54 protein-coding genes (1 of these 54 running past the window's edge) are annotated in these 55,663 nt (G+C 63.4%); 28 read left to right on the forward strand and 26 right to left on the reverse strand.

All coding sequences use genetic code 11. The features are described 5' to 3' along the window. Window positions 1-43: 43 nt before the first annotated feature. The 5 genes from ggt (at window position 44) to sodC (ending at window position 4,950) form a co-directional block, all read left to right on the forward strand. Complete coding sequence (ggt, locus tag MFF34_RS10845) at window positions 44-1,849, forward strand: gamma-glutamyltransferase (protein ID WP_238214397.1); 1,806 nt, start codon at window positions 44-46, stop codon at window positions 1,847-1,849. A gap of 70 nt (window positions 1,850-1,919) precedes the next feature. Beyond that, on the forward strand, window positions 1,920-2,801 hold the full coding sequence (locus MFF34_RS10850; protein ID WP_238213360.1) for a LysR substrate-binding domain-containing protein: 882 nt from the start codon (window positions 1,920-1,922) through the stop codon (window positions 2,799-2,801). Window positions 2,802-2,854: 53 nt separating this feature from the next. After that, a complete protein-coding gene (locus tag MFF34_RS10855; RefSeq protein ID WP_238213369.1) occupies window positions 2,855-3,370 on the forward strand; it encodes a sigma-70 family RNA polymerase sigma factor in 516 nt (171 codons plus the stop codon). Continuing rightward, a complete protein-coding gene (locus MFF34_RS10860) occupies window positions 3,367-4,314 on the forward strand; it encodes a FecR domain-containing protein (RefSeq protein WP_238213371.1) in 948 nt (315 codons plus the stop codon). The genes MFF34_RS10855 and MFF34_RS10860 overlap by 4 nt, the downstream gene beginning before the upstream one ends. A 120-nt stretch (window positions 4,315-4,434) precedes the next feature. After that, window positions 4,435-4,950 carry a superoxide dismutase [Cu-Zn] SodC gene (sodC, locus tag MFF34_RS10865; RefSeq protein ID WP_238213387.1) on the forward strand — a complete coding sequence of 172 codons (516 nt, stop codon included), beginning with the start codon at window positions 4,435-4,437 and terminating at the stop codon, window positions 4,948-4,950. Window positions 4,951-5,061: 111 nt separating this feature from the next. On the opposite strand, the gene ctlX is transcribed toward sodC, so the two are convergent. Both ctlX and MFF34_RS10875 read right to left on the reverse strand, forming a co-directional pair. Next, window positions 5,062-6,021, reverse strand: a complete 960-nt coding sequence (gene ctlX / locus MFF34_RS10870) for a citrulline utilization hydrolase CtlX (protein WP_177323884.1) — start codon at window positions 6,019-6,021, stop codon at window positions 5,062-5,064. A 33-nt stretch (window positions 6,022-6,054) separates the two neighbouring features. Beyond that, window positions 6,055-7,107 (reverse strand): ornithine cyclodeaminase, encoded by a 1,053-nt coding sequence (locus MFF34_RS10875; RefSeq protein WP_186680187.1) that lies wholly within the window; start codon window positions 7,105-7,107, stop codon window positions 6,055-6,057. A 193-nt stretch (window positions 7,108-7,300) separates the two neighbouring features. On the opposite strand from MFF34_RS10875, the gene MFF34_RS10880 reads away from it, so the two are divergent. Then, window positions 7,301-7,723 (forward strand): Lrp/AsnC family transcriptional regulator, encoded by a 423-nt coding sequence (locus MFF34_RS10880; RefSeq protein ID WP_027593533.1) that lies wholly within the window; start codon window positions 7,301-7,303, stop codon window positions 7,721-7,723. Window positions 7,724-8,104: 381 nt separating this feature from the next. Then, window positions 8,105-9,523 carry an amino acid permease gene (locus MFF34_RS10885; RefSeq protein WP_027593532.1) on the forward strand — a complete coding sequence of 473 codons (1,419 nt, stop codon included), beginning with the start codon at window positions 8,105-8,107 and terminating at the stop codon, window positions 9,521-9,523. 48 nt (window positions 9,524-9,571) lie between these two features. On the opposite strand, the gene MFF34_RS10890 is transcribed toward MFF34_RS10885, so the two are convergent. The 5 genes from MFF34_RS10890 to MFF34_RS10910 form a co-directional block, all read right to left on the reverse strand. Beyond that, window positions 9,572-10,495 carry a LysR substrate-binding domain-containing protein gene (locus tag MFF34_RS10890; protein WP_238213390.1) on the reverse strand — a complete coding sequence of 308 codons (924 nt, stop codon included), beginning with the start codon at window positions 10,493-10,495 and terminating at the stop codon, window positions 9,572-9,574. A gap of 90 nt (window positions 10,496-10,585) precedes the next feature. Then, on the reverse strand, window positions 10,586-11,191 hold the full coding sequence (locus MFF34_RS10895) for an START domain-containing protein (RefSeq protein WP_238213391.1): 606 nt from the start codon (window positions 11,189-11,191) through the stop codon (window positions 10,586-10,588). A gap of 101 nt (window positions 11,192-11,292) precedes the next feature. Further along, on the reverse strand, window positions 11,293-12,129 hold the full coding sequence (locus MFF34_RS10900) for a bifunctional allantoicase/(S)-ureidoglycine aminohydrolase (protein WP_027593529.1): 837 nt from the start codon (window positions 12,127-12,129) through the stop codon (window positions 11,293-11,295). Between the two features lie 106 nt (window positions 12,130-12,235). Then, entirely contained in the window at window positions 12,236-13,627 is a 1,392-nt protein-coding gene (locus MFF34_RS10905) for an LLM class flavin-dependent oxidoreductase (protein ID WP_238213393.1), read from the reverse strand. A gap of 16 nt (window positions 13,628-13,643) precedes the next feature. Then, the gene (locus MFF34_RS10910) at window positions 13,644-14,624 is read right to left on the reverse strand and encodes an aliphatic sulfonate ABC transporter substrate-binding protein (RefSeq protein WP_186703554.1); all 981 of its coding nucleotides are present in this window, start codon (window positions 14,622-14,624) and stop codon (window positions 13,644-13,646) included. A 217-nt stretch (window positions 14,625-14,841) separates the two neighbouring features. On the opposite strand from MFF34_RS10910, the gene MFF34_RS10915 reads away from it, so the two are divergent. Beyond that, window positions 14,842-15,726 (forward strand): hypothetical protein, encoded by an 885-nt coding sequence (locus MFF34_RS10915; RefSeq protein ID WP_238213395.1) that lies wholly within the window; start codon window positions 14,842-14,844, stop codon window positions 15,724-15,726. 8 nt (window positions 15,727-15,734) lie between these two features. Here the strand turns inward: MFF34_RS10915 and MFF34_RS10920 are convergent, their stop codons facing one another. Continuing rightward, complete coding sequence (locus MFF34_RS10920) at window positions 15,735-16,619, reverse strand: DMT family transporter (RefSeq protein ID WP_027593525.1); 885 nt, start codon at window positions 16,617-16,619, stop codon at window positions 15,735-15,737. A 180-nt stretch (window positions 16,620-16,799) separates the two neighbouring features. On the opposite strand from MFF34_RS10920, the gene MFF34_RS10925 reads away from it, so the two are divergent. Then, window positions 16,800-17,471 (forward strand): TetR/AcrR family transcriptional regulator, encoded by a 672-nt coding sequence (locus MFF34_RS10925; protein WP_027593524.1) that lies wholly within the window; start codon window positions 16,800-16,802, stop codon window positions 17,469-17,471. A 6-nt stretch (window positions 17,472-17,477) separates the two neighbouring features. Here MFF34_RS10925 and MFF34_RS10930 read toward each other — a convergent pair whose 3' ends face one another. Beyond that, the gene (locus MFF34_RS10930) at window positions 17,478-18,485 is read right to left on the reverse strand and encodes a GlxA family transcriptional regulator (protein WP_027593523.1); all 1,008 of its coding nucleotides are present in this window, start codon (window positions 18,483-18,485) and stop codon (window positions 17,478-17,480) included. A gap of 228 nt (window positions 18,486-18,713) precedes the next feature. Here MFF34_RS10930 and MFF34_RS10935 point away from each other — a divergent pair, with 228 nt between their 5' ends. Further along, complete coding sequence (locus tag MFF34_RS10935; RefSeq protein WP_027593522.1) at window positions 18,714-18,926, forward strand: PLDc N-terminal domain-containing protein; 213 nt, start codon at window positions 18,714-18,716, stop codon at window positions 18,924-18,926. Between the two features lie 50 nt (window positions 18,927-18,976). On the opposite strand, the gene MFF34_RS10940 is transcribed toward MFF34_RS10935, so the two are convergent. Further along, on the reverse strand, window positions 18,977-19,294 hold the full coding sequence (locus tag MFF34_RS10940; RefSeq protein WP_238213397.1) for a hypothetical protein: 318 nt from the start codon (window positions 19,292-19,294) through the stop codon (window positions 18,977-18,979). A gap of 191 nt (window positions 19,295-19,485) precedes the next feature. Between MFF34_RS10940 and MFF34_RS10945 the strand changes: the two genes are divergently transcribed. Both MFF34_RS10945 and MFF34_RS10950 read left to right on the forward strand, forming a co-directional pair. Beyond that, window positions 19,486-19,896: a RidA family protein gene (locus MFF34_RS10945; protein WP_099430895.1), complete on the forward strand. Its 411-nt coding sequence runs from the start codon at window positions 19,486-19,488 to the stop codon at window positions 19,894-19,896. Window positions 19,897-19,996: 100 nt separating this feature from the next. After that, window positions 19,997-20,869, forward strand: coding sequence for a DMT family transporter (locus MFF34_RS10950; protein ID WP_238213399.1), 873 nt, complete (start codon window positions 19,997-19,999; stop codon window positions 20,867-20,869). Here the strand turns inward: MFF34_RS10950 and MFF34_RS10955 are convergent. After that, window positions 20,866-21,585, reverse strand: coding sequence for a TorF family putative porin (locus tag MFF34_RS10955; protein WP_238213421.1), 720 nt, complete (start codon window positions 21,583-21,585; stop codon window positions 20,866-20,868). The genes MFF34_RS10950 and MFF34_RS10955 overlap by 4 nt on opposite strands. An 81-nt stretch (window positions 21,586-21,666) precedes the next feature. After that, the gene (locus MFF34_RS10960; protein ID WP_186680130.1) at window positions 21,667-21,918 is read right to left on the reverse strand and encodes a hypothetical protein; all 252 of its coding nucleotides are present in this window, start codon (window positions 21,916-21,918) and stop codon (window positions 21,667-21,669) included. A 204-nt stretch (window positions 21,919-22,122) separates the two neighbouring features. Between MFF34_RS10960 and MFF34_RS10965 the strand changes: the two genes are divergently transcribed. Continuing rightward, window positions 22,123-23,589: a DUF3300 domain-containing protein gene (locus tag MFF34_RS10965; RefSeq protein WP_238213423.1), complete on the forward strand. Its 1,467-nt coding sequence runs from the start codon at window positions 22,123-22,125 to the stop codon at window positions 23,587-23,589. Then, window positions 23,586-24,479, forward strand: coding sequence for a DUF2950 domain-containing protein (locus tag MFF34_RS10970; RefSeq protein WP_238213425.1), 894 nt, complete (start codon window positions 23,586-23,588; stop codon window positions 24,477-24,479). The genes MFF34_RS10965 and MFF34_RS10970 overlap by 4 nt, the downstream gene beginning before the upstream one ends. A 27-nt stretch (window positions 24,480-24,506) precedes the next feature. Here the strand turns inward: MFF34_RS10970 and MFF34_RS10975 are convergent, their stop codons facing one another. The 4 genes from MFF34_RS10975 to MFF34_RS10990 form a co-directional block, all read right to left on the reverse strand. Next, complete coding sequence (locus MFF34_RS10975) at window positions 24,507-25,463, reverse strand: helix-turn-helix domain-containing protein (RefSeq protein ID WP_238213434.1); 957 nt, start codon at window positions 25,461-25,463, stop codon at window positions 24,507-24,509. 149 nt (window positions 25,464-25,612) lie between these two features. Next, a complete protein-coding gene (locus MFF34_RS10980) occupies window positions 25,613-27,697 on the reverse strand; it encodes a hydantoinase/oxoprolinase family protein (RefSeq protein ID WP_238213437.1) in 2,085 nt (694 codons plus the stop codon). A gap of 13 nt (window positions 27,698-27,710) precedes the next feature. Beyond that, window positions 27,711-29,456, reverse strand: a complete 1,746-nt coding sequence (locus tag MFF34_RS10985; protein WP_283236619.1) for a hydantoinase B/oxoprolinase family protein — start codon at window positions 29,454-29,456, stop codon at window positions 27,711-27,713. Window positions 29,457-29,769: 313 nt separating this feature from the next. Then, entirely contained in the window at window positions 29,770-30,624 is an 855-nt protein-coding gene (locus MFF34_RS10990) for a LysR family transcriptional regulator (protein ID WP_238213438.1), read from the reverse strand. A 93-nt stretch (window positions 30,625-30,717) separates the two neighbouring features. Here MFF34_RS10990 and MFF34_RS10995 point away from each other — a divergent pair, with 93 nt between their 5' ends. Further along, window positions 30,718-31,149 (forward strand): multidrug/biocide efflux PACE transporter, encoded by a 432-nt coding sequence (locus MFF34_RS10995; protein ID WP_099430896.1) that lies wholly within the window; start codon window positions 30,718-30,720, stop codon window positions 31,147-31,149. 4 nt (window positions 31,150-31,153) lie between these two features. On the opposite strand, the gene csiR is transcribed toward MFF34_RS10995, so the two are convergent. Next, window positions 31,154-31,852: a DNA-binding transcriptional regulator CsiR gene (gene csiR, locus MFF34_RS11000; RefSeq protein ID WP_027593509.1), complete on the reverse strand. Its 699-nt coding sequence runs from the start codon at window positions 31,850-31,852 to the stop codon at window positions 31,154-31,156. A gap of 196 nt (window positions 31,853-32,048) precedes the next feature. Here csiR and glaH point away from each other — a divergent pair, with 196 nt between their 5' ends. From glaH to proP, 6 genes are all read left to right on the forward strand, one after another. Further along, window positions 32,049-33,026 (forward strand): glutarate dioxygenase GlaH, encoded by a 978-nt coding sequence (gene glaH / locus MFF34_RS11005; protein ID WP_238213440.1) that lies wholly within the window; start codon window positions 32,049-32,051, stop codon window positions 33,024-33,026. Between the two features lie 22 nt (window positions 33,027-33,048). Next, on the forward strand, window positions 33,049-34,299 hold the full coding sequence (gene lhgO, locus MFF34_RS11010) for an L-2-hydroxyglutarate oxidase (RefSeq protein ID WP_238213442.1): 1,251 nt from the start codon (window positions 33,049-33,051) through the stop codon (window positions 34,297-34,299). A gap of 158 nt (window positions 34,300-34,457) precedes the next feature. After that, window positions 34,458-35,849, forward strand: coding sequence for a GABA permease (gabP, locus tag MFF34_RS11015; protein WP_027593506.1), 1,392 nt, complete (start codon window positions 34,458-34,460; stop codon window positions 35,847-35,849). A gap of 119 nt (window positions 35,850-35,968) precedes the next feature. Continuing rightward, entirely contained in the window at window positions 35,969-36,862 is an 894-nt protein-coding gene (locus tag MFF34_RS11020) for a PA4780 family RIO1-like protein kinase (RefSeq protein WP_027593505.1), read from the forward strand. Window positions 36,863-37,079: 217 nt separating this feature from the next. Then, the gene (gene hemB / locus MFF34_RS11025; RefSeq protein ID WP_027593504.1) at window positions 37,080-38,054 is read left to right on the forward strand and encodes a porphobilinogen synthase; all 975 of its coding nucleotides are present in this window, start codon (window positions 37,080-37,082) and stop codon (window positions 38,052-38,054) included. 142 nt (window positions 38,055-38,196) lie between these two features. Next, window positions 38,197-39,699 carry a glycine betaine/L-proline transporter ProP gene (proP, locus tag MFF34_RS11030; protein WP_238213444.1) on the forward strand — a complete coding sequence of 501 codons (1,503 nt, stop codon included), beginning with the start codon at window positions 38,197-38,199 and terminating at the stop codon, window positions 39,697-39,699. 42 nt (window positions 39,700-39,741) lie between these two features. On the opposite strand, the gene MFF34_RS11035 is transcribed toward proP, so the two are convergent. The 4 genes from MFF34_RS11035 to MFF34_RS11050 form a co-directional block, all read right to left on the reverse strand. Continuing rightward, window positions 39,742-40,443 (reverse strand): YoaK family protein, encoded by a 702-nt coding sequence (locus MFF34_RS11035; protein ID WP_238213446.1) that lies wholly within the window; start codon window positions 40,441-40,443, stop codon window positions 39,742-39,744. 2 nt (window positions 40,444-40,445) lie between these two features. Beyond that, window positions 40,446-41,075 carry a riboflavin synthase subunit alpha gene (locus MFF34_RS11040; RefSeq protein WP_238213448.1) on the reverse strand — a complete coding sequence of 210 codons (630 nt, stop codon included), beginning with the start codon at window positions 41,073-41,075 and terminating at the stop codon, window positions 40,446-40,448. An 83-nt stretch (window positions 41,076-41,158) separates the two neighbouring features. Next, window positions 41,159-43,225, reverse strand: coding sequence for a maltose alpha-D-glucosyltransferase (treS, locus tag MFF34_RS11045; protein ID WP_238213450.1), 2,067 nt, complete (start codon window positions 43,223-43,225; stop codon window positions 41,159-41,161). 155 nt (window positions 43,226-43,380) lie between these two features. Then, on the reverse strand, window positions 43,381-44,298 hold the full coding sequence (locus MFF34_RS11050; RefSeq protein ID WP_027593499.1) for a LysR family transcriptional regulator: 918 nt from the start codon (window positions 44,296-44,298) through the stop codon (window positions 43,381-43,383). A gap of 120 nt (window positions 44,299-44,418) precedes the next feature. Between MFF34_RS11050 and MFF34_RS11055 the strand changes: the two genes are divergently transcribed. The 3 genes from MFF34_RS11055 to MFF34_RS11065 all read left to right on the forward strand — a co-directional run bounded on the left by MFF34_RS11055 (window position 44,419) and on the right by MFF34_RS11065 (window position 47,126). Next, window positions 44,419-45,177, forward strand: a complete 759-nt coding sequence (locus MFF34_RS11055; RefSeq protein ID WP_238213455.1) for a 5-oxoprolinase subunit PxpA — start codon at window positions 44,419-44,421, stop codon at window positions 45,175-45,177. Window positions 45,178-45,270: 93 nt separating this feature from the next. After that, window positions 45,271-46,158 (forward strand): allophanate hydrolase subunit 1, encoded by an 888-nt coding sequence (locus MFF34_RS11060; protein ID WP_027593497.1) that lies wholly within the window; start codon window positions 45,271-45,273, stop codon window positions 46,156-46,158. Further along, window positions 46,155-47,126, forward strand: coding sequence for a biotin-dependent carboxyltransferase family protein (locus MFF34_RS11065; RefSeq protein ID WP_027593496.1), 972 nt, complete (start codon window positions 46,155-46,157; stop codon window positions 47,124-47,126). Before MFF34_RS11060 ends, MFF34_RS11065 begins: the two co-directional genes overlap by 4 nt. 27 nt (window positions 47,127-47,153) lie before the next feature. Here the strand turns inward: MFF34_RS11065 and MFF34_RS11070 are convergent, their stop codons facing one another. Together MFF34_RS11070 and MFF34_RS11075 are read right to left on the reverse strand one after the other, a co-directional pair. Next, window positions 47,154-48,020: a TIGR03915 family putative DNA repair protein gene (locus MFF34_RS11070; RefSeq protein ID WP_238213465.1), complete on the reverse strand. Its 867-nt coding sequence runs from the start codon at window positions 48,018-48,020 to the stop codon at window positions 47,154-47,156. Then, on the reverse strand, window positions 48,011-49,231 hold the full coding sequence (locus tag MFF34_RS11075) for a putative DNA modification/repair radical SAM protein (protein ID WP_027593494.1): 1,221 nt from the start codon (window positions 49,229-49,231) through the stop codon (window positions 48,011-48,013). Before MFF34_RS11075 ends, MFF34_RS11070 begins: the two co-directional genes overlap by 10 nt. A gap of 156 nt (window positions 49,232-49,387) precedes the next feature. On the opposite strand from MFF34_RS11075, the gene mqo reads away from it, so the two are divergent. The 3 genes from mqo to MFF34_RS11090 all read left to right on the forward strand — a co-directional run bounded on the left by mqo (window position 49,388) and on the right by MFF34_RS11090 (window position 53,088). Beyond that, entirely contained in the window at window positions 49,388-50,968 is a 1,581-nt protein-coding gene (gene mqo, locus MFF34_RS11080; RefSeq protein WP_238213473.1) for a malate dehydrogenase (quinone), read from the forward strand. Window positions 50,969-51,245: 277 nt separating this feature from the next. After that, window positions 51,246-52,292, forward strand: coding sequence for a class I SAM-dependent methyltransferase (locus MFF34_RS11085; RefSeq protein WP_238213475.1), 1,047 nt, complete (start codon window positions 51,246-51,248; stop codon window positions 52,290-52,292). 100 nt (window positions 52,293-52,392) lie between these two features. Continuing rightward, entirely contained in the window at window positions 52,393-53,088 is a 696-nt protein-coding gene (locus MFF34_RS11090) for a tRNA (adenine(22)-N(1))-methyltransferase TrmK (RefSeq protein ID WP_238213485.1), read from the forward strand. Window position 53,089: 1 nt separating this feature from the next. Here MFF34_RS11090 and MFF34_RS11095 read toward each other — a convergent pair whose 3' ends face one another. After that, window positions 53,090-53,353, reverse strand: coding sequence for a DUF2790 domain-containing protein (locus tag MFF34_RS11095; protein WP_238213487.1), 264 nt, complete (start codon window positions 53,351-53,353; stop codon window positions 53,090-53,092). A 125-nt stretch (window positions 53,354-53,478) separates the two neighbouring features. Between MFF34_RS11095 and MFF34_RS11100 the strand changes: the two genes are divergently transcribed. Then, window positions 53,479-54,411 (forward strand): LysR family transcriptional regulator, encoded by a 933-nt coding sequence (locus MFF34_RS11100; protein WP_238213489.1) that lies wholly within the window; start codon window positions 53,479-53,481, stop codon window positions 54,409-54,411. A gap of 63 nt (window positions 54,412-54,474) precedes the next feature. On the opposite strand, the gene MFF34_RS11105 is transcribed toward MFF34_RS11100, so the two are convergent. After that, entirely contained in the window at window positions 54,475-55,626 is a 1,152-nt protein-coding gene (locus MFF34_RS11105; protein ID WP_238213491.1) for an acyl-CoA dehydrogenase family protein, read from the reverse strand. 16 nt (window positions 55,627-55,642) lie between these two features. Beyond that, window positions 55,643-55,663: the 3' portion of an enoyl-CoA hydratase/isomerase family protein gene (locus tag MFF34_RS11110; RefSeq protein WP_085272970.1), read on the reverse strand. 1,050 nt of this gene lie beyond the right edge of the window; only the last 21 of its 1,071 coding nucleotides appear in the window; its start codon lies off the right edge, out of view; it ends in the stop codon at window positions 55,643-55,645.

Below are 55,663 nucleotides of genomic sequence, written 5' to 3' on the forward strand. Positions count from 1 at the left end.
CGCCAGCGGCGCTCGATCTCAAGAGCGAAAAAAATCCATCGCCATGCACTCAAGCCTCTCATCACTCCCCCGGCAACTGATAACCGCCCTGTGCCTGGCCGCCACCGCTGGCCCAGCCTGGGCCGACCAGGTACTACCCCCACCCCCAGAATTGCAGTCCGGCTACCGCAGCGCCTTGCAACCCGTCCACGCCAGCCGGCACATGGCCGCAGCTGCCAACCCGCTGGCCAGCGAGGCGGGGCGTGCGATGCTGCGCGCCGGTGGCAGTGCCATCGATGCGGCGATCGCCATGCAGATGGTGCTCACCCTGGTCGAGCCGCAATCCAGTGGCATTGGTGGTGGGGCCTTCATCCTCTATTGGGACGGCAAGCGTGTGCAGGCGTTCGATGGCCGAGAGGCAGCGCCTGCAACGGCCACGGAATCACTCTTCCTGCAAGCCGACGGATCGCCGATGCCATTCAGGGCGGCGCAAATCGGTGGGCGTGCGGTCGGCGTTCCTGGCGTGCTGCGGGCGCTTAAACTGGCCCATGAACAGCATGGCAAGCTGCCGTGGCAGGATTTGTTCGCGCCTGCGATAGCGCTGGCGCAAAAGGGCTTTCCAGTCTCTGAGCGTCTACACACCTTACTGGCAGCTGACCCTTATGTCGCCCGCTCACCCAGCATGGCCCGCTACTTCCTTGGCGAAAACGGCAAGCCACTGCCGGTCGGCACGTTGCTGCGCAACCCCGAGCTTGCGCAGACCCTGGCGCGCATCGCCGCGCAGGGGCCTGATGCGTTCTACAACGGCGAGGTGGCCGAAGCGATCGTTGCCCAGGTGCGTGGGCATGCCAATGCCGGGCAACTGTCATTGCAGGACCTGAGCCAGTACCGGGCGCGCGAGCGGGAGCCGGTCTGTGGCCCGTACAAACTGTGGCGTATCTGTGGCATGCCGCCGCCTTCTTCGGGCGGGGTCGCTGTACTGCAGACACTGGGCATCCTTGAAGCGCTACAGCGCGCGTCGCCGCACTATGACCTGGCGAAACGTGCGCCACGCGCCACGTCATCGCCCGCCGGCCTGGAGCCCGCGCCGCTGGCGGTTCACGTGATCGCCGAAGCCGAACGCCTGGCCTATGCCGACCGCGCCCAATACCTGGCCGACAGCGACTACGTGCCGGTGCCGGTCAAAGCCCTCATCGACCCTGCCTACCTCGCTGGGCGTGCCGCCCAGATCGGCACCTACAGCATGAAGCGCGCCCGCCCCGGTATCCCGCAGGGCGCCGACCTGGCCATGGCCCCCGACCGTTCGCCGCTGCGTATTTCCACGTCGCACCTCTCTGCCGTGGACGACAGTGGCCAGGCCTTGGCCATGACCACGTCAGTGGAGGCGGCGTTCGGGGCGCATTTGATGGTCAAAGGTTTTTTGCTGAACAACCACCTGACCGATTTCTCGTTTTTGCCGCAGGAGCAAGGTAAGCCCGTGGCGAACCGGGTCGAGCCGGGCAAGCGCCCCTTGTCGGCCATGGCGCCGACCTTGGTGTTTTCGCGGTCATCAGGTGAACTGGTGGCCAGCCTCGGTTCCCCCGGCGGCTCGCAGATCATCGGCTATGTGAACAAAGCGCTGGTCGGCCTGCTGGACTGGCAACTAAACCCGCAACAAGCCAGCAACCTGCCCAATTTCGGCAGCCGTAATGCCGGCACCGAGGTGGAAGCGGGGCTGACCAGCCCGGGGCTGATCCGGCAACTGGCGGCCTGGGGGCACGAGGTCACGCCCATGACCATGACCAGCGGCATGCAGATCATCCAGCGCACTGGCGCTGGCTGGTCCGGGGGCGCGGACCCGCGACGCGAAGGCGCGGCACTCGGCGATTGAGCAAGCGCGTTGCGGGGTGCGAGGTGGCGTGATAGAACGCTACCTTGCCATTCAGAAGTTGAATACCAAGATGTCCATCAGCGTGAAATCGAATAGAGCACTGTTCGACCTCGACTTGCTGCGCGCGATCGTCGTAGTGGCCGATTGCGGCAGTTTCACCACCGCCGCCGCGCGCCTGCACTCGACCCAGTCCACCATCAGCCAAAAGGTGCGCCGACTCGAAGAAATGGTCGGCCACCGTTTGCTGGTGCGCGGCAACCGTGACGTGCTGCCCACCGATGCCGGGCAGACCTTGCTCGGCTATGCCCGCCATATGCTGGCCTTGAACGACCAGATGCTCGAAGCGCTGGCAGGGGCGATGGTCGGTGTCACCGTGCGCCTTGGCGTGCCCGAGGATTTCGTCGGTGGGCGCACCACCAACGCCCTGTCGGCGTTCAGCCGGCTGCACCCGCAGGTCAAACTGGAAGTGACCAGCGGGCTGTGCCGCGACCTCAGCCAAGCCTACGACAATGGCGAGCTCGACCTGGTGCTGCTGAAGCAGCGGCGCAACAGCCGCGAAGGGGTGGCCTGCTGGCCGGAGCGTTTGCAGTGGATCGACAGTGCGCGCACGCCGGCTTTTGAACTCGACCCGATCCCGTTGGTGACCTTTCCGCCACGCGGGCTGTACCGCGATGACATGATCACCACGATCGAAGGCATGGGCCGGCGCTGGCGCATCAGTTTTACCAGTTCCAGCCTCAGCGGCATCCAGGCTGCAGTCGCCGATGGCATGGGCATCAGCCTGCTACCGCCGCGGGCGGCAACGCGCGAGCACCGGGTGCTGGGGGGCGAGCAGGGGTTGCCCGAGGTCGACAGCTACGAAATCGTCATCGTCCACCGGCCCACGGCAGACGTGATGGTCAAGGCACTGGCCGAGGTGATGACGCAATTGTTGGCTGGAGGTGGGATCTAAAAGCAATTAGAATCAGTCGCATTCATACCTTTAGCCCGCTAGCGTGCCCTTGAATGACCGACTCCACCCCGGCAGACGAAACCTCCTTCGGCACGCTTTACCGCGACCATCGCAGTTGGCTGGAAGGCTGGCTCTCGCGCCGCCTGGGCGATGCCTGGGAGGCCGCCGACCTGGCCCAGGACACCTTCTTGCGGGTGCTCGCCGCGCACCCCGGGCAGACGCTACCCAGCCTGCGTGAGCCCAGGGCCTATCTACTGACCGTGGGCAAGCGGCTGCTGATCAACCACTACAAGCGACGCAGCCTGGAGCACGCTTACCTGGAAGCCCTGGCCAACCTGCCCGAAGCGCTGGCACCCTCGCCGGAGCAACGCTGGATACTGCTTGAAGCCTTGCAGGCCCTGGACGAACTGCTCGACGGCCTGCCACGCGCCGTGCGCCAGGCTTTTTTGTGGGCGCAGTTGGAAGGGGTCGACTACGCAACCATTGCCGAGCGTTTGCAGGTTTCTGAGCGTACGGTCAAACGCTACATGGTCAAGGCGTACGCGCATTGCCTGTTGGTGGCGTTGTGAGCGCGCCCGTCGACGCCCGCGCTCGGCAACTGGCCCGCGAGGCCGCGCAGTGGCTGGCCTTGCAGGACGCTGGCCCACTGGATGATGGCCAGATCGACGCGCTACAGCGCTGGCGTGCACGCAGCGCAGCCCATGAAGCGCTGTGGCAAAAGGCCGAGGCCCTGCGCACGCAGTTTTCCGCCGTGCCATCGTCGCTTGCCGTGGCCTGCTTGGACCGCCCGGACCCCGACCGCCGCCGGTTGCTGGGCCAGGCCTTGGCGATCGGCACCCTGGCGCCGCTGGCTTGGTATGGCTACCGTCAGCTACCCGTGAACAGCTGGCGCGCCGACCTGCACACCGCCACCGGAGAACGGCGTGGCCACGTGCTGGCAGGGGGAGGGCGCGTGCTTTTGAACACTGCCAGTGCGGTGAACCTGTCTGTGCAGGGCGGCCAGCACGTTGTGCAACTGGTACGGGGTGAGATTGCCGTGGACTGCGTCGGCCCGTTGCAGGTGCAGACCGCCCAAGGCGCTGTCTTTGCTACCCAGGCGAGTTTTTGCGTGCGTCAGCAAGGGCAGCACTACCGCGTGTCGGTCAGCGATGGCGCCGTGCGCCTGCAAACGGCCCAGGGCGGCGCGCTGTCATTGCAGGCTGGGCAGAGGGTAACCCTTGCTGCAAGCGGGGCAGGGCCTATAGAGGCGTTCGACGCGCAGTTACCGGGTTGGCAGCAAGGCCTGTTGATGGTCGACAACCAGCCCTTGGGCGATGTATTGCGCGAACTCGACCGCTATCGCCCCGGGCTGCTGCGTTGGGACCCGGCCCTGGAGCGCCTGAGCGTGACCGGCACCTTCCAGCTCGACGACAACGACCGCATCCTTGCCTTGTTGGCTGCCAGCCTGCAGCTGCAGGTGCATTACCGGACCCGCTACTGGGTGTCGCTGACACCGCGCAAGCAACCTGCCTGAGGGTACACCGCACACGTGTAAGTGTTTCAGTCTGTGGCCAAATGGAATACCTGGCGGGCTGCGCAGTCCCAACTGTTACCTGGGTACGACACCCGTCATCCCACACGATGGAGAACCAACATGAAAGCAGCGCTTTTCGTTGCATTGCTGGCCAGCACCGGCCTTGCGCAGGCCGCCCAGACGGTGGAACTCAAGCTGGCAGGCCCCGACGGCCCAGGCAAGTCGATCGGGACCATCAGCATCGAGCAAAACCAATATGGCACCCTTCTGACCCCTGATCTCAAGGACCTGCCACCCGGCGTGCATGGCTTCCACCTGCATCAGAATGCGTCGTGTGCTCCCGCGGAGGAGAACGGCAGGCCGGTGCCTGCTGGCGGGGCGGGTGGCCACTGGGACCCGGATTCGACCCAGGCGCATAAAGGCCCCTACGATGACAGCGGCCACCGGGGTGACTTGCCGGCGCTGTACGTGGGTGCCGATGGCAAGGCCAGCTATCCGGTGCTCGCGCCACGCCTCAAGGCTGCGGACTTCAAAGGCCATGCGTTGATGGTGCATGCCGGTGGCGACAACCACAGTGACCACCCGGAAAAACTGGGCGGTGGTGGTGTGCGAATGGCATGCGGGGTTGTGCAGTAACGGCGGGTAGGAGCAGCCTTGCGCTGCGAAGAGGCCATTGCAGGCACATCATCTGCAACAGCTGTACCGGACTCTTCGCAGCACAAGGCTGCTCCTACAGGTGGCTTTCAATCAATTGATCGAAAGCGGGCGTGAGCTTCTCGGTGACAGGTGAATCCCGGCGATCATGCAGCGCACCGAGCCCCCGGCCATCTCGATGGTCGGCACATCCAAAGGTACCAACCGCGCCGAACGCTCGATGCGTTGACGCTGCTCCCCCGTAAGGCTGTCGAACGCTTTGCGCGAAAGCGCAAGGATTCGACCATCACGCCCAGAAAGCTCGATGGCGTTGCCGGCAAACTGGCTGATCTGCTGGTTGCTCAGGTCGATCACATCACGGCCTGACTCGATCAGGCGCATGCGCACCTCCTGTGCACGGCTCGGGTTGGTGAACGTGTCAAACCCCACCAGTGCAAACTCCGTTGCCACGCACATCAGCACGTTGGTGTGGTAGATCGGCGTGCCTTGTTCGTCGGCCGTGTCGAACACCATGGGCTCAAAGTTGAAGTGCGTGCTGAAACGCTCGAGGGCGATCGGGTCGGCGCGGTTGGAGCGGGCGGTATAGGCGACCCTGGACAAATGGTCGAACACCATCGCCCCAGTACCTTCGAGAAACAGCTCGTCCTGTTCCAGCCCGGAATAGTCGATCACATCCTGCACCCGGTACTCATGCTTGAGCATCTCGATGACATCCGCCCGCCGTTCGCGGCGGCGGTTGCGCGAGTACATCGAGTAGATCGCGATGTGGCCGCCCGGGTGGGTGGAGAACCAGTTGTTCGGGAACACCGAGTCCGGCGTGTTCTGCTCACCAAAGTCGTCGAACAGGTGCACCCGCACGCCCTCGGCTTCAAGCCGCCCCGCGGCCTGGGTGACTTCGTCGCGCGCCACATCGGCCACGGCCTGCGCGGCGACGTCAGGGTGGGTGCTCTGGAACGAATTGTCTGCCGCTGTTTCCGGGTTGGGGGTGAAGGCGTGTGGCCTCACCATGACCACTGCCGCAGGTGCTTGAATCGAACGCGTTGGAAATGCCATCTGGAATACCGAAATTAAGAGCTGACCGTAGGGTTATGCAACGCGTCGGATGCGGCTTTTGGCAGCGCGGCCGCGGGTGTGGCTGAACAGGTCTTTCGGGTCTTCGTCCACCCAGGGCACCAGGTCGATTTTTGAACCCAGGCCGCGTTTTTCGGCTTCCTGTAGTACATACCGTAGTACGGTGTAGTCTTCGAGCGCGAAGCCTACCGAGTCGAATACGGTTACCTGGCTGTCGCTTTGGCGGCCTTCGGTTTCACCCCGCAGTACACGCCAGAGGTCGACCACTGGGAAGTCGCCAGGCAATTGCTGGATGTCACCTTCGATACGGGTCTGCGGTTCGTACTCGACGAACACGCGTGCGCTGCGCAATACATCGGCATGCAGTTCGGTCTTGCCTGGGCAGTCGCCGCCCACTGCGTTCAAGTGCATGCCGGGTTCGAGCATGTCGGGGGTGATGATGGTCGCGTAGGCCTTGTCGGCGGTCACCGTGGTGATGATGTCGACGCCTTTGACCGCCTCGGCAACAGAGCGGGCCTTGCGAATGGTAAGGCCGCTGTACTCCTTGAGGTTGGCGATCAGCTTGGCGGTGGCCAGCGGGTCGGTGTCGAAGGCGACGATTTCTTCGATACCCAGGTGCTTGTGGAAGGCCAGTGCCTGGAATTCGCTTTGCGCGCCGTTGCCGATCAGCGCCATTTTTTTCGCGTTCGGCCGGGCCAGTGCTTGGGCGGCCATCAACGATGTGGCGGCAGTGCGCAGGGCGGTGGCGATGGTCAGTTCAGACAACAGCACCGGGTAACCGGTCGCCACGTCGGCCAACACGCCAAAGGCCATGACGGTATGAAGGTCTTTTGCTGTATTGGCAGGGTGCCCGTTGACGTATTTGAACGCATAGCGATGCGTGTCGGCGACTGGCATCAATTCGATCACACCCACTTCCGAATGGCTGGCAACACGGGCGGACTTATCAAAGTCCTGCCAACGTTTAAAATCTTCGCGCAGGGCGGCGGCCAGTTCGCCAATGAAGGGCGCTACGCCAATGTCATGGACCAAATCGGACATGGTTGGAACATCAATGAAATACGTCATGCTCTTGCACCTTTTATGCGCGCGCTCTCACCTCAAGGCCTGCAGGGTGAACGCTTAAGATTGTTGAGGGGTTGCCAGCACGAAGAGTTTGATGAAAGGTTGCGTCAAATTGAAGAGAGCAGGTTGCCAGTTTCGTCAACTTTCTAGACAATCTGCGACCCCCGAATAACAATCTGATTAATGGGCAGGCACCATGGACACTGTAGACCGGGAACTGATCGCGCTGTTGCGTGATAATGCACGCACGCCGATTCTCACCCTTGCCAAGAAACTCAAGGTTGCCAGGGCAACGGTGCAGAACCGCATCACCAAGCTTGAGGAACAAGGGGTGATCATGGGCTACACGATTCGCCTCAGGTCAGATGCCCTGGAGCAAGGCGTACGGGCAATTACCAGCATCGGCATCAGCGGCCACCATGCTGCGGAGGTCAAGCACGCGCTGCGCGGGCACCCCAACGTGGTGGCCATCCACACCACCAATGGCCGCTGGGACCTGATGGCCGAGCTTCGGGCCGACACCCTCGAGGCCTTCGACCGGGCGTTGAACACCATTCGCTCGATACAACACATCGAGAACACCGAGACCAGCATTTTGCTCTCCACCTTCAAGATGTGATCACCGCGATAGCCGGAATGGGCAGGCGCCTGGCGCAAACTGTCACCCCGGCCTTTCACAGTGCAACAAATCCCATTTCGTGTGTGCAGTCTGTAGCGTTCCGATTGACCACAACGGCTGGCAAAATGAAACAGCGTCAGCACTCTGTGTTTCACGTTTAAACGTCTTGCCGGGCATGTTCAGATTAATCGGCGTGTACGTGTGATGGGCTTTCATAATTAATCAAGCCTGATGAGAAGTTTCATCGGGGCGTGTATTTCCGTCTGCGTTAATACCCATGCCTGCTGCGCTTGTTATTACAAAAAAGTGTGCACGTGCGTACCAATTAAAGTGCGCAGCGAAGGGCATGTGGTTTCACAGAAAAAGAATAAGAGGTCAACTATGCAGCAAACGTGCAACTCGCAAGACGCGACTGGGCAGCCTGGCCGTACGCTGAAGCGACGGCTGGAAAACAGGCACATTCAGCTCATTTCGATCAGTGGTGCGATCGGCACCGGGCTGTTCATGGGCTCGGGCAAGATCATCGCGCTTTCCGGCACTTCAATCATTCTGGTGTACGCCATCATCGGCTTTTTCGTGTTCTGCATCATGCGTGCGATGGGCGAGATGCTGCTGGCCAACCTGCACATGGAGTCGTTCGCAGACCTGGTACACAATTACCTGGGGCCGCGCGCCGGTTTCATCCTCAGCTGGTCCTACTGGCTCAGCTGGGTGGTCGCGGCGGTGGGTGATGTGGTCGTGGTGGCAGGCTTCTTCCAGTATTGGTACCCCGACGTGCCCACGTGGCTACCGGCATTTGCCACGATGTTCCTGCTGCTGGGCCTGAACATGCTGGCGGTAAAGGCGTTTGGCGAGGTCGAGTTCTGGTTCGGGCTGATCAAGATCGTTGCGATCGTGCTGCTGGTGGTCACGGGGCTGGTGATGGTGGCCACGTCCTACACGTCGCCAGCCGGGGTAACGGCGTCCTTCAGCCATCTGGTGGCACCCGGCGTGGTCATGCCCCATGGCATTCTCGGCTTCCTCGCCGGCTTCCAGATCGCGATTTTCTCGTTCGTGGGCACCGAACTGATCGGTACCGCGGCCGCAGAGGCCAAGGACCCGGAAAAGACCCTGCCCAAAGCGATCAACACCATTCCCGTGCGCATCCTGCTGTTCTACATCTGCTCGCTGGTGTGCATCATCAGCGTGGTCTCGTGGGCGAATGTGCCGGCAAACCGCAGCCCGTTCGTCGAGCTGTTCCTGCTGGGCGGCCTGCCGGCTGCGGCCGGCATCATCAATTTCGTGGTGCTGACGTCTGCCGCCTCGTCGGCCAACAGCGGTGTGTATTCGGGGTCGCGGATGCTTTACGGCCTGTCCCACCAGCAACAGGCGCCGACTGCGTTCGGGCGGCTGTCCGGGTCGGGTACGCCGGTCAGGGCGCTGGTGTTTTCGGGGGTGTGCATGGCGATTGCGCTGACGCTGTTGTTCGTGATCCCGGAGGTCATGACGGTCTTCACGTTGGTGTCGACCATTTCGGCGGTGATGATCATCGTCACCTGGTCGCTGATCCTGATGTCCTACTTTGCCTACCGCCGCCAGAACCCCAAGGCGCATGAGCAGTCCAGGTTCAAGCTGCCTGGTGGCAAAGTGACGGCGGCATCGGCGCAGCTGTTCTTGATCTTCGTGTTGTGCCTATTGGCGCTCGAGCCTGACACACGCACCGCGCTGTATGTGATGCCGCTGTGGTACATCGGCTTGCTGCTCGCCTACCGGCGCCGGGTTAAGGTGTGCGCTCGGCAAGTAGCGGCTACGGCTTCCTGAAACGCAGTGCAGTTGGCCGTGGGGTAACGCCCACGGCCATTGCCGCTTTCAGCTGTCGCGCAGCCAGTCCACCAAGCCCAGAGTGGTCGGGGTACTGCTGCGGCCATGGGGCACTACCAAGTAGTAGGCCTCGCGGGGTTTGACCACCAGGTCGGTCAGGCGCACCAGCTCACCGGACGCCAACAGGTGATCGACCATTCGACCCCATCCCAGCGCCACACCATGCCCATGCAGCGCTGCCTGGACGGTGTCGGCGTACAAGTGGCAACGCAGGCTGTAGCGAAGTTTGGGCGGGTGCCCACCCGCTTCGCGGAACCAGGTAGGCCAGGTCATCCAGCCCTCGGTCGTGGCATCGGCATCGAGCAAGTCGGCGCCGTACAACCCTTCTAGTGACTCCGGCAGGCTGTTGCGGGTGAGCCAGTCGGGTGAACACACCGGAAATATTTCTTCCTCGAACAGCTGCACCGCGGTGCCGTCTTCCCAGCGCCCGTTGCCATAGCGCACCAGCAGATCGACATCGTGATTGCGCAGGTCGCCCATGAACATCTGTGTGGCCAGGCGCAGGCGCACGTGGGGCAGGGCGGTGCGCAAGGTGCCCAGGCGCGGCATGACCCGCAGCTGGGAAAACGTCGCGGTGCAGCTCAGCACCAGTTCTTGCTCGTTGCCACCCTCGCTGAGGCGGTCGAAGACCGAGGCGATCTTTTGCAGCGAATCGGAAATGACCGCATACAGGGCCTGGCCCTCGCTGGTCAGGCGCACGCCCCGGTGCAGGCGCTGGAACAGCTGGCTGCCGAGGGTTTCTTCGAGCTGCTTGACCTGTTTGCTCACCGCTGCCTGGGTCACGCCCAACTCCTGCGCGGCCAGGGTGAAGCTGTTGTGCCGGGCCACGGCTTCGAATTCGAGCAGTGCCGTCATCGACGGGATGATGCGCCGGTAGCCTTTGTGTTTGTTGCCGTATTCTTGTGTTTTCATGCGACGTCCTGGCAAGGCGCGACGCGCTGGTCCGCGTCGCGCCGAGACAGTGGCAGAAAAACCGCCAGGGCGGTAGTCGCCAGCATGCCTTCAGTGCTGGCGCTCGGCCACCGCCCGCAGCGTGCGCAACGTCACCACCGGTGCATCCACCACAAAGCGGTTGGCCAGCCACCCCGGCACATCCCCGGCCGGGTCTGCCTTGAGCTGGTACGTGACTTCGGTCTGTTTGTCACCCAGCGGTTTCATCACCCACTGGCCACTAAGGCGCTGCACGCGGATCAGCCCATCCACTTCGGGGATCTTGCCAGGGTCGGCGCTCAGGTGGCGCAGAAGGGTGCCGTCGTCGCGCTGTTCAGTGGTCACCTTGACCACGATGTCGCGCGGCAGGGTCGGCCACGGCAGGTTGGTGGTCAGGTAGACCCAGGTACTGTCGCCGTCGACCTCCAGCAAGCGCATCTCGGCGCAGGCATACAGCCATTTGCAGGCCACGCGCAGGTTTTCCTGCAGGTCTGTCAACGTGCGTACGCTGGCCTTCATGGTGCTGACACCGCGAAACTGCTGGTAGGGGGAATCGCCGTCGCCGCTGAGGTAGACACGGATGCCTTCCCTGTCGTAGGCCAGGTTCCAGTCGTCGGTCGCCTGAACGGTACTGGACAGCGCCAGCAACAAGGCGGCAAGCAGGCGGTAGCGGTTCATGGTGAGCACCGCGCAGGGCAGGATTGTTCAGTATGAGCGGCAAACAGAAAGCCCGCCAGGGAGGCGGGCTTCGGTCCAACAGGCTGGGCTTATCTAAACGCTTAGCGCTGTGGGTTGAGCGTCAGGTGCACGTGGCGGTTGACGTCCTTGTACAGCAGGTAGCTGAAGTTGCCTGGGCCACCGGCGTAGCAGGCTTGCGGGCAGAAGGCGCGCAGCCACATGAAGTCACCGGCTTCGACTTCGACCCAGTCCTGGTTCAGGCGGTACACCGCCTTGCCTTCCAGCACGTACAGGCCATGTTCCATGACGTGGGTTTCAGCGAATGGAATCACGCCGCCCGGCTGGAAGGTCACGATATTGACGTGCATGTCGTGGCGCATGTCGGCCATGTCGACGAAGCGGGTGGTTTTCCAGCGGCCTTCGGTGCCCGGCATTTCGATAACGGTGGCGTTGTCACGGTGGGTGACGAAGGACTCTGGCAGGTCCAGGCCTTCAACCTTCTGGTAGTGCTTGCGCAGCCAGTGGAAGGTGACGTTGGCCTTGCTGTGGTTGCGCAGGCTCCATTCGGCGCCTGGGGCGATGAAGGCGTAGCCGCCTTGCTTCAGGGTGTGGTGCTTGCCTTCCAGGGTGATGTCGAGCTCACCCTCGACCACGAACACCACGGCTTCGGCGTTTACGTCCAACTCTGGGCGCTCGCTGCCGCCTTCCGGGGCCACTTCGACGATGTATTGCGAGAAGGTCTCGGCAAAGCCGGTCAATGGGCGGGCGATGACCCACATGCGCATCTTGTCCCAAAACGGCAGGTGGCTGGTGACGATGTCACGCATCACGCCCTTGGGGATGACGGCATAGGCTTCGGTGAACATGGCACGGTCAGTCAGCAGCTCGGTTTGAGCCGGGTGCCCACCGTGGGGGGCGAAGTAGGAATGATTCGACATGGACGATCTCGACTTGTTGTTCTCTCCCCGTGCCGTGAACCGCACCGGCCGGTGCGGCGCAGGGGATGTGCCGACAGAATAGGGTCGAGCGCGTGCCATCTACAAATTAAATGTTGGAATACCCGGTATTTGCTTGCTGAATGCTAACCTGGCGCCCTGCATGCTGCTCCGGCAAGCGGTCGCCCTGGCCGAACAGCTTGTGGCGCAGGGTGCCGTCCTGGTAGTGCAAGGGGTAGCGGCCGCGGCGTTGCAGTTCGGGCACCAGCAGCTCGACGACGTTGGCCAGGTCATCCGGTTGCACCGCGTACGTGAGGTTGAAACCGTCGATGCCGGTCTCGTCCAGCCACGTTTCCAACTGGTCGGCGATGTCACTGGCAGAGCCCACCAGGACCGGGCCACGGCCCCCCAGGCCGACGAATTCGGCCGCTTCGCGCACGGTCCAGCGGCGGTTGGGGTCGGCGGCGGTGAAGGCGGCCAGGGCGGCGCGGCCGGCATCGTTCTCGACATACTCGATCGGTGCGTCGGGGTCGAGGCCGGCGAAGTCGATGCCAGTCCAGCCCGACAGCAGGGCCAACGCGGCGTCCAGGTCGACATAGCCCCGGTATTCGGCAAAGCGGGCTTTGGCCTCTTCACGCGTGGGGGCGACGATCAAAAGTGCCTGGGCGTAGATCAACACCTCGTCGCGGCCACGCCCGGCCACTTCGCTGGCCTGGCGAATGCCATCGGCATAGCGGCGCAGTACCGTAGTCGTCGGCCCGCTGATGAACACGCACTCGGCATGCTGCGCAGCAAACTGCTGGCCGCGTGCCGAGGCGCCAGCCTGGAACAACACCGGCGTGCGTTGCGGCGAGGGCTGGCACAGGTGTGTGCCGGGCACCTGGAAGTGCTCGCCGACGTGACCGATCGGGTGGACCCGGGAAGGGTCGATATAACGGCCGCTGTCACGCTCCAGCACCACCGCGTCGTCGTCCCAGCTTTTTTCCCACAGTTTGTACAGCACCTGCAGGTATTCCTCGGCCAGGTCGTAACGCTGGTCGTGGCCCAGTTGGCGGGCCAGGCCCAGGTTACGCGCGGCGCTGTTCAGGTAGCCGGTGACGATGTTCCAGCCGACACGGCCATTGCTCAGGTGGTCGAGCGTGGACATGCGACGGGCAAAGGGGTAGGGGTGTTCGTAGGTCAGTGAAAAAGTCACACCAAAGCCCAGGTGCTCGGTTACGCCGGCCATGGCCGGGACCAGCAGCAGCGGGTCGTTGACCGGCACCTGCACACCCCCGCGCAAGGCCGCTTCAGGGCCGCCCTGGTAGACGTCGTAGATGCCCAGTACGTCGGCAATGAACAGCGCGTCGAACAGGCCGCGCTCCAGCAGGCGGGCCAGGTCGGTCCAGTAGCCCAGGCGGTTGAAGGCCACGCTGGTGTTACGCGGGTGGCGCCACAGGCCGGGGGACTGGTGGCTGGCGGCGTTCATGCTGAACGCGTTGAAGCGGATCGGGCGGGGCATGGCGGTCAGTCTCCGGTCACGGCAGCACGGAAGCCGGGTAGACCGCATCGGCTACCTGCAACTTACGCGGGATCAGGCCCAGGCCCTGGAAGGTGTCGGCCAGCTTTTGCTGTTCGGCGACGATCTGCGGGGTGATGGCGACGGCGTTGTAGTTACGGCGCTCGCTGGCCACTTCCAGCACATCAGCCTTGATCCCCAACTGCGGCGCCAGCAGCGCGGCGACTTCGGCGGGCTTGGCGTTGGCCCATTGGCTGACCTTGCCCAGTTCGGCGAAGAAGGTCTTCAGCAGGGCGCGGTGCTGGTCGGCGAATGCCGCGGTGGACAGGTAGAAGGTGCGGTTATTGGACAAGCCACTGCCGTCACGCAGGTTCTTCAGGCCCGGCTGGCTTTCTGCCGCGGCGAGGAACGGGTCCCACAGGGTCACGGCCTGGACGCTGCCCGATTGCAGGGCGGCCACGGCATCAGCCGCGTTATTGACGTAGGCGGGGGTGATGTCCTGGTAGCTCAGGCCAGCTTGCTCCAGTGCGACGGCCAACAGGTATTGCGCGTTCCAGCCACGGCCGGTGGCTACCCGCTTGCCTTTGAGGTCCTGCACGCCTGTGAGGTGGTCCTGTTCGCGCACCACCAGGCCGATACCGCGCGGGTAGGGTTGCTCGGCGGCCAGGTAAACCACTGGCTTGCCGGCGGCCTGGGCAAAGACCGAGGGGGCGTCGGCGGCGTGGCCGAGGTCGATGGCGCCGGTGCTCAGCGCTTCGAGCAGTTGCGGGCCCGCGGCGAACTCGTGCCAGCTGACGGTCACCCCTTGCGGGGCAAGGGCCTTCTCCAGGGCACCACTGCCCTTGAGAATATTGATGCTGTTGAATTTCTGGTAGCCGATGCGCAAGGTTTTGGCGTCTTCGGCGAGGGCGTTGGACCAGGGCAGCAAGGCGCTGGCGACACTGGCCAACAGGCCGCCGATCAACAGGCGGCGCAAGGGGGAAAAGGCACGGGTGGGCATGAGGGGGCTCCTGGAATGGGGTGATAATCCGTGCGCCCAGACTAAGGAGGTGGCGTTTGGCTTTCAATTTTTTAATTCCATTTGGTTAGAATGTTTAGTTATTTTTATATCCTTTTTGTAGTTTAGAGCCATGCGCTTGCACATAAGGGCACTGTGCTATCACTTTTTTTTCACATCTCTTTGTTAGGATCCCGATCACGTTTGAGGAGCCTTTTTCATGCCGCACACCCTGCGCAAGCGCAGCACCCGCATCGCCCTGACCGCTACTGCCAGCCTGCTCGCGGCCACGCTTGGCTTCTTTGCCTGGCAGAGTTTCTATCCGGTCCAGGCTGCCAGCGGCTGGGACGTCGAGGTGTTGCACCGCGACGTGGCCAAAGCAGCCTCGTTGCTGCCGCAAGCCGACGGCAGCCTGCTGGTCAGCCGCGAACTGGACGACGGCAAAGGCAGCATCCTCAAGATCACCGCCCAGGGCGACCGGGTCGTGGTGATCGACAACCTGTCCAAACCTGACGGCATGGTCGCCGTCGAAGGCGGCTGGGTGTTCAGCCAGGAAGGGGGTTTCGCGCCGGTCAGCCTGTCGCGTGATGGCCAGGTGACCCGGCTGTTCGACGGCGAGAGCGTGCAAGGGTTGTGGAACGAGGGCGATCACCTTTATGCCATCGAGGACCGCAAGGGCAATGGCCGCTTGATGCGCTACGACTGGCGCACTGGCCAGCTTGACGTGCTGCGTTCCGGGCTTACCGAAACCGAAGGCCTGACCCGCTGCAGCGATGGCCGCCTGCTGTATACCGAGAAAGCCAACGGCAAGGTCCGCGCGTTGTCCGAAGACGGCCAGGACCCGGTGGTGGTCGACGGCCTGCGTAACCCAACCTTCCTGTTCTGCGACCAGCGCGGTTTGTGGATCAGCGAAGACAACACGCACCGCGCCCGCTTGCTGCGTATCGATGCTGATGGCTCGCGCCAGACTGTGCTGTCGTTCCTCAAGGCGCCCCAGTCAATCGTCGCCGATGGCAAGGGCGGCTACCTGCTGGCTGAGGGCGGGCGCAACCGCGTGCTGCACCTGACCCCACCGGTGGAGCGCAGCACCGCGCAGCGTGACTGACCAATCGTTCAGCTCGGCAGGCGTTGCTTGCGCCCGGGCAGCAAGCCCAGCACCAGCATGCAGCCGAGCAGGATCACCCCGCCGCCGGCGACTTGCAGCAGGCTCAAGGTTTCATCGAGGAACAACGCCCCCACCAGCACCGCCACCAGGGTGACCACGAACTCTACGCTGATGGCGCGGGTGGCACCGATACGGGCGACCAGGCCGAAAAACAGCACATACGTGGTAGCGCTCATGACCCCGCCGCTGATCAGCAGGTAAAGCCAGTCGCTGGCCTGGGGCACGCTAGGCACGGGCACCACCAGCAACAGCGGCAAGGTCATCAGGCCGCCGGCCAGGAATGCGCCGCCGGTCACCGTCCACGGGTCCTGGCCACGCACGTGCAGGCTGGCGTAGTTGCTGCCGAACGCAGCGCTCAAGGCCCCGAACAGCGACGCGATACAGCCGTGGATGAAGACGTCGTTGACCGGTTGGGCCGGAAAGCCCACCAGCATGGCGATGCCGACAAAGCCCAGCAGTAGGCCGATGAGGCCTTGCAGGGTGATCTTCTCCAACCCCCAGACACGGCCGATGATCATCGAAAACAGCGGGATGGTGGCCACGAAGATCGCTGCCATGGCGGTGCCGATCCGTGGCGTGGCGTAAGACATGCCGATCAACTGCCCGGCCACGGTAGTGGCGCCGATCACCAGCAGCGGTTTCAGCAACGGTCGCAGGCGCAAGGCACGGCCGCACACCGCGCCCAGAATGGCCAAGGTACTGCCGGCAATCAGCGAGCGCAGGCTGACCGCGCCGACCCAGCCAAAGGCGTGCACCGTCTTGAGCACCACCAGAAAGGAAAAGCCCCAGGCAATGGCCAGAAACAGGTAAGCGGCAAGGTCACGCGGTTGCATGCGGCAGGGTCCGTCCGGGGCAGAGAAACGCAGGCTAGCGGGTTGAAGGGCGTGACTACAAGCGCCGCCGGTGGTTTGCTTGTAATGCCCTTTGATGGCTACCCGACCAACAGCGTGCTTCCCTGCATGGCCGCGCTCACGGATAATCCCCTCATTCCAATAAACAGCCTGTGAGTGGGTATGAGTGATTCCGTAGTCAGCCTCGGCCAGCCTGAGATCGAAGGGGTGCGCAAGTCGCGCAAGAACAACCCCGAGAAAACGCGCGAGGACATCCTTCAGGCCGCCATCAACGAGTTCGTCCAGCAGGGCCTGGCCGGCGCGCGCGTCGATGCCATCGCCGAGCGCACCGCCACCTCCAAACGCATGATCTACTACTACTTCGGCAGCAAGGAGCAGTTGTACGTCGAGTGCCTGGTCAAGCTCTACGGTGATATCCGCAAGACCGAACAAAGCCTGGACCTGGAGTCGCTGCCGGCCGAGCAGGCGATCCGTCGCCTGGTGGAGTTCACCTTCGATCACCACGACCGCAATGTCGATTTCGTGCGCATCATCTGCACCGAAAACATTCACTATGGCGAGTACGTCAAGCAGTCGCCGGTCATCCGCGAGATGAGCAGCCTGGTGCTCGAAGCGCTCGGCAGCACCCTGCGTCGGGGCGAGCAGGAAGGCGTGTTCCGTTCCGGGATCGAGGTCATCGACCTGCACATGCTGATGAGTTCGTTCTGCTTCTACCGGGTGTCGAACCGCCACACCTTCGGCGAGATCTTCCAAATAGACCTCGCCGACGACGAGATCAAGCAGCGCCACAAGAACATGATCTGTGACGCAGTCATCCGCTACATCCGCGCCTGAGCGGGGTCATTCGCCCAGCCGTTGCTCGCGTGACGGTGGGTAGCCGAAGTACGCCGCATAGCACTTGCTGAAGTGCGACACCGACACGAATCCGCAGGCCACTGCCACTTCCATCACCGACAGGTCGGAATACTGCAGCAGCCGGCGGCTTTTGGTGATGCGCAATTCCATGTAGTAGCGCCGCGGCGAGGTGCCCAGCTGGGCCTGGAACAGGCGGTCGATCTGCCGGCGTGAGCGCCCGCTGTAGGCGGCCAGTTGATCGAGGCTGAGGGTTTCTTCGAGGTTGTTTTCCATCAGCTCGACGATGGTGCGCATGTGCAGGCTCATGGACTTTTTCGCCCCGGGCCCGACTTGGCGATAGCGCGCGCCGGAGAACGACAATATTTCTTCGACGCCTTCGGCCAGGCCATCGCCGTACAGCCTGCGGACCAGGCCGAGCATCAGCTCCATCGCGCCATTGGGGCTGGCGGCGCTGAGGCGATCGCGGTCGAGGGTGAAGCTGGCCGGGGTGATGCGGGTTTGCGGGCTGCGTTCGGAGAGGCTGGCGCGTTGCTCGGGGTGGATGCTGCACCCGTAGTCGTCCAGCACGCCTGCGCGGCCCAGGAACCAGGCGCCGTTCCACAGGCCGCCCAGGGCCATGCCATGGGCGGCGCAGTCGTCCAGCATGCGGTCGAGTTCAGGGTACTTGAGCGGGGTGCGCAGGCCACCGCAGATGATCAGCAGGTCGAGTTCCTTGAGCGCTTCGGCGGACAGTTCGCTGGCGACCAGCTCCAGCCCCAGGTCGCTCAGCACCCGGTCGCCGTCCAGCGACAGTGGGGTGAACTGGAAGCTGTCGGCGCGCAGCAGGTTGGCCGTGACCAGCACATCCATGGCCACGGTGAAGCTGGCCATGGAGAAGTGTTCGAGCAATACGAAGTCGACCCGATAGGGCGCTTGGGCATTTCCGGTGGTGGACTTTAGCCGCAGCATGTTGCTGGTGCTGGTCTTCTTGCTGAACTGGCGTGGGGTGGGCACTCTGGACTCCGCTTCCTGGCTGGCCAGGCGGAGTGTGGCGGGTGGCCGGGGGAAAGACAATCTCTCGGGTGGGCCTGTCGTATTTCAGGTCGTGTTCAGGCAATGGGTTGAAGGGGGGTTGTGAGGTGCAGGCCCTGCAAGCCTAAAGGCACGCTTCCCAGGAAATCAATCTGAACCCTCAGCGCCCAAGGCAACCCAACCCATTACATGCCAAATGGGAGAGCGCTCATGGAAATCGGAACGATCTGGATCATCATCGCGGCCTTTGTGATTCTGCTGGAAATCTGGGCCATCTGGCACATCATCGGCAGTGACCGCCGCGCCGAGCGCAAGATGCTGTGGGTCGTCTTCGTGGTCTATGCGCCGTTCCCCGGCCTGTTGTTCTGGGCGTGGCGCGGGCCGCGAGCGGTGAAGGGCAGGGCAGTGCTGCAAGAAAAGTGATGGCCATGGCACCAGGCGCGGGGGCGCCTGGTGCGGTCACTGCTCGCGGCTCAGGGCACGATGCTGAAGTAAATGGCCTGGCCCAGGCCGTCGACCATCAGGCTGCCGTGAAACTTCACCCGCGACACCACACGCAGGCTTTTGAGCTCTTCGTGTATGCGGTCGCGTATCTGCTTTTCGGCTTCATCGACACGGGCTGCCGTGGTGCTTTGGTAAAGCTGGACCACGCCTAGCAGGGTGGTTTCGATGTGGTCCACAGTGTCCCAGCCGATTTTGCGCAAGTGCAGCCGGGCGCGGGCGGCCTCGTCGTCATCGCCGTCATGCCGTGGGTTAATGGTGTAGGCAAGTTGAAAGTGGTGCTTGGTCATTGTTGCTTTCCTTGTTGCGGGCAGGCCTCCGTGCCGGGTTTTGCACTCTAGCGGCAGGCAGACGCCGCTGAAAACACACACGTGGTTCAACACGCTGACCGCGTCATGTGAAACGTCCTACAGCGCGCTTGACCTCAAGCTAACTCGAGGTCTGATACTCGGCGGCACTTTTCTCCGTGCGAGTATTCACCGTGTCCCGTTCAGCACCTTTCCAGTTGTCCAACCCTGCAGGGCTGTATGACCCCAGTGGCAATGCCTATTCCCATGTCGCAGAAGTGCCTGCCGGCAGCCGTTTGCTGTATATCGCCGGCCAGGGCGGCGAGGACGTCAGCGGGCATCTGTCGCCGGCATTCGCCGACCAGGCCCGACAGGCCCTGGCCAACCTCGAGACGGCCCTGGCCTCCAAAGGCGCCAGCCTGGCACAGGTGTTCAAGCTGACCTTGCTGATCGTCGATCACAGCGAGGCGCGTCTGCAGCAATGGGTGGCCGAGGCTGACAGGGCCTGGGGCCCGCTCATGAAACCGACCTGCACACTGATACCCGTGCCTCGGCTAGCGCTGGGCGGCATGCTGGTGGAGATCGACGCGGTGGCAGCGCTGTAGCGGCTGCCACTCGGGGGTGGCGCCAGGGAAACACTCTGTTGTATATCGGTAGCTGCAGGGCCGATATAACAACAATAACCCTCTCAGAGGTGACCCCACCATGAGCACCGGCACCACCACGCTTACCGACCGCAAGGCCAGGGCCTGGCTCTGGCCCGCACTGTTCAGCCTGGTGGCCTTCGCTGCCAATTCGGTGTTTTGCCGGTTGGCACTGCGGGACGGGGCCATCGACCCCGCATCGTTCACGGTGGTGCGGCTGGCCAGTGGTGCGCTGTTCCTCATGCTGCTGATACGGTTGCGCAAGCCCGCAATCCCCCAGGGCGGCAGTTGGAGAGGCGGCCTGGCGCTGTTCCTTTATGCATTCCTGTTTTCTGCGGCGTACTTGCAACTGGGCGCTGGCGCAGGTGCGTTGCTGTTGTTCGGCGCCGTGCAGATCACCATGTTTGGTTTTGCCGCGTACAAAGGCGAACGCATCACCCCGCGGATGCTGCTGGGCATGCTGATCGCCTTCACTGGCCTGTTGGTGCTGTTGTTGCCCGGTGCCGAGGCGCCACCCTTGACCAGCGCCTTGCTGATGGCCGCCTCGGGCGTGGCGTGGGGCGTCTATTCGCTGTTAGGCAAAGGCTCACCCAGGCCGTTGGCGGATACCGCCGGCAATTTTGCCCGCAGCCTGCCATGCCTGGTGCTGCTGGCACCCGTGCTGTGGGTCGGTGGCGGCACGCAGTTGACCGCCCCCGGTTTACTGTATGCGCTTGCCTCGGGCGTGCTGGCCTCGGGGGCGGGTTATGCCGTGTGGTACGGCGTGGTCAGGCAGGTCAGCGCACAACAGGCGGCAACGATGCAGCTCAGTGTGCCGGTGATTGCCGCAGTGGGCGGGGTTTGCCTGATTGGTGAACCGCTGTCGATTCGCTTACTGGTGGCGTGTGCCGTGGTGCTGGGCGGTATCGCGCTGGCCCTGGCACCGCGCCGTTAAAAGAAGCTGCGCTGCGCCTTGAGCGTGACTACGCTTTCGCAATACGTGTTGATCCCCGAATACGCATCACAACCGCCGCCACTGAGGTTGGAGTTGCTGTAGATCAGGTTCAGGTCGATGCCCAGCCAAGGCCGCGACAGTTCCAGCGACCAGTCGGAAAAGGCATTCACCTGGCTGCCATCGCCAATGGTGAACGGCGTGCCCAAACGGTGATGGGCGAGTTTGACGGTGAGGTCGACGTCGAACAGCGGCAATTGGCCGAAGTCGGCAAAGAGGGTGCCGGTGCGGTTGTCGGGGTTGTCGCGCAGCGCCCCGCCAAAGCGGCTGCCCAGCACCGACACGCCGCCGTACAGCGCGTAACTGTCGGGGCCTGCGACAGTGGGCTGGCTGTAATGAATCAAACCCACCTCGTAACCCAGGCTGCTGTCGAAGTGGTGCTTGTAGCCCAGGTAGCTGTCCAACCGCAGGGTGGAGTTTGGGGTAACGCCCATGCTCGGGGCGTATTGGCCCAGGTACCAGCCACTGCGGTGGCTGAGGTCGAGGCCACCATGGAATGCGCCGATGGCGCTGGGCGAAATCAGCCCTTGGGCCATGCTGCGGGAGGGTGTGGTGCCTAGCGTGAAGTCGATGTCGCCCAGTTCGCGTTTCATTTGCTGGGCCAGCAGCAGGGGGCTGAAGAGCAGTGCAGCACTCAGCAACAGAAGGGGCCTGGTCATGGTCTCCGTCCTGGAAGGCTTGCGGTTGAGCGGTAAAGGATACCTGCGCAGGCGGGAGGAGGGAACCGTTGGCTATGCCCTTCAGCCTTTGGTCGAAGGGTCAGCGTCGGCGGCTTCAGTGACTACAGGCAGGTCGTTGGCACGCTGGATCACCCGCCGTTGCTGCTCATAGTCGTCCAGCGACAGGCCACGGCGCTGCAAGGCTTCCAGTTGCAGTTGGCGGGTTTCTTCGGCGCTGTACGGGCGCAGTTCGGGGTGGCTGGCACAGCCGGCCAACAGGGCGATGGCGGTTGCGGCCAGGGCAGTGAGCGAGAGGCGGGCCAGGGTATTCATCGGGTAGCTCCGGAGTGCGGGGATTCGCCAAGTTCGAATCAATGGCGCTAGGTTATTGGGCCGGGCCGATCAGTAGAAATTGCCTCGTTCGATAGTCACTATCGATACAACCATCAGTGCAAAAAGTTAGCGCCCTCTCTGCTGGTCAAACGGATTGCCATTGCTACCCTTAACCCACGCGGTCTGACCTCATGGGGATTAGCGATGCGCATGCCATTGATTGCCGTCCTTTCGGCGGTGCTGTGCCTGAGCGCTGCACCCGGCCGGGTGCTTGCAGAAGATGTACCCGCGCCGGACCCGGCCCCACAAGCCGACACGCTCGCGGCCAAGGAGGCGGTGTTCACCCAGGAGCAACTGGACCAGATGCTCGCACCCATCGCGCTGTACCCCGACGCGTTGCTGGCACAGGTGCTGATGGCCGCCACCTACCCGGGGCAGGTGAGTGAAGCCGTGACCTGGTCCAAGGCCAACCCCAAGGCCTCTGGCGACGATGCGGTCAAGCAGGTGGCGAAACAGCCCTGGGATCCGAGTGTGCAGGCGTTGGTGGCCTTCCCGCAGTTGCTGGCGACCCTGGGCCAGGACCCCGTGTGGGTACAACGCCTGGGCGACGCCTTTCTCGCGCAACCCGACGATGTCATGGCCGGCGTGCAGCGCTTGCGTCATCAAGCGCAGGCGACCGGCAACCTGCAGAGCAACCAGTACCAGAACGTGACCGTGCAGGCGGCTCCGGCGGCAGCGCCGGCTTCCAGCGGTGGTAGCAGTAAGCAGACGGCCCCGGCCAGCAGCCCGCCCACCACCATCATTATCGAGCCGGCCGACCCGCAAGTGGTGTACGTGCCCAGCTACAACCCCACCACCACCTACGGCACCTGGGCCTACCCGGCCTCGCCGCCGGTTTACTACCCGCCACCGCCGATGTACTACGCCGGTTCTGCGCTGGTGGCGGGCCTGGCCTTCGGTACGGGCGTGGCGATTGTCAGTTCGCTGTGGGGCGACTGTGACTGGGGCAACAATGACATCGACATCGACGTCAACCGCTACAACAACATCAACGGCAACAACCGCATCACCAACAACCAGAACAAATGGCAGCACAACGCCGCGAACCGCGAGGGTGTGCCTTACCGCGATGCCCGCAGCCGCCAGCAGTATGGCCGCCAGCTGGACGGTGCCACTCAGCGTACCGCGTTCCGTGGCGACGACGCCCAGCGTGCCCAGGCACGCAATAACGCCAGGGCTTCAATGGACCGGGCTGGCATCGAGCGGCCGGCCACCAGCAACCGCCAGGCCCGCCAGCAAGTGCGCGAGGCGCAGGCGGGCAATTCGGTCGGCAATCGCATGCAATCGCGTAACGACACTGCACGGCCAGCCGACCGCCGACAGGAAACACGTAATACCCAGGGCCGGCAGCAGAACAACCAGGTGAGCCCACGTAGACAAGGCGAAGGCCAGGCGCGGCAGGTGGCGCAGAACCGCCCCGCCAATACTGCTGGCCGGGCCCGTAACAATGCCTTCGACGGCGTGCGCGCGCCGTCGCGCACCAGCGCGCAGGCCAGCCGCGGCCGCACCAGTCAGTCGTTCGCCCAGCGGCCGAACGCATCGCGTGCCGCCGGGCACCAGATCTCCCGGCCCAGTGCGCCTGCACGCCGTGGGGGAGGTGGCCGTCGATGAACCGTCCATTACTCGGGGCATTGCTGCTCACTGCAGGCCTGGCCTGGTCATCCCTGGCCGCTGCGCAAGACGCTTTTCCGACACCCGAGAAGGCCGTTGAGGCCTTCGTCGCGGCGCTGGGCCAAGAGAAGGCGGATGAAGCCCGCCTGGCCCAACTGCTGGGCGATGACTGGCGTACCTACATCCCGCGCGCGGGTGTGCAACGCAGTGATGTGGACACGTTTTTGGAGCAGTATCGCGCGCAGCACAGCATCGACATGACGCCCCAGGGCAAGGCCATACTGGCGGTGGGCAGTGATCACTGGACGTTACCTATACCCCTGAGCAAAAGCAGCCAGGGCTGGCGCTTCGACCTCAAGGCCGGCAGTGCTGAAATTCGCGCCCGGCGCATTGGCCGCAACGAACTGGGCGCCTTGCAGTCGATGCTGGCTTACCACGACGCGCAGATGGACTACGCCTCACAAGACCGCAATGGCAATGGTACGCTGGAATACGCACAGAAGATTTTCAGCGAGCCTGGCAAGCATGACGGCCTGTACTGGGACGATGAAGGTGATGGGCAGGTCAGCCCGCTGGGGCCGCTGTTCGGCCAGGATGTGGTGGGTGATGACTGGTATGGCTACCACTTCCGCATCCTCGATGCGCAAGGCCCGTCGGCCCCCGGTGGCGCTTACAGTTACCTGATTGGCAACCAGATGAGCCGCGGCTTTGCCCTGATCGCCTGGCCAGCGAAGTATGACGACACTGGGGTGATGAGCTTCATGATCAGCCATGACGGCCAGGTCTTCGAGAAAGACCTCGGGCCACACGGGGACAGGCTGGCCAAGGAGATGAAACGCTTCGACCCGGATGACAGCTGGAAAGAGGTCGATATCACGGCGATCGAGTGAGCACGGCGCATCCTTGCGCCGCCGCTTTCAGTGCGCGCGCGCCGCGCGCACTTCGCGGGCGGTACACCCATAGCGCTGGCGAAAGGCTCGGGTGAATTGCGCCTGGTCGGCAAAACCCCAGCGAAACGCCAGTTGGCCGATAGACAGATGGCAGTACGGGTCGCGCAGTTGGCGATGCACCGCCTCCAGGCGCTGTTGGCGCACCCATTCGCCCAGGGTATAGGGCGTGATCGAGAACAGCTTGTGCAGGTAGCGCAATGACAGGCCGCAGGCCGTGGCGACGGCTTGCGGTGACAGGTCGGGGTCGCCGAGGTTTTGCAGCACGTAGTGCTCGACACGGGTCAGGTGCAGCGTGCTGAGGTTGGAGCCTTCACTGCCCAGCACCCGTTCGTCCTGCTGCAAGGCCAGCAGCAGGGTCGCACTGGCCTGCTCCAGCAACAGGTGGCGGGCGGCTGCGGGGCTGGCGTCGAAGTGGCGTGCGCAGAGGTCCAGTTGCTCGACAAAGATCCGCCCAAGGCCTTGGCTGGCGTCGAAGCAGTGGCGGGTGTAGCGCTTGTGCCCGAGCAAGTTGGCCTTGAGCGCGCGTTCAGGCAGTTTCAGCACCCACAGGTCGTTCTCGGCCCGGTAGTGGAAGCGGTAAGGCGCGTCGCCGCGCTCGACGATGAAACCGCCCGGGCGGCAGCTCAATGGGTGGCCATCCTGCTCGAAGTGCACCTCGCTGCGGCTGGGCACGGTGACCAGGTAGAACGCGTCAGTGTCCTGGCCGATGTGCGCCTTGCTGCGGGAATAGCCAAGCTGGCTGGAACGCAGGCGTGACAGGCTCAGCGGCGTACTGGGGGTGCTCCAGCGCTGCAGATGGCCATCGAAAGGTTGCTCGGCGGCAAATTCCAGGCTCAAGGGGAAGTAGGTGTCGTTGATGGCTTCGGCCCAGCGCGCCTGGCGTTCGGGTTGCGGCCAGCCGTGGGTCGACAGTTCTGTGGGCATGGATTGTCCTTTTTCAAAGAGGGCAGCATTGAAAAAAGGAACTGCAGGCAAGCTACTCAAGCAGCTCTTGTTATTGTGCAAAAACGCCCGGCAGCGCAACGCTGCCGGGCGGGTGTCACGCCCATGATCGGCGCGTGCCTACCCTTTGATCAAGCCCCGCGTGTCACCCGGTACGTGGCCGAAGGTTCCAGGCAGGCCTGCCAGCCTGGCGGCACGACGATGTTGGTGGTGTCCTCCTCGATCACACAGGGGCCTTGCACCGTCTGCCCAGGCAGCAGGTGGTTACCGTTGAACACCGGGGTGCGCTGCCACTCGCCGTCGGCACTGAACAGCATCGGGCGCTCGCCCGCCGGGACTGCAGCAGGTGGCTGGGCCGGCCCCTGCAGTTCTGGCTGCGGTGGGCGCGGCAGGTGACCGATCACCGAGCACTCCAGGTTGACCAGTTCTACCGGGCTCTCGAGTTCGCTGTACGAGTACAGCGTCTGGTGGCGAGCGTGGAAGGACTCGATCAACGCTGCCAGCCCGTCGCTGTCCAGGCTGTGGCGCTCCAGCTCCACGCTGCACTCATGGATCTGCCCGCTGTAGCGCATTTCCAGGGTGTAGTGGCAGCTGCTGGCCTGGTCGCCGAAGCCGTCTTCGCGCAGGTTCGCCAAGCCTTGCTGGCGCAGTTCGGCCAGGGCCTGGTTGAGCTGCGCGAGGTCGGCGTGTTCGGCGTCCAGGCGCATCGACAGGCTGGTGAGCTGGTCGTAGCGCACATCCGAAAGGATCTGGCCGAAGGCGCACAAGCCAGAGGCCACCTTGGGGATCAACACGGTGTGCATGCCAATTTCTTCGGCCAGGCGCACCACGTGCATGCCCGCTGCGCCACCCGCGCCGATCAGGGCAAAGTCGCGCGGGTCGTGGCCGCGTTCGATGGAGACACGGCGGATGCCGTTGACCATGTTCAGGTTGACCAGGGTGGTAATGCCAAACGCGGCGCGCTCAACACTGATGCCCAGCGGTTCGGCGATCTTGCTGCGGATTGCCTCCAGCGCAGCCTGGCGATTGAGCGTAATACTGCCGCCCAGCAACGCACGGTCTGGCAGGTAGCCCAGGGCCAGGTTGGCGTCGGTCACGGTGGGTTCACTGCCGCCTTTGCCGTAGCACACCGGGCCAGGCTTGGCGCCCGCACTGCGAGGGCCGACCTGCAGCATGCCGAACTCGTCGAGGTGCGCAATGGAGCCACCGCCGGCACCCAGTGTCTCCACCTGGATCATCGGCACGCCGATGCGCTGGCGCAGGAAGTCCACATCCTTGCTGAAGTTGGTGCGCCCGGCATTGGTCAGGGTGATGTCGAACGAGGTGCCTCCCATGTCCACGGTGATGACGTTGTCGATGCCAAACGGGCGGGCGACCGAGAGCCCCGCCTGGGGCGCCGAAGCCGGGCCGGAGTTGATGGCATTGACCGCGCGCTCACGCATCAGGTGGCCGGGCGCCAGGCCACCGTTGGACTGGAAGTAGCGCACCGGTTGCTGGGCGCCGAGTGCCTCGAACAGGCTGTCGATGCGCGCCACGTAGCGCGCCATCACCGGGCTCAGGTAGGCGTTGACCACGGTGGTGGAGGTGCGGGTGTATTCGCGGATTTGCGGGAACACTTCAACGCCTGTGCAAACGAACACCCCGGGTAGCGCTGCCCTGACCAGCTCGGCGGCACGCTGCTCATGGCTGGGGTTGCGCACCGACCAGAGGAAGGAAATGGCCACCGCTTCCACGCCTTCGGCGCGGAAGTAGTCGATAGCCTCATGCACTGCGCGCTCGTCCAGCGGGCTGTGCTCGCGGCCATCGCCGAGGATCCGGCCACCGATCGGGCGCCGCAGGTGACGCGGGGCGAGCATGTGCGCCGGCGGGTAGTGGGCGTCATAGCGGTGGCCCTCTTCCTTGTGGCCCAGGCGGATTTCCAGGCTGTCTTCGTGGCCCTCGGTGCACAGCAGGCCGACCTTGACCCCGGTGCGCTCGATCAGTGCGTTGAGGGCGACCGTGGTGCCGTTGATGCACAGGTCACAGTTGGCGATGATCTCGGCCGGCGTGCGGCCGGTGGCGTCGGCGATTTGCGCCAGGCCAGCGCGGATGGCCAGGGTGCCGTCCTGCGGCGTGGAAGGGGCTTTGAACAGCTGCACGCCGCCATCGCGGTCAGCCAGGATGAAATCGGTGAAGGTGCCGCCGGCGTCGATGCCCAGGCGATATTGATTGCGCATGATGGGTCTCCGGTCAGTGCAGGTCGCGGGCAAGGCGGGTGGCGGTTTCGTCGAGGTGGCCGTCAGCATCGATGACCACGCCGTATTCCAGGGCGGCGCCTTGGGGCGAGACCAGGCCGTTGCGCAGGTCTTGCAGCACGGCGGCTACCGGGCGGCGCAGGGGGTCGCCATAACCGCCGCCCCCCGGGTTGATGTTGATGATCCGCTCGCCGGGCTGGAGGGTGAGCATGGGGTTCTGGGTGTAATGGTCTTCCGAGCCATCGGCGTGCCGGTGGATCAGGCGGCCGAGTTTGGGCTCCAGCAGGGCATTGCGGGCCCCGGCGGCGCCAGCGGTGGGCAGTTGGCGGCCCTCACCGAAGCCGACCACGGTCATCGCGTGTTGCAGGGGCTCGATCTCCAGGCGGGTGCCGGAGCCGCCGCGAAACTCACCGGCGCCGCCACTGTCGGCCATCAGGCTGTAGCGGTGGATGAGTATCGGGTAGGCGTGCTCCAGCAGCTCGATGTCACCACTCATCAAGGCACCGAAGCAGCACAGCGGCCCGCAGGCATGCCAGCCATCCATGACTTTGTTGGCCCCCGCGCCAGCGATGATCGAGGCCAAGACCATGGTCACGTACTCGCTGTTGCCGTTGCGTGGGTCGTGCCCGGCGATGTTGATGCCGCTGGTATGGCCCCAGGAGGCCGTGACCCGCTGCGGCGAGGCTTGCTCCAGTGCTGTGCGCACGGCATCGGCCAAGGTTTCCATTGGGGTGGTGGTGCAGTTGACGTGGGGGGCTGGCTCCTGGGCGTTGCACAGCGTGCCCTTGGCGCCGACATCGACCGTGACGCAGCGATACAGGCCTTCGTTGTAGGGCGGTGCGACCTGGGCGAACATCATCAGGCCAAGGTACACACCCGACACCGAGTTGCCCTCGTAGGAGTTGATGAAGTAGGGCACCTGCGGCGGGCTTTCGATACGCACATGGGCTTGCTCGCCGCGTATCTCGACATGCGCGGTGATGGCCAGTTCGCCCAGGCCGTGGCCGGCGTCTTCGAGCACGGCGGTGCCGCTGTAGTGGCCGTCCGGCACGTCACGCAGCAAGGCGCGCATGTGGCGGTCGGCCATGTTCTTCAGCTCGGCGATGCAGGCACGCACCTGCTCCACGCCGTACTTGTCGAGCAGGTCGAGCAGGTGCCGCTCACCGACTTTGCAGGCGCCGTACTGGGCGTTGAGGTCGCCCTCCTGATAGGGGCGGGCGCGCATGTTGGTGAGCATGAAGTTGATCACGTCTTCGCGGCGCTTGCCCTTTTCCCACAGCTTCACGGGTGGGATGCGCAGGCCTTCGGCGTAGATTTCCTTGGCGTCCGGGTTGTAGCCGGCCGGTACCGGGCCGCCGATGTCGGTGAGGTGGCCTTTGCATACAGTCCAGAACACCAGTTCGCCCTGGTAGTACACCGGCTTGTACATGCAGCAGTCGAGGATATGGCTGCCCTTGTACGCCGGGTCGTTGTGGTAGATCACGTCACCTTCGGCGATATCGTCACCGAAAAACTCGGCCACGCACTTCATGGCGGGGATCAGTGAACCCAGGTGGATGGGGATGTCCTGGCCTTGCAGGATCATTTCGGGGAGGTGGTCGAACAACGAGTTCGAGTAATCATGGGCCAGGTTGAACACACTGGAGCGGCCGGTCTTTTCCAACGTCAAGGTCATTTCGCGCTGCGCTGTTTCCAGCGCACCCCGGACCACCGCAAGGGTGATCGGATCTACTGTTTTCATAGGTCACCAACGTTTGTTCTTGTGCTTTTGGGTGCGTGCCGCAGTGATCGGCGCGTGGTGACAGGCTACGGGGCGAGCGGGGTGGCTGACTTGTCGGTGGGTGTACTGCTTGTTGCGCTTGGGTGCACTCTTTGGGCGGCTTTAGCCCATCATCCTGTGGGAGCAACTGTCTTGCGCCATTTCTAAAAATTGACGCATTAAGTGGGAGCGGGCTTGCCCCGCGAACACCGGCGAAGCCAGTGCCAAGCTCCGCGTAGCCCCATTCGCGGGACAAGCCCGCTCCCACAATGTTCACTATTGTCTGGTCGATTTCCTACACGCCCAGCAACTGCTGCACCAGCCATTGCCCGGCTGGGCCGAGGGCGCGGCGGCGGGACCAGGCGATGTCCATGTCGACGCGGCGCGGATAACCGGCCACCTGCAATTCCACCAGGCCGCTGCCAAAGCGCGTGACCAGGGCCTTGGGCAGTTCTGCCCAGCCAAAGCCACGGGCGGCGAACTCCAGCAAGGTCAGGTAGTCGGGCGCCGACCAGGCTTGGCCGCGATCGTGGTGCAGGCTGGAGGCGTAGGTCTTGATGTACAGCTGGCGTTCGGTCTCCAAGTGCTGGCGCTGCACCGTGCGCAGCGCTGCCAGCGGGTGCTCGGCGCTCACGTACACACAAAACTCCGCCTGCTCAGGCAGGCGCGCCACGGCGACATCGGCGGGGTACTGGCGCTGCGCGGCAAGAATGCCAATCTGGGCCATGTCCTGCTGCACCAACTCGATCACGTCAGCGTCTTCCGAGGGCCCACAGCGCAGCTCGGTATGTGGGTAGCTGTGTGCGAAGCCGGCCATGACCGCGCTCTGGAAGGTAACGCTGTAGCTGTCCGACATCACCACCGAGACCAACGCTTCAACGTGCTCAGCCAGCCTCAGTGACAGGGCGTCGAGCCCGGCACTGGCGTCAAGGATCGCTTCGACATGGGGCAATACCTGGCGCCCGGCAGCATTGAGCGTAGGGTGGCGCCCGCCGCGGTCGAACAGGGGGCAGCCGATATCCGCCTCGAAATTGGCTATCGCAATGCTGACGGTGGACTGGCTTTTCTTCAGTTTGCGGGCCGCCGCAGAGAACGAGCCCAGCGAGGCGGCTTCGACAAAGGCAAGCAAAGCTTCAGGTGAGTAGCGCATAGGTATTGATAAAACCGATAAGAGCTATGTCGCGAGTATCTGTTCCATCAAAGAAAATAGGAAGCACGTCTCAAGCAAATGATGGAATTCAAGATGAAAAAGGTCTCGTTCACCGAACGCATGGTCCATGCCGTAGGTTATGAAGTATTCGCTGTGCTGTTGTGCGCACCGCTGTTGTCCTGGGTGCTGGGCAAGTCGTTGGCAACGGCCGGGGGGCTGGCGGTGACCCTGTCGGTGATCGCCATGGCCTGGAACGTGGCCTATAACGCACTGATCGACCGCGTCGTGCAAACCGAACGGGTTGCCTGGAAGCCTTGGACGCGTGTCGCCCATGGCCTGGGCTTCGAGGCAGGCCTGGTGGTGTGGTGCCTGCCCGTGGCGGCTTGGATGCTGGATATTTCGCTGCTTCAGGCGTTCATGGTCGAACTGGGCTTCTTCGTGATCATCCTGCCCTACACCGTGGTGTACAACTGGGCGTTCGACAAAGCCCGGCACTATGTGGTCCAGCGCCAGGCCGCCGCCTAACGGCCTACTCCCCGCGCCCGATGCCCTCGGCATGCATGATCTGCGCGATGATCGGCACGGGGGTCATCAGGTGCGAGTGCATCATGGCGCTGGCGCGCTTGGCGTCGCGGGCCAGAATCGCCTCCACCAACGCTGCGTGCTCCTGGCGCTTGAGTTCAAGGGCCTGCTCGGAAAACACCGTTTGCGTCAGCCACAGATGCCGATAACGCTCGGCCTGGTCGAACAGGTAGGTGCGTGCCTGCAGCAAGTGCTTGGAGCCGCACCCGGAGGCGATGGCGGTGTGAAACGCCTTGTGCCGCTCGTCCCAGACGTCCAGGCGCTGCTCGCGGGTTTTCACTTCCACCACTTTGGCCAAGGTATGCGAACAGGCCAGCACCGAGGCCTCCCAGGCGTCGTCGCCGCGTTCGATGGCCAGGCTGATGATCATGGCTTCCAGGTTGGCGCGGGCATCGTAGATGTCGTTCATCTCCGCCAGTGACATGGGGGCGACACGGTAGCCCTTTTGGCTGATGGCATTCACCAGGTGCTCGGCCACCAACTGCGAGAGCGCCTCGCGCAGGGGCCCTACACCCAGTTCGTAGCGGTCTTTGAGGGTGCTCATCAAGAGTTTTTCCCCCGGCTTGAACACGCCACGGATGATGTCCTTCTTGAGCCTCTCATACCCGCTGAATGCTGAATTTTGTCGGGGCGCGAGCGCTTCCAAGGTCCTGTTCCTCAAAACGTTTTGCCGATCATACCGAAACCACTGGCGGACGAAAAACAATGGACATAAGCGCTCTTTATCTTCGTTTTATAAAAATGTAGACATTTTTGTTGAGTGACGATATTTTTGCTTCGCCTGCACTGATCCAGATCACACACTGGGCGGCGCCACTCACTTTTTCTGCCAGGACCTAGCCATGAACGCTTTTACGCAGATCGACGAACTTGTCATGCCGTTGCCACTCGAACCGCGGGGTTACACCATCGCCCCTTCGAAGCAGTCGCCGCGTCTGCTTGAACTGACCTTTGCCCGCGAGACCGTGGAGGCGTTCGTGAAGGCCGTGGCCGAGTGGCCGGTGCAGGCGTTGGAGTACAAGTCGTTCCTGCGTTTCCGGGTGGGCGAAATACTGGATGAACTGTGCGAAGGCACGCTGCGCCCGGTATTGCTCAACACCATCCTCGACCGCGCCAGCGGCGGCATGCTGATCACCCCGATCGGGCTGGATGACGTGAGCCAGGCCGAGGACATGGTCAAGTTCACCACCGCCTGCGCCCACCTGATCGGTCGCTCCAACTACGACGCCATGAGCGGCCAGTACTACGCCCGCTTCGTGGTCGTGAACAGCGACAACTCCGACAGCTACCTGCGCCAGCCACACCGCGTCATGGAGCTGCACAACGACGGCACCTTCGTGAACCAGATCACCGACTATGTGCTGATGCTGAAGATCGACGAAAAGAACATGGAAGGCGGTAATTCGCTGCTGCTACACCTGGACGACTGGGAAGACTGCGACGCGTTCTTCCGCCACCCGATGGCGCGCCGCGAGATGCGCTGGACCGCGCCACCGAGCAAGAAAGTGGCCGAGGACGTGTTCCATTCGGTGTTCGATACCGATGCCGAAGGCCGGCCGACCATGCGCTACATCGACCAGTTCGTGCAGCCGGAAAACTTCGAGGAAGGTATCTGGCTGAACGCCTTGTCCGAATCGCTGGAGGGCAGCGACAAGAAACTTTCCGTTCCGGTGGCGGTGGGCAGCTTCGTCTTGATCAATAATCTGTTCTGGCTCCACGGCCGCGACCGCTTCACCCCGCACGATGGCTTGCGCCGCGAGCTGATGCGCCAACGCGGCTATGTCGCCTTCCCCAAGCCGCTGTACCAGCGCGGCCAGTAAACACGGCGCGGGAGGTAACACTGTGTACGACTTCATCATCATCGGCGGTGGCATTGTGGGCATGTCCACTGCCATGCACCTGATCAAGGTGTACCCGGACGCCAAGATTCTCCTGTTGGAGAAAGAGTCCGGCCCGGCCCGCCACCAGACCGGGCACAACAGCGGCGTGATCCATGCCGGGGTGTACTACACCCCTGGCAGCCTCAAGGCGCGCTTCTGCCTGGAAGGCAACAAGGCGACCAAGGCCTTTTGCACCGAGCACGGCATTGCCTTCGATGAGTGTGGCAAGCTGCTGGTGGCCACCAACGACCTGGAAATGCAACGCATGAAGGCGTTGTGGGAGCGCACCGCGGCCAATGGCCTGGAGCGTGAATGGCTGTCTGCTGCCGAGCTGCATGAGCGCGAGCCCAACATCGTCGGCCTGGGCGGGATCTTTGTCCCCTCCAGCGGCATCGTCAATTACGCCGAGGTCACGGCGGCCATGGGCCGTCAGTTCCAGCGTGCCGGTGGCGAGATCCGCTACAGCGCCGAGGTGATTGGCCTGGAAGAGCGCGCCAGTGAAGTGATCGTGCGTACCCGCAGCGATGAGCTCCACAGCCGCTTCCTGGTCACCTGCTCGGGGCTGATGGCCGACCGCGTGGTGAGCATGCTGGGCATCCAGACCAATTTCGTGATTTGCCCGTTCCGCGGCGAGTACTACTTGCTGCCCAAGCAGCACAACCAGATCGTCAACCACTTGATCTACCCGATTCCGGACCCGTCCATGCCGTTTCTGGGCGTGCACCTGACGCGGATGATCGACGGCACCGTGACCGTCGGGCCAAACGCGGTACTGGCGATGAAGCGCGAAGGTTATCGCAAGTCCGACGTCAGCCTTGGCGACATGTTCCAGACCCTGACCACACCCGGCATCCTCAAGGTGCTGGCCAAGAACCTGCGGCCGGGCCTGATCGAGATGAAAAACTCGCTGTTCAAGGGCGGCTACCTCAAGCAGGTGCAGAAGTACTGCCCGAGCATCACCAAGGACGATCTCACGCCATACCCGGCGGGTGTGCGGGCACAGGCGGTGTCACGCGACGGCAAGCTCATCGACGACTTCCTCTTCGTCAACTCCGCGCGCAGCGTGAACGTGTGCAATGCGCCGTCGCCTGCCGCCACCTCTGCCATTCCGATCGGCGCCTACATCGTCGAGAAGGTCTGCGAACAAGTCAGCCGCCAAGGGGGCGGCTCGCTCAAGCCTGACCTGGCGGGCAAGCAGCGCGCTGCCGGCTGAGGCGGCAGCTAACCCCGGCGGATCTGCGTTTCGTTTTACTCAACCCGCCCTTGCCCTACTCACCATTTAGGGCAGGGCGGGCTTTTTCGCGCCCGCGTTCGCTAGCCATGCGTGCTGACGGCCTAGCGCGGGCATGACAAGAATAAGAAGGTAAGACCATGCAAACAGACAAGAACAATTTGAGTCATGGATTGAAATCGCGGCATGTCACCATGCTGTCCATTGCCGGGGTGATCGGCGCCGGCCTGTTCGTTGGCTCTGGGCGGGCCATCGCCGAAGCCGGGCCTGCAACCATCCTGGCGTATATCCTGGCCGGCGGGTTGGTGGTGCTGGTGATGCGCATGCTGGCGGAAATGGCAGTCGCTTCGCCGGACACCGGCTCGTTCTCCACCTATGCCGACCTTGCCATCGGCAAGTGGGCCGGCTACACCATCGGTTGGCTGTACTGGTGGTTCTGGGTGCTGATCATCCCCATCGAAGCCAACATTGCCGCCACCATCATCAACACCTACGTGCCGCAGATGGAGATCTGGGTATTGTCGTTGGTGATCACGCTGCTGCTGACCGCCACCAACCTGTTCAGCGTGAAAAACTACGGTGAATTCGAGTTCTGGCTGGCGCTGGTGAAGGTCATTGCCATCGTCGCCTTCATCATTCTGGGTGCCTGTGCCATTTTCGGCCTGCTGCCCAGCTCCGGTGTCAGCGGTGTTTCGCGCCTGTGGGATACCGGTGGGTTCATGCCCAACGGCTTTGGCGCGGTGCTCAGCGCCATGCTGATCACCATGTTCTCGTTCCTTGGGGCCGAGGTGGTGACCATTGCCGCTGCAGAGTCCGACGAGGCGGGCAAGCACATCTCCAAGGCCACCAACTCGGTGATCTGGCGGATTACGCTGTTCTACATCCTGTCGATCTTCATCGTCATCGCGCTGGTGCCCTGGACCGACCCACGGCTGGCCACTGAAGGCTCGTATGTCACGGTGCTGGATACGCTCGGCGTGCCGCATGCCAAGGCCATCATCGACTTCGTCGTGCTGACTTCGGTGACCAGCTGCCTCAACTCGTCGTTGTACACCGCCTCACGCATGGTCTATTCGTTGAGCCGCCGGGGTGACGCGCCGGCCTGTGCGCAGGTGACCAGCCGCAGCGGTACGCCGATTGTCGCGGTGCTGTTGTCCACCGGGGCGGCGTTCCTGGCGGTGATCGCCAACTACCTGGTGCCGGCCAAGGTGTTCGGCTTCCTGATGGCCAGCTCCGGCGCCATTGCCTTGCTGGTTTATCTGGTTATCGCCATTTCCCAGCTGCGCCTGCGCAAGCGCCTGACCGCCCAGGGCAAGACGCTGAGCTACCGCATGTGGCTGTTCCCGTGGCTGACCTGGGGCGTGATCCTGTTCATCAGCAGCGTGCTGGTGCTGATGCTGTTCCGCCCGGATCATCGCCTTGAAGTGGTTTCGACAATGGTGCTGGCGGTGTTCGTGGTGTGCTCGGGGTTGTTGATCACCCGCCGACGGGCGCGGGTGGCGCAAGGCAGTGCTGTGGGGCAGGGCGCCTAGGCGCCCGAAACACCCCGAACAGACGAACGTTGCATCACAGACGAGCAAGATCCATCAGGCTGTGAGAGGATGACCGCCACCTCCACGGCTCGGCCACAGGACCCCAGAACTCAAGCCTGATGAAGACTCCAAAAAGAATCGAACCCCTGATCGAAGACGGCCTGGTCGACGAAGTACTGCGACCTTTGATGAGCGGCAAGGAAGCAGCCGTCTACGTGGTGCGTTGCGGTACCCAAGTGCGCTGCGCCAAGGTCTACAAAGAAGCCAACAAACGTAGCTTCCGCCAGGCCGCCGAGTACCAGGAAGGCCGCAAGGTCCGCAACAGCCGCCAGGCCCGGGCCATGGCCAAAGGCTCCAAGTACGGCCGCAAAGAGGCCGAGGATGCCTGGCAGAACGCCGAAGTGGCGGCCCTGTTCCGCCTGGCCAGTGCCGGTGTCCGGGTGCCCAAGCCTTATGATTTCCAGGATGGCGTACTGTTGATGGAGCTGGTGACGGACGCCGATGGCGATGCCGCGCCACGCCTTAACGACGTGCACCTGGAAGCCGATGAGGCCCGCGAGTTCCATGCATTCGTCGTCCGCCAGATCGTGTTGATGCTGTGCGCGGGGCTGGTGCATGGTGACTTGTCCGAGTTCAACGTGTTGCTTGGCCCTGAAGGCCCGGTAATCATTGACTTGCCGCAGGCGGTGGATGCGGCCGGTAACAACCATGCGTTCAGCATGTTGCAACGTGATGTGGGCAACATGGCGCTGTACTTCGGCCGCTTCGCCCCCGAGCTCAAGAGCACCCGTTACGCCCAGGAAATGTGGGCGTTGTACGAAGCCGGCGAGCTGAAACCGGACAGCCCGCTGACCGGCGAGTACGAGGAGGATGACGAGGCTGCCGATGTGGATGGCGTGCTGCGCGAAATCGACGCCGCACGGCTCGACGACGCCCGCCGCCGGGCGGCGCTGGCCGATGCCGAGCGCGGCCCGGTCAAGGGCGAAGAACCGCCACCGCCCTGGTTGCAGTAAACAGTCACCCACAGGTACAGCGCCGCTTTTACCAAAAGCGCTGTACCTGATGGGCGCCCCCACCCCTGTGGAAGCGGGTTTACCCGCGAAGGGGCCGGCACACGCGCTGCAAATCCCCGCTATTACCCCCACCGCAAGACACAATCTCGTCATTCAGCCTTTTCACTGAAGCCCAACAGGCATATGGTGTACGCCGTCCATATTCCCTGGAGCTGTCATGTCCAACCGTTTCCCCTCCGTTCGTCCGCGCCGTCTGCGCCAGAACGAATCCCTGCGCTCGATCTTCCAGGAAACCGAGTTTCGCCTTGAAGACCTGATCCTGCCGATCTTCGTCGAAGAAGGCATTGACGATTTCGTGCCGATCACCAGCATGCCCGGCGTCAACCGCATCCCTGAAAAGCTGCTGGCGCAGGAAATCGAGCGCTACGCCCGCGCCGGCATCAAGTCGGTGATGACCTTTGGTGTCTCGCACCATCTGGACGAGGTTGGCAGTGACACCTGGAACGAAAACGGCCTAGTGGCGCGCATGGCGCGGATCTGCAAGGACACCGTGCCGGAAATGATCGTGATGTCCGACACCTGCTTCTGCGAATACACCAGCCATGGCCATTGCGGCGTGGTGCACGACCACGGTGTGGACAACGACGCCACCCTGGCCAACCTGGGCAAGCAGGCCGTGGTCGCGGCCGCAGCTGGTGCTGACTTCATCGCGCCATCGGCGGCGATGGACGGCCAGGTCCAGGCGATTCGCGGCGCCCTGGATGCCGCAGGCTTCCATGACACCGCCATCATGGCCTACTCGACCAAGTTCGCCTCGTCGCTCTATGGCCCCTTCCGCGAAGCGGGCGGCACTGCGCTCAAAGGCGACCGCAAGAGCTACCAGATGAACCCGATGAACCGCCGCGAAGCCGTGCGCGAATCGTTGCTCGACGAGCAGGAAGGGGCCGATGTGCTGATGGTCAAGCCGGCCGGTGCCTACCTGGACGTGATCGCTGACATCCGCGCGGCCTCGCGCCTGCCGCTGGCGGCGTATCAGGTCAGTGGCGAGTACGCGATGATCAAGTTCGGCGGCCTCGCCGGTGCCATCGACGAAGGGCGTGTGGTGCGTGAGAGCATCGGTGCCATCAAGCGCGCCGGTGCCGACTTGATCCTGACCTACTTCGCCATGGACCTGGCCCGCGAAGGCATCTGATCAGTAAAAGGTGTTCGCGGCCCTCCAAGGGCCGCGAATACCCGCAGATGGCCTCTAGCCACAAAAAATTTACTAAGCGCTGAATTATTTTGTGTCCCTTTGTCTCTGATGCCATAGAGCATTCAGTGACAAGGAAATGGGCATGAAATCTCGCAAGAAAAGCGTCAAGCCAATTGGCTTGAAAGATATCACCATCGTCGACGACGCCAAGATGCGCAAAGCGATCACCGCTGCCGCACTGGGCAACGCCATGGAGTGGTTCGACTTCGGCGTTTATGGCTTCGTCGCTTACGCGCTCGGCAAGGTGTTCTTCCCCAACGCCGACCCCAGTGTGCAAATGATCGCCGCCCTGGCGACGTTCTCGGTACCGTTCCTGATTCGCCCGCTGGGTGGGTTGTTCTTCGGCGCCCTGGGCGACAAGTTCGGCCGGCAGAAGATTCTCGCCGCGACCATCGTGATCATGTCGTTGAGCACCTTTGCCATCGGCCTGATACCGTCTTACGCGACTATCGGCATCTGGGCGCCCATCCTGCTGTTGCTAGCCAAGATGGCCCAGGGCTTTTCGGTGGGCGGTGAATACACCGGGGCGTCGATTTTCGTTGCCGAGTACGCACCCGACCGTAAACGCGGCTTCCTCGGCAGCTGGCTGGATTTCGGCTCGATCGCAGGCTTTGTGCTCGGCGCAGGCGTGGTGGTGTTGATTTCCACCGTGCTGGGTGAGGAGAAGTTCCTTGAATGGGGCTGGCGCCTGCCGTTCTTCCTGGCCCTGCCGCTGGGCATCATTGGTCTGTACCTGCGCCATGCGCTGGAAGAAACACCGGCGTTCCAGCAACACGTCGAGAAGCTTGAGCAGGGCGACCGCGAAGGCCTGGCCTCCGGCCCCAAGGTGTCGTTCAAGGAAGTCGCCACCCAACACTGGCGCAGCCTGGTGACTTGCATTGGCGTGGTGATCGCCACCAATGTCACGTACTACATGCTGCTCACCTACATGCCCAGCTACCTGTCGCACAACCTGCATTACAGCGAAGACCACGGGGTGCTGATCATTATCGCGATCATGGTCGGCATGCTGTTCGTGCAACCGATCATCGGCCTGCTCAGCGACAAGTTCGGCCGCCGGCCTTTCATCATGGTAGGCAGTGTCGGCCTGTTCGCGCTGGCCATCCCGGCCTTTATGCTGATCAACAGCGGCGTGCTCGGGCTGATCTTTGCCGGGCTGTTGATCATTGCCGTGCTGCTGAACTTCTTCATCGGCGTGATGGCGTCGACGTTGCCGGCGATGTTCCCCACGCATATCCGCTACAGCGCGTTGGCCAGTGCCTTCAACATCTCGGTGCTGATCGCGGGGCTTACCCCGACCTTGGCGGCCTGGCTGGTGGAAAGCACCGGCAACCTGTACATGCCGGCGTACTACCTGATGGTGATCGCGGCCATCGGGCTGGTCACTGGCCTGACCATGAAAGAGACCGCCAACAAGCCGCTGCGCGGCGCAGCGCCTGCCGCGTCGGACATCGATGAAGCGCGCGAGCTGTTGCAGGAGCACCACGACAATATCGAGCAGAAGATCGAGGACATCGACACGCAGATCGCCGAGCTTGAGGCCAAGCGCAAATTGCTGGTGCAGCAACACCCGCGTATCGATTAAGGGACGGGCCGAGGGTTTTTCGGCGCTGCCTGCAGCGTTTGATTAACGCGGCATGTAGCCGCGTTGCCAAGAGCGCGGAATGAACCGTGTCACCAGGGCCAGCAGGCACGCCAGCGCGCAACTGCCTGCCAGCGCCTGCAGGCCAAGTTGGTGCTCAAGCCAGGCGCCCAGTGCGGCGCCCAGCAGCATGCCAGCCCAAGGCACCAGCTGTACCCGCCAGCCGTTGCGCCGCTCGCCCAGCAACCTGCGCCCCAAGCCGCGGCCGAAGCGGGACAGGGCGCCGGTGACATAGGTCAGGCCGATCGGCAGGCCATTCACTTGTTCGACCACGGCATTGATCATGCCCATCGCCAGCGTCGCTGCCAGCAGCGCCGGAAAAGTGGCGGGCAGGGGCCAGGCCGCCGCCATGCCAAGCAGTGCGGCGACCACCAGCAGCACCGGCCAGGCGCGGCGTCGGCAAGCCCGGGCCAGTATCACGCCCAGCGCATTGCCTGCGACAAAGCCGAGCACCGCGCCACTCAGGCGCAGCACCATGGCCAGGTCCGCCTCGCTGATGGCCACTGCCAGACGGGTGGTGTTGCCACTCATGAACGACACGAAATCACCCAGCGCCAGCAGGCCGATGGCATCGGTCATGCCGGCCAGTACCGACAGCGCGGCTACCAGCCCCAGGCCCACGCGACCGCGCAGGGCCTGCAGCTTCAGCCGTCGTGCGTTGCGTGCGGGCAGTGCGTTGGGCAGCATGCTCAGCGCGGCAGTGTTTCGCGGGCCAGCGTGCCCTTGAGCGTTCGCTCGACCACATCGACCAGCACCATGGTCTGGTGGTCCACTTCGATGTTAAGCAGCTCGCCAGCCTTGTAGCGGGCGAAGGTGGTCTGGCGCAAAGTCTCGGGGATCAGGTTGATGGTGATGACATTGTCATCGACATCGGCGACGGTCAGGCTGCAACCGTTGACCCCCAGGAACCCGCGGGGGAATACGTACTTGGCCCATTCCGCTGGCATGCGGAAACGGATGAACGCACCGGTCTCTTCGATCACCTGTTCGACGATCTCGGCGGTGGTGGCGATGTGGCCGGCCATCAGGTGGCCGCCAACCTCGGCGTTCATCTTCGCCGAGCGCTCGATGTTCACGCCTTGGCCGGCCGTTAGGCAGCGCAGGTTGGTGCGTTCGAGGGTGGCATTCATGGCGTCGAACTTCACCTGAGTGCCGTCGATCTCGGTGACGGACAGGCACGTGCCCTCGACACTGACGCTGGCGCCGATCTTGAGGTCGTCGAGCAGTTCAGGGGTGAGGTCGACGGTGAACTGCCGGTGGCCTGGGTAAGGGGTCACAGCAAGCAGCGGGCGAACGGCCTGGACGATGCCGGTGTACATGGAAATTGCTCCTGGGCACGGGAAAATGAAGTCCCCCGGAAACTATGCCTCTGAAGCGGTAAAAGCAAGGCGGCCGCCGCCCCTCAAACATGCCCGCTGCTGCTCACGATGCGCAGGCACAGCGCCTCGTACGGCTCCAGGTTGACCATCAAGCGCCCATCCTCAGTCAAATCCCCCTCGACCGTCTCGTTGATCATGTCCACCACCGTTCCCGGTGTGAAGCCGGTCAAGAGCAGCTCTTCGGCAATGAGCGTCTGGCCAAAGTTCAGTGCGCTGATCTGGATGCCGCGCCCCGCTGGCAGCTCGTGCACCATCACCAGCAACCCAGGGCTGCTGACCTCGGGCACCAACACTTGGCGGCTGGTGGCGATGCCGTAGGCCTGGCGCACGGCCAGCAGTTTTTTCACCTTGCTGGCGAACGAGTCGCTGCTCTCGAGCTGGCTGTCGAGGCTGCCGTAGAGCGCCCGCGCCCGGGGCATTCCGCGCACCGACGCCTCAGCGTCGGGGGCGAGCCCGGCCAGGTCGTAGCCGCCACGGTGGATCCAGCGGGTGTCGCCATCGAGCATCCGTTCGGCCACCGCCTCGGCAGGCAAGGGCAGGGCGCCGACCAGGTCCCAGCCGGACAGTGCGACCACGCCGGGCTGCATGGCGTTGTACATCACCAGCAGCAGGTGGATTTTCTGAATGCGCTCGATATCCGCTGCGTCGATCTGCTCAAGGTCGCGGATACCCAGCGCGGCGGTGATCAGGCTGGCGGTGGTGCAACTGATGCCATTGGTGACGAAGCGCAAGTTGTAGGGGGCATGTTCGCCAGACAGGCGCTCATAGATTTCTTCGCGAATGTGCTCACGCAAGATACTGCCAGGCAGGGTCTGGCCCTTGAACAGATACATGTCGTGGGCATGCAGGGTCCAGAAGTGCACCAGCTCGACGGTCAGCTCGTCATGGTTTTGCAGGGCGTGGATCAAGGACGCCGGGTCGATGCCAAACGCGTGCATTTCCTTGAGCATCAGGCGCAGGAACTCGGTGTCGCCGGTCAGCAGTGCATGCTGGTAGGCGGGGCGGGTGATGAAGTCATAGGACAGATCGGCGCCGCCCGTGGACATCTGGGCTATGTCGTCGATTGTCAGGTTAAGCTCCTGGAAGCTGAACCCGCCCGCCTTGCGAATCATGCCGCCAATCAACTGGTTGCCGACGATCGACAGCGGGTGGCTTTCGGACCAGGCGGTGCCTTGGAGCCGCGTTTCCACCCCGAGAAAACCATTGGCATCCAGGCGCAGGCCACGCGCGCCCAGGCAGTCCAGCGCATGCAGGGCATCCCCGATGATCATCTGCTGGGCGGCGAAGGTTGGGTCGAGCCAGTTGAGCGACGGTTGGCCTTCCTTGAAGTAGTGCAGGTACACCCAGCGCCGGGTCTTGCCATCGACGCCGGTGATGGGCGGGGTGACGCTCCAGTCGGTCTCCTTGACCCCTGGCTCGAAAAAGATCACCCGCTGCAACTGGCCGACGATGTAGTGGCGGGCTTTGAGCTCGTCGCACACAGCCGGCAATAGGTTGACCGCATCACGGCCTGCGGGCACCTCGGGTAGCAGCGGCCAGTCTTCCTCGCGCACTTCGACCATGTGGTAGAGCCCAGGGTAGGCCCCGTGGGCCAGCTCAGCCAGGCGGAAGTCGGCACCTTTGCCGGTGTGCGAGGGGATCAGGTCATCGATGGTCACAGCGTTGTGCGCAGCGGCCATGCGGCTCATCTGGATCAAGTCCTGCTCGCTGCCGTAGAGCGGGTCGATGTCGAAGCTGATGCGGTCGAAGTTACCGTCCACGCTCGGGGTGAATTCGCGGCCACGCACGCCGCCGGACTGTTTGATCGGGCCAGTGTGCACGCCTTGTATGCCAATTTCCGACAAACGCTTCCACAGCGCCTCGTGGGCCAAGGCCGCCAGCACTGAGCCGCCCTCCGGGGCAATGATGGCGTCGGGGTAGACCGTCAGCCACACCGAGGCGATTTCAGTGGCGCGGCGGGGCTGGGCTTCGGCGTAGGGGTTCTGCCACAGGCGCGATTGCCCCGAATACAGGCGGGCCCGTTCCTGGGAGGCCTTGAGCATGGAACGGTCTTCGAGCCACTTGATGTATGACGGGTCGGGTTGGGTCATCTCGCGTCCTCTCTGCGTGTCGGCACCGGCCACAGTTATGACGGCGTTGCAGGCGGAACGTTCGGCGTGAAACGGAGTGGCTGCAATCTTCAAGCTTGCGTCGCCCCAGTGGGAGCCGGCTTGCCGGCGATTGGGCTGCAAAGCAGCCCTCCGGTTCAACGCCGCGCCGACAACTGCTGCGGTGCCAGAAATGCACCATGAAAGTAGTTGCGCAACGCCTGCATCGCCGGGCTGAACGCCCGCTCGCGATGCCAGGCCAGGCCCACGCTCATCGGCGTGACCGGGTCGCTGATGGTCACCGTCTCGATCCGTTTGCCCTCCAGCGACCAGGGCCTGTGCACCAAATCAGAGAGGATCGCCACGCCGCTGCCATTGGCGACCATGCTGCGCACGGCCTCCACCGAGCTGGTCCGCACGCGCACGCTGGGCCGCTGCCCGGCCTGCTCCCAGTAACGCATGGCACTTTGTTCGGCTTCGTCCACGGTCAGCAGAATGAACGGTTCGCTGGCCACATCGGCCAGGCTCACCGCCGAGCGCTCGCACAGCGGGTGGTGGCCGGGCAGCCACAGCCGGCGCTCGGAGTTGAACAGGGTTTCCGAGACGATATCCGGGTGGGTGAGGTTGGCGGTGAGCACCACGGCCATGTCGAAGCGCCCCTCCAGCAGCCCTTGCTCGATCGCGCTGCGCTCTTGCTCGTGCACTTCCAGGGTCACGTCCGGGTGCCAGTGTTCGAGGCGTTGCAGGTGGTGTGGCAAGAAGTAGCCAATCACCGTATAGCTCGCCGCCAGGCGCAGCAGGCCGCTGGCGCGCACGTCTGGCAGCGGGCTGTTCAGCGCATCGTCGACGCTGCGCAAAATCACGTAGGCGCGGTTCAGAAAGTGCCGGCCCGCCTCGGTCAGGCTCATGCCCTGGGCCGAGCGCTGGAACAGCAGCACGCCGAGCATCGCCTCGAGTTCCTTGATTGCGGTGGTCACCGCCGACTGGGAAATGTTCAGGTGGATCGCCGCCTGTGAAATCTGACCGATCTCGGCAGTGGCGACGAAGTAGCGGACCTGGCGCAGGGTCAATGACACGGTTGGCTCCCGGTGTATCTGATTTTCAGAAGACACCCTATCTGTTTATAGATCTTCCCAAGGGGGTGTGGAAAATCTAACGTGGCTTGCATGCAGTCACAAGTGCCAGGAGATACGTTCATGCAGGTGGTGGATTTCAATTCGGACATGGGTGAGGGCTTCGGCCCGTGGACCATCGGTGATGGCGTCGACAACGAGCTGATGGCTTTTATCAGCTCGGCCAACATCGCCACCGGCTTCCATGCCGGCGACCCCGGCACCATGCGCCGCACCGTCGAGCGGGCCAAGGCGCTGGGCGTGGGCGTCGGTGCACACCCAGGCTTTCGTGACCTGGTCGGTTTCGGCCGCCGGCACATCAATGCCACCGCCCAGGAGCTGGTCGACGACATCCTGTATCAACTGGGTGCGCTGCGTGAAATCGCCCGTGCGCAAGGTGTGACCTTGCAGCACATCAAGCCCCACGGCGCGTTGTACATGCACCTGGCGCGCGATGAGGTGGCGGCCCGGCTGTTGGTGCAGAACCTGCGCGTGGTCGAGCCGCAATTGCTGTTGTACTGCATGCCAGGCTCGGTGATCTGCCGTATTGCCGAAGAACTTGGCCAGCCGGTGGTGCGCGAGTTCTATGCCGACCGCGAGTACGATATGAGCGGCTCCATCGTGTTCACCCGCAACGTGCGCGGCTACCAACCCGAGGCCGTCGCCGAGCGCGTGCTGCGCGCTTGCCAGCAAGGCCTGGTGCGCACGGTCGAGGGGCAGGAGCTGGCCATAACGTTCGATTCCATTTGCCTGCACAGCGATACCCCCGGCGCACTCGAGCTGGTCGAGGCAACGCGCAAGGCGCTGGATCAGGCCGGTATCGAGGTGCGTGCGCCACGCTGAGTTTTACCGGCACCTGGCGCACCTAGGCCAGGGCCGCTGCATCGATTTGATTTCGCCTGCCTTTCTATAAAGATTCCAAGAAAAGGAACAGTCATGGCCGAGCCGGTTGCTTCTACCCCGATCCGCTACAGCTTCGGTGCCGACGAGCACCTGTTTGCCGAAGTCAGTGACAGCATGTCGCTGGAGGCCTTTTTCAAAGGCATGGCCGTCACCCGCGCGGTGGAGCGGCTTGGCCTGGAGGGCGTCCTCGACGTGTGCCTGGCCAACGCGTCGTTCCAGATCCGCTTCGACCCTGACCGTATTGCCCCCGAGGCCCTGCTCGAAGCCGTACGCGGCGCCGAGGCAGAGGCGGTGGCCGAGCGCTCGCTGCACACCCGCATCATCGAAATCCCGGTGCTGTACAACGACCCCTGGACCCACGAAACCCTGATGCGTTTTCGCGATCGCCACCAGGACCCGAGCAGCACCGACCTTGAGTATGCGGCGCGGGTCAACGGCCTGGCCGATGTCGAGGCGTTCATCGCCGCCCACAGCGGCGCACCCTGGTTCGTGTCGATGGTCGGCTTCGTCGCCGGCCTGCCGTTCATGTTCCAGATGGTCGAGCGCGAGCGGCAACTGCAGGTGCCCAAGTACCTGCGCCCACGTACCGACACGCCCAAGCTGACCCTCGGCCATGGCGGGTGCTTCGGTTGCATCTACTCGGTGCGCGGGGCGGGGGGCTACCAGATGTTTGGCGTCACCCCGGCACCGATCTACGACCCGCAGCAGACGCTGGCCTACCTCAAGGCGCACATGGTGTTCTTCCGCCCGGGTGACATCGTGCAGTTCAAGCCGATCGACCGCCGCGCCTATGACCAGGCGGTGGCGGATGTGGAAGACGGTTGCTTCAACCTGCGCATTCGTCCGGTGGCGTTCTCCCTGGATGCCTTCCTGGCCGACCCGGTCGGCTACCCCAAGACGCTGCAGGAGGTGCTGGCATGATCAAGGTACTCAAACCCGGCCTGGCTACCTCGGTACAGGACCTCGGTCGCGAGGGCTATTACCACCTGGGCATTCCGCCTTCCGGGGCGCTTGACCAGTACGCTTTGAGCGCAGCCAACCATCTGGTCGGCAACCCGGCAGGCGCCGCGGGGCTTGAATGCGCGCTGGTGGGCCCAGAACTTGAGTTCCAGCAGGATGCGCTGGTGGCGGTGTGCGGCGCGCAGATGCCGGCATTGCTCGACGGCCGTGAGCAGCGCCCCGACACCGCGTTCGCGGTCAGGGCGGGGCAGGTGTTGCGCTTCGGTTTCCCCACGGCAGGTGCCCGGGCATACCTGGCTGTCGCCGGCGGTATCGATGTGCCCGAGGTGCTCGGCAGCCGATCGACTTACGCGCTGGGGGCCTTGGGTGGGCACCATGGGCGAAAGTTGCTGGCAGGCGATGTGCTGCCAGTTGGTGTGCCCAGCGGCAAGACCCGCGCCGGCGCGAGCCTGCCGATGGCGTTGCGACAGTCGCTGGGTGGCGAGGTTGTGTTGCGGGTGGTCCCAGGCTTGTATTTCCATCGCCTGACCGACGCAGCGGCGCAGCGCTTCTTTACCGAGGCGTGGACCGTCGGCTCCGAGGCAGACCGAATCGGCTACCGCTACAAAGGCGGCAGCCCATTGAGTTTCCAGCCGCGTGAGCAGCCGTTTGGCGCCGGCTCGGACCCCTCGAACATCGTCGACAGCTGCTACCCGATCGGCTCGATCCAGGTGCCGGCGGGGCTGGAGCCGATCATTCTGCACCGCGATGCGGTGTCCGGAGGCGGGTACGCCATGATCGGCACCGTGATCAGTGCCGACCTGGACCTGGTCGGGCAGATGCAGCCTAATCAGCAGGCGCGGTTTTTGCCGGTGAGCCTGGAGCAGGCGTTGGAGGCGCGGCGGTCGTACAAGAAGAAGCTGGGGTGTGTTGCCAGGCTGTTTGGCTGAGTGCTCGGGCAGGATCTTGCTTGCCCGTTATCGGTCAGAGGATTTCGGTATTCTCTGGCCGTTCTCGTTTATTTGCTTACCGCGCTGCGCAGCCACCTCCAGCGCCTGCCCATCCCGCTGCTTACCCTGGCGCGCCAGGCCTTCGAGCTGGGGTATCAGCATCCCTTCCGGCAAATGCCGCCAGAACCGCCCCGGCATGTGCAGGCGCAGCGCGTCCGGGTTGAGGCGAGCGGGGTTGAAAGTGTGGCGATAGTAGGTGCGCCACAGCTCGGCGCCGGGGTCGTCGGCATTGCGTGCCCATTGCCGCCACTCGTCAGGGCAGGTGCGCCGGTAGTCGAAGGCCTGGCCGTCGAAGCGGATAGCGTCGGCAGGGGTGGCGATCAACCAGCGTTGCCGGCCCAGGCGGCCGGCGAAATGCGCACTGGCACTGTGCAGGATGTCGTGGGCGGGTTCGTAGTAGGCGACCAGGTCCAGTTGCAGCTGCTGCGCCAACGCTTCGGGTAGCGGCACGAAGCGTACAAAGGCATGCAGGTGATGGGCTTCACGGCTGACCTGTTTGATGCGCCGGTGCAATTCGCTGCCCAGGCGATCGCCGGCCAGCATTGCCGTGCGGTCACCATGGGCCACGCGCCAAAGCACTTCGTACAGCAGGTTCCAGCGTTGCTCGCCGCGGTAGCAGGCTGCCTGCTCCAGCTGGCTCAGTAGGGCTGCTGGCACTTTGCCGCGAAACGGGCCTGGACCTTGGGGCAGCGGTGCAGGGATGGCCAGCAGATCATCGATCGGGCCTTGTGACCAGGTGACGTCGGCTGGGTCAATGCCATGGCCGAGCAGCGTTCGGGCTTGGTCACGCCAGGTGGCGAAGCTGTCATCGCAGTTGAGCGCGATCATCCCCATAACCCCATTTGCACCGGTGCCTGGGGTTCGCGCAGGCGTTCGCGCAGCAGGCCGCTGCGCAGCTCGGCCTGGGCGGGGCGATAGTCACTGGTGACGATGAATGGGCGCGCTTTGTCCAGCACGCAGCGCAGTTGAATCAGGTCGTCGTAGCGGATGCGCCGCTCTCGTCGCAGCGCTACCAAACGCTGCACGCTGCGCAGGCCGATGCCCGGGATGCGTGCCAGCAGGGCTGGCTCGGCGCGGTTCACATCCAGCGGGAAGACCTCACGGTTGGCCAGCGCCCACGCAAGCTTAGGGTCGATGTCCAGTGCCAGGTTGCCGCTTTGCGCCAGCAGTTCGCCGGCCTTGTAGCCATAGCCACGCAGCAGGAAGTCGGCTTGGTACAGGCGGTGTTCCCGCAGCAGCGGCGGCGCTGCCAAGGGCACACTGTCGGGGCTGTCGGGGATCGGGCTGAAAGCCGAGTAGTACACGCGCTTGAGGCCGTAGCCCTGGTACAAGGACTCGGCATTGCGCAGCAGGGTGCTGTCGTCGGTGGCGTCTGCGCCGACGATGACCTGGGTGCTTTGCCCGGCCGGGGTAAAGCGCGGCGCCTTGGGTTCGTTGGCCACCGCTTGCTGGCCGTGGTGAATGACCGCCATGGCCTGGCGGATGGTGTGCGCGTGTTTCTCAGGGGCCAGGCGCTTGAGGCTGGCGTCGGTCGGTAACTCGATGTTGACGCTCAGGCGGTCGGCCAGGCGCCCGGCTTCTTCGATCAGCAGCGGGTCGGCATCGGGGATGGTCTTGAGGTGGATGTAGCCGCGAAAGTTGTGCTCCTCGCGCAGCAGGCGTGCCACGCGGATCAATTGCTCCATGGTGTAGTCGGCCGAGCGGATGATGCCCGAACTGAGAAACAGGCCGCTGATGCAGTTGCGCCGGTAGAAGTCGAGCGTCAGGCGCACCACCTCTTCTGGGGTAAAGCGCGCCCGCGGCACGTTGCTGGAGCGCCGGTTGACGCAGTACTGGCAATCGTAGAGGCAGAAGTTGGTAAGCAGCACCTTGAGCAGCGATACGCAGCGCCCGTCCGGGGTATAGCTGTGGCAAATGCCCATGCCATCGGTGGCACCCAGGCCTTCGCTGCCGCGCGAACTACGCTTGGGCGCACCGCTGCTGGCGCAAGAAGCATCGTACTTGGCGGCGTCGGCAAGAATGCCGAGTTTGGCGATGAGTTGCATGGCGGCTGACTCGAAATACTGAATATTCATACAGTATTTTGAGAATGCCCTGATTGCAAGCCCCATCGATGAAGGCCGTGGATCAATGCCCGAGTAAATCCGTCAGCTAAGCTTGTGCTGGACTTACGGACAGCAACGAGGCGCGCGGGAGAGGACATGAAAATCACGAACGAAGCGAAGCGGGCGCTGGCCGGCCTGGCGCTGGCCATGGGGTTGGGCGCAGTCATGCTCAACGCCCAGGCCGCTGAAACCAAAAAGGTCGATGTACTGCTGGTGGGCGGCGGCATCATGAGTTCGACCCTGGCTATCTGGCTCAACGAGCTGGAGCCCGGCTGGTCGATGGAGATGGTCGAGCGCCTGGACAAGGTGGCCGAAGAAAGCTCCAACGGTTGGAACAACGCTGGTACCGGCCACTCGGCCTTGGCAGAGCTGAACTACACGCCAGAAAAAGATGGCAAGATCGACATCAGCAAGGCCGTGGAGATCAACGAGTCATTCCAGATCACCCGCCAATTCCTTGCCTGGCAGGTCAAGCAGGGCGTGTTGAAGAACCCCCATTCCTTTATCAACACCACGCCGCACATGAGCTTCGTCTGGGGCGACGACAACATTCGCTTCCTGAAGAAGCGTTATGAGGCGTTGCAAGCCAGCCCGCTGTTCAAGCCCATGCAGTATTCCGAAGACCACGAACAGATCCGCAAATGGGTGCCCTTGATGATGGAGGGCCGCGACCCCAATCAGAAATTGGCCGTGACCTGGACGCCGATCGGTACCGACGTCAACTTTGGCGAGATCACTCGGCAGTATGTGGGTTACCTGCAGACTCGGCCTAACTTCGACCTCAAGCTGTCGAGCGAGGTACAGGACATCACCCGCAACGACGACGGCTCATGGCATGTCGAGTACAAGAACCTGAAAGATGGCAGCCAGGCTGCCACCGATGCCAAGTTCCTGTTCATCGGTGCCGGCGGCGCGGCGCTGCCCCTGTTGCAGAAGTCCGGCATCGATGAAGCCAAGGACTATGCCGGCTTCCCAGTCGGTGGTTCGTTCCTGGTCACCGACAACCCGGCCATTGCCCAGCGGCACATGGCCAAGGCCTATGGCATTGCGGCAACCGGCGCGCCGCCGATGTCGGTACCGCACCTGGACACCCGTGTCCTCGATGGCAAGCGCATGATCCTGTTCGGGCCGTTTGCTACCTTCTCGACCAAGTTCCTCAAGCAGGGCTCGTTGCTCGACCTGTTCGCCAGCGCCAGTGTTCACAACGCCTGGCCGATGGTGAGGGTAGGGGTACGTGAGTTCGATCTGGTGCAGTACCTGGTCGGTCAGGTTTTGCAGTCGGACGATGACCGCTTCGAAGCACTGCGCACCTACTTCCCCGAGGCCAAGAAGGAAGACTGGCGCCTGTGGCAAGCCGGCCAGCGGGTGCAGATCATCAAGAAGGACGAGGCCCAGGGTGGGGTGCTCAAGTTGGGTACTGAAGTGGTCACGTCCAAGGACGGCAGCATCGCCGGCCTGCTTGGGGCCTCACCGGGTGCCTCGACCGCGCCGCCGATCATGCTGGATGTGTTGAACAAGGTGTTCAAGGACAAGGTGGCCTCGCCGCAGTGGCAAGCCAAGATCAAGCAGATCGTGCCGTCTTACGGCATTCGCCTGAACGAGCACCCGGACAGGGTGCAGCAGGAGTGGACGTATACCAATGAGGTGCTGCAGCTGAATCCACCGTCAGTACCGTAAACAGGCCGCATGCGCTGTAGGAGCAGCCTTGTGCTGCGAAAGGGCCGGTCTGGCTATTGAGGATGTTGTTGCCGCACGGGCCTCTTCGCAGCACAAGGCTGCTCCTACAAAAAACGCGCGCACTCTGCAGGCTGCGCTTGGCTGAATGGTGTCCATCTACACTTACACAGCACATCACGGCGAATGTCGTGGTGAGCGAATTAATCACCGGACCACCGCCCCCTCGGACCCGGACTTCCCTCGTCGACGGTGGCCTTCTTGCAGAGGAGGGCAGGTCATGGACGAGGCACGGCTTCACGAATTCATGGGCAAGCTGGTGGGTGACATGGGCGCTGCGGCGACCCTGGCCAATGTCATTCTGGGCGACGAGCTCGGACTGTACCGGGCGATGGCCGACAGCCTGCCGACCACCCCCGACGCGCTCGCAGCAAAGACCGGTTGCCACCCGCGCCTGGTGCGCGAATGGCTCAATGCCCAGGCGGCGTCGGGCTACATGGTGCATGACAAGGGCAGTTTCGTGCTGCCCGAAGAACAGGCCATGGCCCTGGCGCTGGAGGATTCGCCGGCCTATATGGCCGGTGGCGCCGCAGTGGTGGCGGCGCTGTTTCACGACAAAGACAAGCTGGTCGCGGCCATGCGTGGCGACGGCGGGTTGGCGTGGGGCGACCACCACCCGTGCATGTTCAGCGGCACCGAGCGGTTCTTCCGGCCGGGTTATCGGACGTTCCTGGTGGCCGAGTGGCTGCCGGCGCTGGACGGGGTAGTGGCGAAACTGCAAGCGGGCGCCAAGGTTGCCGATGTGGGCTGTGGCCATGGCGCTTCGACGTTGGTCATGGCCCAGGCGTTTCCTGCATCGACCTTTGTCGGCTACGACTATCACGGGCCATCCATCGCCACCGCCAACCAGCGCGCCGAAGAGGCGGGGTTGGGCGCGCGGGTACATTTCCATCAGGCCACTGCTAAAGACTACCCGGGCCACGACCATGACCTGGTGTGTTTCTTCGATTGCCTGCACGACATGGGCGACCCGGTGGGCGCCGCGCGCCATGCCTACCGTGCCTTGAAGGCTGACGGCTCGGTGATGCTGGTGGAACCGTATGCCGAAGATTCGCTAGAGGGCAACCTGACGCCGGTTGGGCGCTTGTTCTACGCAGCGTCGACGTTTATCTGCACGCCGAACTCGCTGTCTCAGGAGGTGGGATTGGGGTTGGGTGCCCAGGCCGGGGAGGCACGGCTGCGGGCGGTGTTCGAAGAGGCGGGGTTCACTCGGTTCCGGCGTGCGACGCAGACACCGTTCAACCTGATCCTGGAGGCGCGTAAATAGCCGCTGCCCTTGCCGCAACCGGGCCATTCGGCTTTTACGCATTGTAATGCCGCGCCCTGATCGTCAGAATCGCGCCCGGTTGTCGAGCAAGGGGCTTACGTTGAACGAACAGACACTCTCCATGCGCCTGGAGCGCGTGGCGGCGCATGTGCCACACGGCGCGCGCCTGGCCGATATCGGCTCGGACCACGGTTACTTGCCGGTAGCGTTGATGCTGCGCGGCACTATCGAAGCGGGCGTGGCCGGTGAAGTGGCGCAGACGCCCTTTGCCTCCGCTCAGCGCAATGTGCGCCGCAATGGCTTGGAAGCACGCATCACCATTCGCCTGGCCGATGGGCTAGAGGCGATCGAAATAAACGACCGGATCTCTGTCGTCAGCCTCTGCGGCATGGGCGGCGACACCCTGTGCGAAATTCTGGAACGCGGCAAGCATCGCTTGAACGGCACCGAGCGCCTGATTCTGCAACCCAACGGCGGCGAGTGCGCGCTGCGGGGCTGGCTAATGACCAATGGCTATCGCATCGTCAGCGAAGAGTTGCTGCGGGAGAACCGCTTCGACTACGAAATCATCGTCGCCGAACCGTGTGAGGCAGTGGCGTATACCGCCGAAGAACTGTACTTCGGCCCACTGTTGATGCGCGAGAAAAGCCCAGCGTTCATGACTAAATGGCAGCGCATGTTGCGTCAGAAGCAGCAGACGTTGGCCAACTTCGAACGTGCCCGGGATGCAATCCCACAGGAAAAGCGCGACGATTTCGCCCGGCAAATCACCTGGATCAACCAGGTATTGGCCTGACTCACTGCTGCGAGCAGTTGCCCATTTCCCGGTAGTTGATTTCGCGGGTGTGGCCTTGGTGGTCGACATAGACCATGTGTGCGGTGCCAACCTGGCAATCGGCTGCATTGCTGGCTGGGGTGATGGAGATGACTTTGGCCACATCCAGCGGCATGCCGTATTCGTAGTTGCTGTTGGCAACAGGCTGGTTAGAGCCCGCGTCAGCCAAGGCGCCGAACGAGGCGAGGGCAGCGGTAACGGCAAGCACAGCGATCGAACGTTTCATGGCAAGTTCCTTTTTCGATGTTTTACCAATGATGTATTCATTGGTGATCCACAATAAATGGGCTAACCCGTGATAGATTCCTGCCTTGAACGTAAGAATAAGATTGAACAAGGAGCCCATCCCTCATGGACATGCTGCATGCCATGCGTACTTTCACCCGGGTGGTGGAGTGCGGCAGCTTTGCGGCGGCTGCCAATGCCCTGGATATTTCAGCGGCGCAGGTGTCGCGCATCGTTGCCGAGCTTGAGAACCAGCTACAGACCCGTTTGCTGCACCGCACCACGCGCCGTTTGCGCATGAGCGAGGCGGGCGAGCGTTTTCTTGAGCGCGCCCGGCAAATCATGTTGTTGACCGAAGAAGCCGTGGGCGAAGCGCGCGGCGCGCACCTCACGCCCCGTGGCCGCTTGCGCCTGCATTGCCCGCACGGCCTGGGCCTGCTGCTGATGCCGCTGGTGGCGGGCTACAACGCGCTGTGCCCAGAAGTGGTGGTCGAATTGACCCTGTCCCAACGCAACCCCGACCCGCTGGCTGAAGGGCATGACGTGGTGATCACCGTGGACGGGGCCTTGCCGGACTCGCAATTGATCGCAGTGCCCTTGGGCGACATCTTCAGCATCCCCTGTGCCGCGCCCAGCTACCTGGAAGCCTTTGGGGTACCCGGGCGGCCGGAAGACCTGCATGATCATCGTTGCCTGCGCATGGCGTATCCGATGTATGAAGGCGACTGGGTATTCCCGCAAGGCGTCGATCAGTGCGTGATCGCGCCGCGAGACAGCTTCCTGACCAACGTAGCCGACGCCATGCTGCTGGCCAGCGAGCTGGGCATGGGCATCGGGCTGTTGCCGTTCTATACCGCCAGCCAGGCCATCGAGCAGGGGCGTTTGCGCCGGCTGCTGGCCCCGTATCGCCTGCGCGAGTGTGCGCTGTACGCGATCTACCCGTCGCGGCACTACCTGGATGCCAAGGTGCGTACCTGGATCGACTACCTCAAGGAACAGCTACCCGCGCTGTTCGAGGCCCATGCGCGGATAGTGGATGATGAGCGGTATTGGCGCTGAAACGGGCTGATTTAGCAGGAACCTGTGGGCTGGCTTGCCGGCGCCCACAGGTTTGGCGACCCGCTACAGCGGATAGTGCTTGAGCTCCCGCGCAATCAGCATCCGCTGGATCTCGCTCGAGCCTTCGTAGATCTGCGTGATTCGTGCGTCACGGTAATAGCGTTCCACCGGGTAATCCTCCAGGTAGCCATAGCCACCATGCACCTGGATGGCCATGGAACATACCCGCTCGGCCATTTCCGACGCGAACAGCTTGGCCTGCGAAGCCTCCGACAGGCACGGCTTGCCGGCACTGCGCAAGCGGGCCGCATGCAGGATCAGCAGGCGTGCGGCATTCACCTGTACCTGCATGTCGGCCAGCAGGTTGGCGATGCTCTGGTGTTCGTTGATCGGCTTGCCGAACTGCACCCGATCACGGGAGTAGACCAGCGCGGCTTCGAACGCGGCGCGGGCGATACCCAATGCCTGCGCGGCAATGCCGATACGCCCACCTTCGAGGTTGGACAAGGCGATGGCCAAGCCCTTGCCGCGCTCACCGAGCATATTGGCGGCCGGGATGCGGCAGTTGTCGAAGGTCACCGCGCAGGTATCCGAGGCGCGAATGCCCATCTTGTGCTCGCTGCGGTCAACCTTGAAGCCAGGGTTGTCAGTGGGTACCAGGAAGGCCGACAGGCCTTTCTTGCCCAGTTCCGGGTCGGTCACCGCGAAGACGATCGCTAGGCCCGCTCGGCGAGCATTGCTGACAAACTGCTTGGACCCATTGATCACCCATTCGCCCCCCACGCGTTCGGCGCGGGTGCGCAGGTTGTGCGCCTCGGAGCCGGCCTGGGGTTCGGTCAGGCAGAAGCAGCCAATCACCTCGCCCGTGGCCAGGCGTGGCAACCAAGCCTGTTGCTGTTCGGCTGTGCCATAAGCCAGCAACGGGCCGCAGCCTACCGAGTTGTGGATGCTCATCATCGCCCCGGTGGCGCCGCAGCCAGCGGCGATTTCTTCCACGGCCAGGGCGTAGGCGACGTAATCGGTGTAGCTGCCGCCAAAGGCTTCAGGCACCACCATGCCGAGCAGCCCCAGCTCGCCCATCTTGCGGACCACGCCATCATCGATCCAGCCGGCTTTTTCCCAGGCCTGGGCATGGGGCGCGATTTCGCCACGGGAAAAGTCCCGGGCCATGTCGCGGATCATGATCTGCTCTTCGCTCAGTTCCAGGTCTTGCATCTGTGTACTCCCGGGCTCACAGGCCTTCGAAGAATTG

This window comes from Pseudomonas sp. PAGU 2196 (genome assembly GCF_022179005.1).
Classification (GTDB): Bacteria; Pseudomonadota; Gammaproteobacteria; order Pseudomonadales; family Pseudomonadaceae; genus Aquipseudomonas; species Aquipseudomonas kermanshahensis.

Bases quoted from the DNA above. Each gene is read 5' to 3' on its own strand.
- proP (WP_238213444.1), top strand. From the start codon at position 38,197: ATGAAATCTCGCAAGAAAAGCGTCAAGCCAATTGGCTTGAAAGATATC.
- ggt (WP_238214397.1), top strand. From the start codon at position 44: ATGCACTCAAGCCTCTCATCACTCCCCCGGCAACTGATAACCGCCCTG.
- MFF34_RS10980 (WP_238213437.1), bottom strand. From the start codon at position 27,697: ATGCGCAATCAATATCGCCTGGGCATCGACGCCGGCGGCACCTTCACC.
- MFF34_RS11095 (WP_238213487.1), bottom strand. From the start codon at position 53,353: ATGAAACGTTCGATCGCTGTGCTTGCCGTTACCGCTGCCCTCGCCTCG.
- MFF34_RS10920 (WP_027593525.1), bottom strand. From the start codon at position 16,619: ATGCAACCGCGTGACCTTGCCGCTTACCTGTTTCTGGCCATTGCCTGG.
- MFF34_RS10905 (WP_238213393.1), bottom strand. From the start codon at position 13,627: ATGCCCCGCCCGATCCGCTTCAACGCGTTCAGCATGAACGCCGCCAGC.
- MFF34_RS11085 (WP_238213475.1), top strand. From the start codon at position 51,246: ATGGACGAGGCACGGCTTCACGAATTCATGGGCAAGCTGGTGGGTGAC.
- MFF34_RS11040 (WP_238213448.1), bottom strand. From the start codon at position 41,075: ATGTACACCGGCATCGTCCAGGCCGTTCGCCCGCTGCTTGCTGTGACC.
- MFF34_RS10965 (WP_238213423.1), top strand. From the start codon at position 22,123: ATGCGCATGCCATTGATTGCCGTCCTTTCGGCGGTGCTGTGCCTGAGC.
- MFF34_RS10890 (WP_238213390.1), bottom strand. From the start codon at position 10,495: ATGAAAACACAAGAATACGGCAACAAACACAAAGGCTACCGGCGCATC.
- MFF34_RS11035 (WP_238213446.1), bottom strand. From the start codon at position 40,443: ATGCTGCCCAACGCACTGCCCGCACGCAACGCACGACGGCTGAAGCTG.
- MFF34_RS10925 (WP_027593524.1), top strand. From the start codon at position 16,800: ATGAGTGATTCCGTAGTCAGCCTCGGCCAGCCTGAGATCGAAGGGGTG.
- MFF34_RS11020 (WP_027593505.1), top strand. From the start codon at position 35,969: ATGAAGACTCCAAAAAGAATCGAACCCCTGATCGAAGACGGCCTGGTC.
- MFF34_RS10885 (WP_027593532.1), top strand. From the start codon at position 8,105: ATGCAGCAAACGTGCAACTCGCAAGACGCGACTGGGCAGCCTGGCCGT.
- MFF34_RS10970 (WP_238213425.1), top strand. From the start codon at position 23,586: ATGAACCGTCCATTACTCGGGGCATTGCTGCTCACTGCAGGCCTGGCC.
- MFF34_RS10960 (WP_186680130.1), bottom strand. From the start codon at position 21,918: ATGAATACCCTGGCCCGCCTCTCGCTCACTGCCCTGGCCGCAACCGCC.
- MFF34_RS11100 (WP_238213489.1), top strand. From the start codon at position 53,479: ATGGACATGCTGCATGCCATGCGTACTTTCACCCGGGTGGTGGAGTGC.
- MFF34_RS11065 (WP_027593496.1), top strand. From the start codon at position 46,155: ATGATCAAGGTACTCAAACCCGGCCTGGCTACCTCGGTACAGGACCTC.
- MFF34_RS10880 (WP_027593533.1), top strand. From the start codon at position 7,301: ATGGACACTGTAGACCGGGAACTGATCGCGCTGTTGCGTGATAATGCA.
- gabP (WP_027593506.1), top strand. From the start codon at position 34,458: ATGCAAACAGACAAGAACAATTTGAGTCATGGATTGAAATCGCGGCAT.
- hemB (WP_027593504.1), top strand. From the start codon at position 37,080: ATGTCCAACCGTTTCCCCTCCGTTCGTCCGCGCCGTCTGCGCCAGAAC.
- MFF34_RS10995 (WP_099430896.1), top strand. From the start codon at position 30,718: ATGAAAAAGGTCTCGTTCACCGAACGCATGGTCCATGCCGTAGGTTAT.
- glaH (WP_238213440.1), top strand. From the start codon at position 32,049: ATGAACGCTTTTACGCAGATCGACGAACTTGTCATGCCGTTGCCACTC.
- MFF34_RS10910 (WP_186703554.1), bottom strand. From the start codon at position 14,624: ATGCCCACCCGTGCCTTTTCCCCCTTGCGCCGCCTGTTGATCGGCGGC.
- MFF34_RS10985 (WP_283236619.1), bottom strand. From the start codon at position 29,456: ATGAAAACAGTAGATCCGATCACCCTTGCGGTGGTCCGGGGTGCGCTG.
- MFF34_RS10990 (WP_238213438.1), bottom strand. From the start codon at position 30,624: ATGCGCTACTCACCTGAAGCTTTGCTTGCCTTTGTCGAAGCCGCCTCG.
- MFF34_RS11070 (WP_238213465.1), bottom strand. From the start codon at position 48,020: ATGGGGATGATCGCGCTCAACTGCGATGACAGCTTCGCCACCTGGCGT.
- MFF34_RS10950 (WP_238213399.1), top strand. From the start codon at position 19,997: ATGAGCACCGGCACCACCACGCTTACCGACCGCAAGGCCAGGGCCTGG.
- sodC (WP_238213387.1), top strand. From the start codon at position 4,435: ATGAAAGCAGCGCTTTTCGTTGCATTGCTGGCCAGCACCGGCCTTGCG.
- MFF34_RS10855 (WP_238213369.1), top strand. From the start codon at position 2,855: ATGACCGACTCCACCCCGGCAGACGAAACCTCCTTCGGCACGCTTTAC.
- ctlX (WP_177323884.1), bottom strand. From the start codon at position 6,021: ATGGCATTTCCAACGCGTTCGATTCAAGCACCTGCGGCAGTGGTCATG.
- treS (WP_238213450.1), bottom strand. From the start codon at position 43,225: ATGACCCAACCCGACCCGTCATACATCAAGTGGCTCGAAGACCGTTCC.
- MFF34_RS10900 (WP_027593529.1), bottom strand. From the start codon at position 12,129: ATGTCGAATCATTCCTACTTCGCCCCCCACGGTGGGCACCCGGCTCAA.
- MFF34_RS11060 (WP_027593497.1), top strand. From the start codon at position 45,271: ATGGCCGAGCCGGTTGCTTCTACCCCGATCCGCTACAGCTTCGGTGCC.
- MFF34_RS10955 (WP_238213421.1), bottom strand. From the start codon at position 21,585: ATGACCAGGCCCCTTCTGTTGCTGAGTGCTGCACTGCTCTTCAGCCCC.
- MFF34_RS10875 (WP_186680187.1), bottom strand. From the start codon at position 7,107: ATGACGTATTTCATTGATGTTCCAACCATGTCCGATTTGGTCCATGAC.
- MFF34_RS11075 (WP_027593494.1), bottom strand. From the start codon at position 49,231: ATGCAACTCATCGCCAAACTCGGCATTCTTGCCGACGCCGCCAAGTAC.
- mqo (WP_238213473.1), top strand. From the start codon at position 49,388: ATGAAAATCACGAACGAAGCGAAGCGGGCGCTGGCCGGCCTGGCGCTG.
- MFF34_RS11055 (WP_238213455.1), top strand. From the start codon at position 44,419: ATGCAGGTGGTGGATTTCAATTCGGACATGGGTGAGGGCTTCGGCCCG.
- MFF34_RS10935 (WP_027593522.1), top strand. From the start codon at position 18,714: ATGGAAATCGGAACGATCTGGATCATCATCGCGGCCTTTGTGATTCTG.
- MFF34_RS10940 (WP_238213397.1), bottom strand. From the start codon at position 19,294: ATGACCAAGCACCACTTTCAACTTGCCTACACCATTAACCCACGGCAT.
- MFF34_RS10975 (WP_238213434.1), bottom strand. From the start codon at position 25,463: ATGCCCACAGAACTGTCGACCCACGGCTGGCCGCAACCCGAACGCCAG.
- MFF34_RS11105 (WP_238213491.1), bottom strand. From the start codon at position 55,626: ATGCAAGACCTGGAACTGAGCGAAGAGCAGATCATGATCCGCGACATG.
- MFF34_RS10895 (WP_238213391.1), bottom strand. From the start codon at position 11,191: ATGAACCGCTACCGCCTGCTTGCCGCCTTGTTGCTGGCGCTGTCCAGT.
- MFF34_RS10850 (WP_238213360.1), top strand. From the start codon at position 1,920: ATGTCCATCAGCGTGAAATCGAATAGAGCACTGTTCGACCTCGACTTG.
- MFF34_RS10915 (WP_238213395.1), top strand. From the start codon at position 14,842: ATGCCGCACACCCTGCGCAAGCGCAGCACCCGCATCGCCCTGACCGCT.